The sequence below is a fragment of the Mesorhizobium waitakense genome (genome assembly GCF_056431085.1).
Map to the genome: position 1 here is coordinate 1 of NZ_JBWKME010000155.1, position 51,698 is coordinate 51,698.

Sequence of the window (51,698 nt, forward strand, 5' to 3'; positions counted from 1 at the left end):
CGCTGCGGATGAGTCGATAGGCTTCTTCCTCCAGCGCGCCCGCGGCCGTGGCTGACGAAGTTATGTCGCTCCTGCCCATCTTGCAGCGTTCTGCCTTTGGTGCCGGCCTATCGTAGCAATGCCGCCCGTGCGTCGAGGAAATCCCCGACGGCAGCGGTGAAATGCGTAAGGTCGCGTTCCGTCGTCGGCAAGCTGAGCGCCGTCATGCCGCGGCGGGCGATGTAGATGCCGGCGTCGAGCATGTCGAAGAAGAACAGCTCTTTCAACGCCTCCTCGGTGGGAGTGATGGCATAGGGGCGGTCGATCCGGCCCCGACGGAAATGGGCAGTGGCGAGCGAGCCAAGGCCACAGAACTGCAGCGGCGCGCCGGCCTTGTCGGAGATCGCGTTGAGCCGTTCGCGCAGGCCTTCCCCGAGCGCGAACAGGTCGGCTGCTGCTGCGGCGGTAAACACTTCTCCCATGGCGGCAATCCCTGCCGCCATGGACATCACGTTGTTGTTGAAGGTGCCAGCATGGGGCACCTTGTAGACGAAGATCTCCATGATGTCTTGGCGCCCGCCGAAGGCGCCGAAGCTCATGCCGCCGCCGATGTATTTTCCAAGCGTGGTCATGTCGGGCAGAATACCGAGACGTTCCTGCAGACCGCCTCCCGACATGCGCGAGGTCATCACCTCGTCGAAGATCAGGATCGCACCGGCAGCGCGTGTGGCCTCGGTGACGGCCGCCAGAAAGGCAGGTTCGGCGGCGATACAGCCCCCGCTGCCCAGCATCGGCTCGACGATCACGGCGGCGAGGTCATCTCTCATGGCACGGATGGCGGCCACGGTGCCGTCGGTGTCGTTGTAGTCGCATAGCGTCACCGGGAACGGGGCGGCGATCAGGCTGGAGCCGGTCACGGGGTAGTACAGGAGGCTGCCGTGATAGCCGCCGCGGAAGGCGATGATGCGCTTGCGCCCTGTCACCACCTGCGCGGCGCTGAGCGCGATCAGGTTGGCCTCGGTGCCGCTGTTGGCGAAGCGGATCATGTCGATCGACGGGAACCGGCTGCAGAGGATCTTGGCAAGGCGCTGTTCGGCCTCGCCCACCGCGGCCAGGCTCAGTCCTCGCCCCATGGCGTGGTGGAGGGCGGCATGGATGCGGCTGTCGGTATGGCCGAACAGGCCGGCAGTGTATTCGCCGCACAGGTCGAGATAGGCGTTACCGTCGATGTCCCAAAGCCGGCACCCCTCGCCGCGCGCCATGGCAGTCGGGAAAGGCGCATAGGCGAGCACGGACCGGGTGTTGCCGCCGGGGAGAACGTTTACCGCCTCGCGATGCAGCGCCGCACTCTTCGGGCGCTTCGCGGTATAGCGCTCCCGCACTTCGAGCAGGGCGGCGTCGAGGGAAGAATTCTGTTGAACAGGGCTCTGGGGCATCAAAAATCAGATCTCAATATGGCTCATATTGAGATCACAAAACTCTATTTTCAGGATCTAATCAAGTGGTTTCTGCTGGCTAGGTCGAGGCGAAAGAAACACGCTCTTCACTGCATCTGCAGTCTTTGCGACGACGATGTCACAGCCTCCTGGCGGGTCAGGCACAGTGGCGGTGCGAAGCCTAGAATGTCGCCTTGTGGCATGGCGCGGCCGATGACGCCGCGCTCGGCAAGCGCTGTTGCGATTTGAGGCCCGATCTTCTGCGCGGGATCGAAGAAGACGCGATCGTCCCTGTCGGCGACGAACTCGACCGCCGCCAGCATGCAGTCGCCACGCACGTCACCGACGTTTTTATGACCGCTGTGCCGTTCAGAATTATCTGTCGCTGTCCGGAATTAAGCCGGGCTTCGGAGGTCGTGCCGGCGCTCGTGCAGAAGTCTGCCGTTGTCCGGAATTAAGCGGGACTTCGGAGTCAACCCGAGACGGTTGCAGCGTGGTAGGCATGTCTCACTCGAGCCCGCCCGCTGGCGGCCCATATGATACGATGGAATCCGCAGAGAGGTGCGAGCGGGACTCACTCGATAAGGGTTACCAATCCTGTTGTGATGTCCGGAATTATCTGTCGTCGTCCGGAATTAAGTGGGGCCGCTGACGTCGTGTGCGAAGTCGTTTCGGCGCTCGTGTAGAAGCTTGAGCGCCTCAGTGCCGCATAACATGACACGAAGCGTGGTCTCGATCCGGGAAAGACGAATGCTGCCAACGCCGTTGGTGATGGCAGCGCAGTTATGGAGGAGGTGGCAAAGCGCGCGAAGGGAGGTGTTTTGACCGTAGGTGGCGATTGCCTCGTAGGCGTCGGCTCCCTCAACGTTGTGTTCGGCGCCTATCCTCGCGCAGTCCTCCCGCGTCGGCTGCCCAATATCGAAACGCATGCCGATGCGGCTTTCGATCTGATCCATAGCGTGGGTATCACGCCTCGTCCCCGCTAACCGATGAGTGTTGCCGGCAAGCAGCAAAGCGAAACCGCAGTGCTCCTGAAGGTGCAGCAGCTCACGCAAAACAATGGGTGTGAAGTTTTGATATTCGTCTACCAGCAGCGGACGCGTCGGGCCGTATCGGGAGCCCAGAAAGTTCATACAATCCTTCGCAAGGTCGTATGTGTGCTTGCTGTCCTTTTGGACGCCGTAGGCGTCGTGCAGCATCAGGAACATCGGCCTGATAGCCTTGGTATGTTGCGCAACCTCACAATAGGCAGCTCCGCTTTGGGCGGCTATCCAGTTGAGCGCTACAGTCTTTCCGAGTCCGGCTTTGCCGACCGCAAGCACCGGATATCGCATCTTGACCGCGGTATCGAAGGCGGCGCGCACAGTGAGCGCAGCGCGGGTCTCGACAAACATCGTCATCCGACGATCCTCTTCACTAGGTCCATCTGAGCGGCTACTGCCACAGCTCTTCGCAGGACCACCGACGCCCACGGATCTGAAACGCGCCTTGAATCACAGTGCGCTCGACGCGGCGCGCTACAGACGCGCGGACCTCATCCCGGCTCATGGTGATCGCTGACCACCCTGTAGCAACGTGCTGTTGAAAAATGGCGTTGGGCGAAAGCCCCTTGAGGCCGCTCTGCTTTCCCGTGGGCACGCTGTGATAGGCCTTTAGGAGACCGAAGAACGCTGGAACGAAATCTTCGAAGGTGCCATAGGGCGCAACCGTCCGGCCGATCGCCTCCTGGCGCTTGTTCATACGGTTGCCGGAAATCCATCCCGGTACCGCGCTCAGATAGCGAGACTCGAAGTCGCCGAACCAGCGTTCGATTGGCTTTGCCGGAGCGTTGTAGGGTAAGGCGTTGACAACTCGCAGCGTGCGAGCCGGCCCATGGAATCCGGGCACCGTCAGTGTCGTGTCGGCGTCCAGGTACGTCGCGAACCCGTATTCCTTGCCGTTATCGATGTAGAGGGCTTCAGGCAGGCCAAAGGCGGGATGCCCCACCATGGCCGCGAATACTTCGATCACATCACGATTGTTGACGCCGCCGCGCTTGTCAAATGCGATCAGATCACACCAGACGCGGCCGGTCGCCCAATCGAGAAACGCGATCAACTTCGCAGTACAAATCGAGCCGTCAGCCCGCCTCAGGTGGATGTCGATCGGGTGCACGTCTCCGACGACCAATTCCATCGGGCGCATGCCTTCGATGGAGCGCCGACCACGCGGGCGGCTGTCCTCGTAGGCTTTGCGGTTCGTGCGGAACTGGTGGACCTTCCGATAATGTAGCTCTTCCGAAACCAGCGTCCACGGGATCGAACAAGCTTGCTCGAAACTCGCAAAATCGCGAGGGCGGAACCCCCATGACATGGTGGTCTCGACCAGGAAGTTACGGGCCAATAGCTTGACATGTCCCCAAGCTGCGCCGGCTGCCAAGAGCCCTCGGATTTCCTGTTTTAGGTCCTCTGCAATTTTGGCCTTTGTGCCGGGGTCGAAGGGTACCAAAGTGTCCCACTGCCGACTGATGACTACGCGTTTCTTGCCTTTATCGGCTCGGCCGTGCCGGCCTCGGCATGCAATCGGCTTCGGATCTTTTTGAACCGTCGTTTCAATGGGCTTCAACCGGAGTTGCAACTCGGGTGGGAGTGAAGCCAAACTGACGAGATAATGCTTGCCCGCGTTGCCACCCTTACCCTGAACACCGCGCACCTCCAGGGCATGCCCTCGCCAGTTGCCACGCTGGCAGGCCTTCCAAACTGCCTGCCGCGAGATTCCTGCCGACTTGGCGAGCAGGTTGAGTGGAACGAATTCTTTCCTCGACATCGTGCGCTAGTCCCTAGCGGCGGAACGGAAACCACCGGGTAGCAGCTCGAGTTATCCCTGACGTGACAGCCAAACCTTGGATCTCCACGCAGCCTCAGGAAGCCGTACGGATGTCAGCCATTGGCCGAAGTTCGTTTCGCGAGGGTGGAGAGGGGGGATTGGCGACAGTGGAGGGAGAGCTGGGTCTTGGCCGATAGGCTGCGGCCTTGGTTTACCAATGCTGGAGCCTGGGGTTTACCAATCCATTGCCAGACGCAAGTGGGTTGACCAATAAGGACCGCAATATTCCACGCAAATACAATAACTTAATGCCAATCCAGAATTAACTGTCATTTTAGGCTATTGGTAAACCCGATCCTACGACCGAAAATCCCTACCCTCAGGCAAAAAGCCCTTCTGATTTCAATCGCATGAGTGACCTAGCCACCGACCAATAATTCCGGATTGGTAAACCCCCTGAAATGCCAAATAATTCCGGACATCACACCAGACTGCCAATTATGCGACTTTCGGAGCACAAAAGGCGAACGTATGAGCGCGTACGTGTGTCGACGCAGCAGCTTAGGCTCAGTTCGGCGATCGGCGGCCACTGTATACGGCGGAAGGGGGGGCCGACCGCGGACTAGCAGCTTTCAGCGGCTACAGAGGCGACGTCGGAAGCCCGACTTGGTGGGATAGGTCTGCCAATTGCCCTAACGCCGACATCCCCCGTGCCGACTCTGGTGAGTCATTTCGACGTCTAATTCACTGAAAATATGTTGCAAGAAGCGATTTTTTCTCTACTCGGTACGGCAAGCGGGTTTGCTTAAGCGAAAAGCTATTGCGAGCGAATCGTCAACAGCCAAAAACACGAGCTAGACGAAGACGAGGCTGCTGTTTTCGTATGAGCAGTGTCAATTCTGCACTAAGCTGCGTTTGGGGGGTCTGAAATGCATATTGTTCATCTGGAAGTCGCCAATTTTCGCAAATTGCTTTCGGCACGGATCGACTTAGCCGATGAGACTACGCTTTTCGTCGGCGCAAACAACAGTGGCAAGACCTCAGCAATGCTAGCGCTCCGGCGCTTCCTGACCAAACGCGGCAAGACTTTTGAGAAGCACGACCTGACATTGTGCCACTGGGCCGGCATCAATGCCCTTGGACAAGCCTGGATTGACGCCGAGGGAACCGCGCTTCCGGACCTCCAGCCGGACTCCTGGGTACCTTTCCTGCCCGTCCTCGACATCTGGCTCAACGTTGCCCGCAACGAGCTGCATTTCGTGAGCAAGCTTGTCCCCAAGCTAGATTGGACCGGCGGCAAGCTCGGCGTGCGGTTGCGGCTCGAGCCCAAAGATGTTTCAGCGCTCCATAAAGAATTCATGGATACGTTCGCGAACACCCAAAAAATGAAGGCCGCGATGCCAGCCGCAACCGGCGAGTCAGGCGCAGCTCCCGCGCCCGCACCGAAGCTAACTCTGTGGCCGTCGTCGCTGATGGATTTCCTGGAGCGACGTCTCCACGCGCATTTCGAAATTCGGGCCTACACGCTTGATCCCGACAAACTTGTGGAACCCACGGACGCGATAGCTCAGCCGCAGAAGCTCATCGACGGTGTCCCCCCAATTGACGGCGATCCCCTGGCCGGACTTATCCGGATTAACGAGATCAGCGCTCAGCGTGGATTCGGCGAGGTCCATCGCGGCGAAGATGACGAGGGAGTGTCGACGCCGGGTGGGCTCAGACTTTCCGATCAGGTACGCGACTACTACAAGCGGCACCTCGATCCGTCGGAGTACCCCGATCCGACCGATATCGGGGCACTGCAGGCGGTCGAAGAAGCCCAGGACGCTTTCGACCTGAAGTTGACCGAGAGCTTCAAGGGAGCCTTCACTGAGGTCGAGACAATGGGTTACCCGGGGATCACCGATCCCAAGCCGCATGTCTCCACCAGGCTGAAACCTGTCGACGGCCTGAACCACCAGGCGGCCATTTCTTTCCAGGTGGACGTCGTGAAAGGCGATGGCGGGATCGTGCCGGTACTCCGGCTGCCAGAGGGAAATAACGGCCTTGGATACCAGAACCTTATCTCGATGATCTTCCGGCTAATGAGCTTCCGGGCAGCCTGGATGCGGGTGGGAAAAGCCTCCAAGGCGCCTGATGCTGGCCAGTTGGAGCCTCTGCATCTCGTTCTCGTCGAAGAGCCCGAGGCACACCTCCACGCCCAAGTGCAGCAGGTCTTCATCAAAAAAGCCTACGAGGTGCTTCGGGCCCATGAAGACCTTGGAGGAAACTCAGCGCTGCGTACGCAACTCGTTGTCAGTACGCACTCCAGCCATGTCGCCCACGAGACACCATATAGCTGCCTCAGATATTTCCGGCGCCTTCCAGCAGGCATGAACAAAGTCCAGATCCCAACATCGGTGGTCATTAACCTGACCAACGCCTTCGGCGAGGAGAGCGAAACAAAGCGCTTTGTCACGCGCTACCTAAGGGCGCAGCACGCGGATGTATTCTTTGCTGACGCGTTGGTTCTCGTCGAAGGCTCCGCTGAGCGAATGTTCCTACCTAACTTCATCGCGCGAGACTATGCCCGGGTGAACCAAGGTTATGTGAGCATGCTCGAGGTGGGCGGCAGCCACGCTCACCGGTTGAAGCCGCTGATCAATCTTCTCGGCATCACCACCCTCATCATCACCGACCTCGACGCCCAGTCGGGCGAAGCCGTGCAGCCAAAGGTCGGAGAAAGCCAGGTCACCAACAACGATACGCTCAAGTCGTGGTGGCCACAGAAGACCACGATCGACGAGCTCCTCAAGCCTGATCTCGACAAAGTCCTGAAGCAAACTGCCCTGCATGAAGTGCGCGTGGCCTACCAGATGCCAATCGAGGTCGTCTGGCCCGAAGGCACGTCAGCCCAAACTGCGATCCCCTACACGTTCGAGGACGCCCTTGCGTTCACCAACATGAAATTCTTCTCCGAGCTCGACGGCATCGGCCTTGTCGCCAGGTTCAGGGAGGCCATTTCCGGTTCGACAAATGTAGGCGAAACCGGGGCAAAGTTCTTCCAAGCGCTTCGCAAGGGTATAAAGGCCGAGTTCGCGCTCAACGTCCTGGGAGCAGAGGGCTTCGAAAAGCTTGCTGTGCCTTCGTACATCGCCGACGGACTGGCTTGGTTGAACGGGCAGCTCGAGAAAAAGCAGATTGAGGTGCTGTCCACGGACCTCGGGAGCGACAAATGATTGCCGATCAACTCGACGACAGTCAGCGGGACGCGAAGGCGGACGAGCTTATCCAAGGATGCTTGAACCTTGACATGCCGCAAAGCTTCTTCCTCTACGCAGGGGCTGGTTCGGGCAAGACGAGGTCGCTCGTCAATGCAATCAATCATGTCCTGTCGACCCCGACCGGCCGGCGCTTGGCCCTGGCAAGGCAAAAGGTTGGAGTGATCACGTATACGAACGCTGCCTGCGACGAGATAGCCAGCCGTCTCAAGTATGACGCGCGGGTGGAAGTCTCAACCATCCACGCCTTCGCGTGGTCCATGGTCAGCGGTTACAACGACGACATCCGGACATGGGTCAAACGCAACCTGGAAACTCGGATCGCCGAGTTAGAAGAAGAGATCGCTGGCACAAAAAATCAAGCCACGAAGACGTACCAGGACCGGGTCCGCTCACTGGCGAGCAAACGACGGAGGCTGGCTTCCCTGCCGGGAGTAAAGAAGTTTGTTTACAGCCCTGTCGGTGACAATCGGACGCGTGACGCGCTCAATCACGTTGAGGTCATCTCGATCACCTCAGAGTTCCTGACCAACAAGCCGGTTCTGCAGTTGCTGCTCACCTCAAGATATCCGTTCCTCTTGGTCGATGAAAGCCAGGATACCAACCGCTACCTTATGGACGCCTTGTTGACGGTGCAGGCAGCACATAACCGGACGTTCGCCCTGGGCCTACTTGGTGACACCATGCAGCGCATCTACGCGGATGGTAAGGTCGATCTGGGCAAGAACCTATCTGGCTGGGTTTTTCCTCAGAAGGCCATGAACCATCGCTGCCCACACCGTGTGATTAGGCTCATCAATCGAATTCGCGCCGATGCGGATGGCCTCGTCCAGGAAGGGCGGCGTGACAAGCCCGAAGGTTTTGTTCGGCTTTTTGCTCTTCCACTATCCGTTCCGGACAAGATGGCGGCGGAGCGGCTAATTGCCCAAAAGATGTCGGAGATGACTGGCGACCCAGCCTGGGCCTCCGCGAGTCGTGACTTCAAGACGCTCACGCTTGAGCATCACATGGCGGCCGCCCGCTTCGGCTTCGCCCAGATGTTCGAACCGATCTATTCCGAGGACAGGCTCCAGACCTCTCTGCTCCAGGGAACGTCGGCCCCCCTTCGCTTCTTTAGCAATGAGATCCTGCCGCTCGTCAAGGCGCTTCGGAGCGAGGACGACTTCGCCGTCGCTGCGGTGGTGCGGAAGTATTCGCCACTGCTTGATCCCGCGACGCTCAAAGCAGCCGCGGAAAAGCAGATGGAGCAGCTGGCGCGCGCAAGCGAGGCGACCCGTAGCCTGAAGGCCATCGTTGACAACGTCCAAACCCCAACGTTCCGCGATGTACTGCAAGACGTCGCTCGGACCGGCCTGTTCATCGTACCGGACGCATTGCTTCCGTTTGCGCAGCCGGACGACGCCGGCGTCGTAGATCAAGAGCCGAGCGAAGGTGCACCGTCCGATGCTTTCGATACCTCCGAGACAGCTGCGTGGCGGACGATGCTGGCTACGCCGTTCAACCAGATAGAGGCTTACGACCAGTACGTGAGCGGGCGATCGCCATTTGGCACGCACCAGGGGGTTAAGGGGTTGGAGTTTCCCCGGGTCATGGTCGTTATCAGTGACGATGAAGCGCGAGGGTTCCTATTCAAGTATGACAAGCTTTTCGGGGTCGAGCCAAAAAGCGCTGCGGACCTAAAGCGTGAAGTAAGTGGGCAGGAAACGAGTATCGATCGGACCCGTCGGCTCTTCTACGTCACCTGCAGTCGCGCCGAAGAGAGCCTCGCCATCGTGTGCTACACCTCGAACCCGCAGGGACTGGTGAACACCGTCGTTTCCCGCGGGTGGTTCGGCGGCGCCGAAGCCTCCGTGGTAACACTGTAGATGGTCGTTTGGGCGCCAATTCCTCGGCCCCGCTTTTCGAGCAGGCATGATCCGGTCGGCAAAGCTGTCCGAATCGCGGAAACGTTTCCCGCAGTGCGCGTAAATGTCTGCTTCTGGGATGCCACCGTGCTGCGATCAGCGTCCAATTGAGGGCGCTAGGCCGTCAGCTCGGTTTCCCCGATTAAGGGAGGCCCAATGCATGCAGTGCCGGACTGCCTTTTATACGACTTTGAGGCACAATTCATTAACCAGGCTGAAATGGTTTGGGCGACTGGAACCTCCTCCGCATCGGTGAGGCTCAGAAATGCAATTATCGGACTAGTCTTCGACCGTGACAGATACCCGCCGACTTGGCCTGCCCGACCATAACCGTCTTGTTCTTATTCCATCCGCCTTTCGCTCCTTCGGCGCACGGTTTTGTCATTGCTTCAAGTTCGACGTTCGGCGCGCATACCCCACTACCTTGGCGTTTCCAAATGGCAGATCGAGTTGCGTCTCATGCCTTTGGGACTCATCCGCAAATGCCCGTTGACTCAGACGCCTGACAATGAAATCCAGGCGGATGATCGATGCGGCCTCGACTTGGGGAAGATCGCTGTCACCGAGAAAGTCCACTCGGTCGGGAAAGATGCAGAAAATCTCGAGCGCGCCGCCTGGCCTTAGCTGTTGTTCAATCTGGTCGAACATCCAAACTGCGTTTTCCGTAAACCGGGAGACGGGGATTGCAAGCTTCGTAACAGCTTGGGCGATTACACAAAGCGCGACCAGCTCCGGGTACGTATAGCGGTCGGTGCGCCCGTCCCTACCGAAAAGAGGCGGAAGCGCCTTCTTCCAGTGCCTCAGCGTCTCTTTGCTGATGCCGGCGAGTTCAAGAATCTGGCCAGTGTCGAAACGCATCTAGACTCCAACCCAGTTAAGGTCGAAACTTAGGTTTGACGGAACAAAATGGGGTTGACCCCACTTATAGCGGGCGTTAACCACTCATAAAAGAAAAATCGGCACTGTCGATTCGACGGTCGTGGAGGCGCCCATGTCAACTCGGTTTGAGAATGCGGAGCTGTTGACAGCTGTGTGGCTTCTTGGAGCGCAGGGCGAGCGACTGCCGACATCGCATGGCATTCTGGACAAGGCGCTGAAGGAGTGCCTCGAGCTTCTACCGCAGCCGTTGTCCAAGAGTTTGTCGTTCGGCGTCACCGGGGTGGGACTACGCTGCTATGAATTGCCAGATATCCTGTTGGCGGCCCAAGAGGCTTTGCTGACCACGGAGCCCAATCCGACCTATCTGTCCTCGTTGGTGACGTTGGATGACGACAGTGCTCGTCAGATCGTGCTCAGCTATGGCCTGCCCACGAGCGAGGCCCGCGAAATAGGTAAGGCGCTTCTGGCTTCGGTGGAGCGCACGCGCGCCGAGGTCAAACAGGCCGCGGCCGCGTAATCTCCCGTGGAGAGACTGCGCGACAGTCTTTCGACCGTAGCACCAGCGCTTACTCGCGAGCTTGATACCCTCGCAACCACTTGGCTCTCCGGATTGATGGCCCGCTTGGAGGCAAAGCGCCCGCCGGAGTTTCGCCCCAAGCAAGTCAACGATCCTGTTTGGGGTACAATCGAGCTTCTGCCTTGGGAAGTCGGATTGCTGGATACACCGCTGATGCAACGCATGCGAGGTGTTCGCCAGCTGGGTTTGGCGCAGCTGGTGTTTCCCGGCGCAAGTCACGGTCGACTGGAACACATTGTCGGCGTGGTGGGCGCTATCGAGGAAGTTCTGCGGGCCCTGGAGCGGCAAATTCAGCGATGGAACCGCGATAATGGCGGGACGACACCTCTGCCGCCGATAGCTGAGACCGATCGCTACGCGCTTCGGCTCGCGGGCCTCTTGCACGACATCGGTCACGGCCCATTCAGTCATGCCCTGGAGCCAGTGCTTGAGGTGACAGCGCCTTTGGCGGCGCTGAAGTCTGACGACGGCAGCGATTGGCGCCAGGAGATTAGGGACGTCAGACGAAAGCTGAAGGATCTCTATCAGCTGAACAGTCCACCTTCGGAGTCCGAGGTCATCGCAGCGTGCCTGGTTCTTTCGGAGCCTATGCGAAAGGTGCTCGCCAGCGACAAGCTTTTCACCGCGCGCGGCCGACCCGTAGAGGAGCTCCAAGAAGTCATCGTGGCCGCCATCATCGGCGGGGTCGAAGGTCCAGGCGCAAGTCACCTGTCGTCGATTGTCAGCAGTCAGATTGACGCGGACAAGCTGGACTACCTTTCCAGGGACGCCCATCATTCGGGTCTGGAGATCGGGTTCGATACCGACCGCCTGCTGTCGCGTCTGGAAATTCTCCATGTCCGGGAGTCCAACGTTGATGCATCCGAAAAAGAGCTTCGGATGCGCGCCGCGCGCAGCACCTACCAGACCTTTCATCAGCTGGGCATCGCTGCCTCGGGTTTCGGCTCGTTCGAACAGATGTTGATAGGGCGAACGTTTTTGTATGACCGCCTCTACCATCACCACAAGGTACGATCAGCCGAAGCGATGGCGCAACGGCTGATGCTGGTGGCCGAACGCGATCGAGCCATCAGGTTTCGGCTGAGCGAGATTTTTCTGAGCGTAGACGATGACACGATGCTTCGCATCCTCGCGCGGGAGGTGACCCATCCCGACCTGCCGCTTTCCGACGCGCCGTCTGCAGCGACAGCCCTGGCGAAAGGTATCCTAAACCGCGAATTGTTGCATCGCGCTTTTGCCTTTCGAGGCCGCTTCATCGCTTCGCCGCCCGGGCTCGATGGCAGCACGGCCGAGCAAAACCGGGAAAAGCTTTGGCGCCGGATCGTCAAGGAGTTGGACGACGTGGGCGCCCGTTTCAACCTTGGCACAGAAATCCATCGTGTCGCGCTCGATTGCGCTGCCGCGCTTATCGCGGCGGGCGTGGACGTCGACATCGCTCGGCCATGCCAAGAGGCTCTTGGTCGGGTGGGACCCGAACAGATCATCGTCGACCTTCCGGCCCTCAAGGCAGAGGCGATCAGGATTCTTGCCCGTTATCCCAATGGCGCCATCAAGGTACCCGAATTTTCCTTCAATCCCGTGAAATGGTCCGACGCCTACGAGCTGCAAAAGCGTACCGGATACGTGTTTTGCCCGCGCGACGTCGTCCCACTGGTCGCCATCGCCTCCAAGATTGTCTTCCTCGGCTTTTTTGGCGTGACCATGAGCGAAGAGGCGGATGGCTACATCAAGGCCGCGAGCGCTATTCCGCCACAATGGATCAGCGCCTTCATCCAGGCAGCTCTCATCGACCAGGATGCTGCGGAGCATCTGTCCTCCAAGCGGCATTCCCTCCTGGCGCTGCGATCCGACGACCTGAAGGTTCCAGACACGTGGATTCGGGCTGACCCCGACATCGCCTCGAAGCTGGCGCTGGAGCTGAACCGCCTGCTGCGGGCCGGGTTGATAGCCGAGCACGTGGAAGCGCTGGGGCGCGTTCTGGAGGCCATCTACGCGTTTATCGCGCAATGGTATACTAATGGCCAGATTTCCGACGATCTCAGCGGCGAGGCGGCGCTGCAGGAAAAGGTGCTCGCGGCATTTCAGCTGCGGGGCCTGTGCACGCAAGAAGGCTCGGTCGTTGGTGGCGGCAAACTCGACATCTTCGTCGAGGATGCCATTTTGGTCGAAAACAAGTTTGCCGGCGCCGTCCCGGATCTTGCGGGCGCCGCCCCGGCCGCTGGGATGCAGGGACGCAGATATGCAATCTCGCTCGGCGCCCAGATCGTAATCGTCATCCTAGCCTATGAACTTGCGTCGGGTGTCGTGCCCGGAATGCATGAGACGATCGCCATTCGCGAGATTTCAAGAGCCGACGGCAATCGCGTGGAAATACGGATAAGCCTGCCCTACGGGGCGGTGAGGCCATCTCGAGAGAGGACCGACCGTGGGTGACCTCAGCGGGTCCAAGGTACAATCGATTGCGATCGTCGGTGCCGGGCCTGCGTCGCTTCTCTGAAATCGTCGACTTCAGTAAAGGCGATGGGTCCAAAGTTGAGAGGGATCAGCCGCCATCGAACCTTACCTTCCTTTTCAGAAACAAGGTGAAACCGGCTGCGGCCGCCAGCTCCCAACCGCTCGCGCCCAGTTCGTTCAGCATCTCCTGGGTGCGATCGTCATAGGCTGCGCCACCGCCGACCGTCAAAACACGATATTCCCACAATTTGTTTTCCGTCATTTTCTCCACCTGCCCGACGCCGAAGAAACTGCCCTATTCGCATGGCTCGCCGTGCGTTCTTTGCTCAGCCGCAACTCAATCCGGTTGCCGAAGAGATAGAGCATGATGCCGCGCGGCGCGGCGGTCGCCGCTATTTATTCGAGCAATTGGCCGAGGTAAACCTGATGACTGACTGTTAAGGGACACACATCGCTCTTGCAGTCGCAAACGACGAGCGGCGTCGGAGCCAAGTCGGTCTGCGCCGATATCCAGCCGCTTCAGGCCCCACATCGTAACGGCGCGAGCGTTTCCAAAAGAGATTGGCAACGGCTCTTGCAACCTGGCTCGCGCCGCGCGCAGCGATCTTAGCCCGCAGCTTTCTTCAACGCCACGTATACCGAGCGCATTTGCAACCGCCCGCTCCAATTCACTGCTGCCTGCCAGCCGAACAAATCCTCGCGCAAGGCGCGCGACCAGCTGGATAATGGTCACGATCTGCGGCCTTTGCGCTGGATCGAGCCACGCCCGCTCGTTGAGCCGCAAATCATACTTGGCCTTGAATGATGAGTCTTCGGCTGATCGCCCGATCCCTACTCGGCAGCTGTATGAGACAAATGCGCAGGCTTCGAACAGGAGGCTAATCCAAGGGGATTGAGCGACCCCGAAACCCTTCGATGGATCTAAGGGTTGGTTCCCCCCTTGCGAGCCGTTGCTCTGAAACTGGCAGCGATCGCCCGATCGCGTTCTTGTTCAAATCGCATCCAGGTAGCCACAAACCGCTTGACGTCAAAGCGGTAGTATCCGCCTCCGGCCTTGAAGGCCTAACCGCCAGTTGTGCTACGCGCGAGGCGCGCTCTCCGTTAACGAAGTAATCAACTTGAATTGAAGGCCCGCCCAGCAGATACCGCGGTAGCAGCGCACCGGCGACCAGCCCCATCATCCCGGTGATCTGCCAGGCATGCGTATAGATGGATCCTTTAAAACCGTAGCCATCACCCATCCTGGTTCGCAAATAGTCCCAGTGCGAACTGACGCGAAAAGTCAGATCAAGTGCGATCGGTATGGTGCCAGTTGGGGAGATTCCATCCCTGCTCCAGGTCTGTTTCAAGGAGAAAACAAGCGCGCGCTTTGCGAGATCGCAAAAAGGGTTGGAGGCGTCGATGCATTCGTCCACAAGCGCATACCACGCCGGGTCAGCGATCTGCATCTCGGCCACGGGTTCAAAGCGCAGATGCACAGTGTGTTTGCTTGCGTTCGTGAAGAACCACTCACCATAAAGGTCGACGTAGTTGTAGCCCACGGACCGCGGAAGAAACGGCTCATACCAATCGGACCGCTCTGGCACGGGAACCACATCGGTCAAGTAGTCGAGCAGCTTCTTGCAGGAGCTGCGTTCTTCACAAAGCTTGGTTATCGTGAACAGATAGCTGGCTGTCGTATTCCCATCGTCTCCACGATAGCCCCACAGCTTACCCATGAGCGAATGCACGACGTTTGGGCCCACTCGTGTGACCTGAAATTCGCCTGGCCTGATCAGAAGATTTGCCACTTGCGCGGAGCTACCGTCGGCCAATTCGAAATCAGCTAAGTAAGCGAGCAAAGTCTCTCGGCTAACTTGGCCTCCACTGCTGGCGATATGGCTTGCGTGGGCGCAAAGTTTATTCCAAAGGTCTTCTGCCCTGTGTCGCTGAGCGGGTTGGAGTGCACGCTCCAGTCGCGAAAGAATCAGATATTTATGCTGTGAGATCAAAGCCGTAAAATCAAAAAGGGTATCTGAAACCGGCGAAGAAGCTGCCAAAGGGCTTGGTCGTCATAAGGAGCTCCATTGGCCTTTAGACTGGTCTTAAAAACCCGTACGAAACCACGCATTTTGTCATTCGATACGCCAGGGGTCTCTATCTGACGCATGAAAGCATCTGCTGATTGGAACGCGCGTGCCCATTCCAGAACATCGATACACGCCCATATACCAGGGATTGTCCGATCCACTGCGACGGCCAGCTGATGGTGTTGGCCGCCACGGTTCCCGATCGCCTGAGCAAGTTGTCGAGCAAGCTTTTGGAACTGGCGGTCGCTCGCTGAAAAGGACAGTGTTCGCTTAACTTGTATCTCGAGGACAACGGAGTTGCCTGCTCTGTCACGGGCGCGAACGACGATATCGTCCAGCGGGAACCCGGCGTTGGCTGCCTGGAGTTGAATTTGCTCGCAGGTCGCGCCAGGCAGTCCGGGCGGAGCGTCTTCGCACAACATTGCAGCCAAGTATATTGCGGCGACCTGAGCCTCAAAGACATGACCTGCAGAGCTTGTGCTCGATGGGCTGTGGCCGAGAACTCCGACTGCTGTCTTCGTCATCACACCGTCCATCCAATACAGCCTCAGAGCTATCAGCTACCGGTGGGGCATCCACAGACCAACGGACAACTTCATAGACTGGGACGCACTCAAGCAACAGTGGCAAGCGCGGAAGGGCAAAATTTCACTGAAACCCGTTCATCTCATCGTGAGCCAAATCATTTTGCCCCATCACCGTCGGCGATGACGACAAACTCCGCGCCCAGGGAAAGACAATTCGCCCGCGCCCCTAGCAGGAGCGCATCCAGTTGCTGAACCCTGCGAACACCAGCATCGGTCCTTTTGCCCTTATCCATTTTCTTGCGGATGCCTTCTAACACCGTTTCACGAACGCGAGGCTGCAGCACAACCACTTTTGTCGTCAAGTCGGATCCCAGGCGGCCGAGCATGGCAAGGAGGCTGTCCCTGTCCTTGAGCCGCTTGCCGTTGTGCCAAACGGCGTTTTTCAGAACTCCGCCGGCATTTGCTTTGAGTTTCCCGAGCAGGAGACCGCGATCGACGTGACGCAGGTTTTTGACGGCCTGTCCGACGACCACTTCGTAGTCGGAAACCGATATGTCCCGAGTGTCCTTGTCGGAACCGCTGCCTTTGGCATGGATAAGGGTCAGCACCGGACGTTTCGCCGTGTCATCGATGTGGATGAAGTCTGCCGATTCACCAGCGCCGTCGTCACAAACCAGCCAGCCGGTTTGCGGGCCGCGATCCTTCAGATTTGGCCAGTGCCGAGCAATCAGCCCAAACAAGGACTTGTCTTTATCATTGCCTGTGTTCTCAACGGCAAAACGCTTTCCATCCAGCGGCTTCTCCTGCCAGTATTTTGTATCGTCGGACCACATAGGAACCCATTCCCAACTGCTAAATCTGGCATCTCGAAACCGGGTCTCGTATATGTGACCGCGCGAGAATGTGTGGCCGGTGTCGAAATAGACCGTGATGTTATCGGCATCCCGGCAGATTTTCAGAATTTCAGCTTTCTGCTCCTTCGAAATGCTGCCTTCCGCAATTTTAACACCGTGCTCCTTGACGTTGCTTATTTTCACTCGAACGTCGCCCCGCGAACTCTGATCGAATTCGTAAGACAGGCGCCCTATCTTGGTATTGCCCCAATAGACGTCGGCCTCGAAATTCGGACTTCCGGGGGCCGCCGTAACCTCAAAGCGCGCTGCATCCTGGAATTGCTGCAGCCATCGCGATTCATCCTTAGCCGCGTCTGGCGCGCCGTCGTGAACCAGTTCGGGCACGATGATGGCGGTATCGTAAGCGCGCTCGACGCCTGTCAGGCTGGTTAGGGGTGAAGCGACAATTGGAATCGGAGTGTCGGAACGAGAAGCATCGCCCATATAGTCGGCTGCCCGTCGCAAGATCAGATTGAGACCGGTAGTGAACTCATCCCAGGTCCTGCTGGGACCAATCCATATCCTGCCAGCACTCGGACTTGCACCGACAACGACACTGCTGAGTTGGTCGGACAGCTTAACGGTGCTCCGAACGGAACTGAAGAAATAGCTTTGATCCCCAAGCGGATCGAGCGAGGACTCAAGCTCCAAACCGGAAAGGATCTTTGAGTCCGGCTTTATCGCGGTTCGGCGATGAGTACCCGTCAGCCAAAGCGTACGGACCCGGCCTTCGACAAAGGCCTTGTTGATCTCGGTTGGCGTCAAGCGGCTGATCGAAGACAAGGGGCCGGCCGGGGCGCTGGCTATTTTCTTTGCAATCGCGCTTCTGAGCCCGTTATCCGAGAACGCCAGCGCATAAAGTGTCTCACGCCTTGCCACCACGATCAGATGATTGACCCGGTCCCTGAGATCTCCGTCGACGAGCCAGCTTGGCGGGCGCTCGTCGATATAGCGAGTCCATGCGAGTGTCGTCCCATCCTCAACCACGGTTCCTTGGGCATCAGGAAAGCTCAGACTTGCTTTTCCCGCGAACTCCTTCGCGACGTCCTGAATGGCGCCAAGCAGCGCCACCGGCGCGACACCGGCCCCACCGCTGGCCTTGTAAAGGGAAACGGATAGATAGGGTGCGCAATGTTCCTTCGAGATGGCCAAAGGAGAGGCCGCCGCGGGTGTTGGCATCATTGGACAATCTCGTATTTGCTTGGCAGATTTTGCGGCTCATAGGTCTTCACTAACGCCATTCGATCAAGAACGGATTTGTGAAGCAGAGCACCGTCCGGAACGAGACGGGGCTCGCAACGCGGCAGGTACAAGCCAAGGAGCGAATGGTGCCCCGGCCACTCCCGTCGTTTTTCATTTTTGGGCAGCCACTCCAGGATGCGCCAGGCACCGGTTGCCGAGGGATGGAGGCGTGCGCCGGCGTTAGGGGCTACGTAGGTGTGTCCGCCGCCCTGGGTTGGTTCTCCCTCGACGAGATGATGGACCATATTCGCACCAACTTGCAGCCCGCTTTGGACGGCCTCCTTGATTAGCCATCGCAGCGGAAATTTCGACAGACCGCTCTCTTTCTCGCTGAAGCCGCCTCCGACATCTGAATGGGAGCCGGCAAACCAGACCTCACGAGCGTCCTGCATGGGAGGATCCGATGTCGAAAAGCGGTCGGGTCGGTATAGCTGGTCCTTCTTCCATATCTGCAGACGAAACATACGCCGGCATTCATCTAAGGCGATGGCTTGCCGAAACGTCTCAACGCCTGGGTTCTGCAACGTGTAGGGAAGCGACTGCAGGCTTGGAACGTAGAAGCGATCTGGACGCGGAACGATCACGGATGCCACCGTGTCCCAAACACCGACGAATCGAATGGGCACTGTCCTGCCGCCGACGATCCGGCGAAAATGCCAGGCCACCGAAAGATTCTCGTGATCCATGGCCGCGCGCTTGTATGCCGCAAAGGCATATCCGACATAATTTAGTTGATCGGGCTGCAGCAGGCCCAGCAGGAAAATGAACCCCGCCAATACCCGCACGCTGTAGGCGCCGCGGCTGAAGCCGAAGAGAAAAATCCTGTCGCCATCAACGTAGTGGGATGCCAGGAAGCGATAAGCCTCCAGCACGTCACTATCCAAGCCGTAGCCGGTAGCAAGACCCAAAACGCCCTTGGCGTCCTGGCTTATCCGCCCCCAGGTGGCTGTTTGGCCCAAAGTTCCGACGCCAGGATCGTAGTAGGCGACTTGCCCGCCGTTTTTCTCAAGCACCCTGTAGAGCTTGAGCACGTTTGACATGTTCACGCCAATCTCGTTGCCTGTGCCGTCACAACAGACAACAATATTCTTCGGCACTGTGCTGATTCCCCCAGGTTGCAAGAATTGTAACAAAGTTGGTTTGAAGTGCAATTCTCTCGATCCAAAAAGAACTGGGGCGGAAGAACCCAGGCAATGCAGCGGACAAATGCGGAGTCGGGGCCGCGCGGTGGCGAGGTTCCAGTTCATGCAATCGGGGAGGCGGCAGACTGGACGGTCGAGTACCGAAAAGGTAGATAGCATTTTGGGCGACTATTTTTTGGGGGAGCGGCGATGTGCGATACTGTCCTTACGGACCCTTTGAACTCACGCGTTCGGAGGACAATTTCCTGTTTCTGGAAGATCGGGAGCGTGCCGTCTTCTGGTCGGAAGTCGAAGACGAGATTCCAGGACTTGCGGATGCATGCGGATGCTGCGTATTCGCACTCCAGTCGGGCCGGGCAGCCGTTCCCTGGTATGTCGGCAAGGCCGAGCGCCAGACCTTCAGACAGGAGTGCCTGACTGAAGATAAGGTTCGCAAGTTCAACAGCGTTCTTGCCAGCAGAAAGCGTGGCCGGCCGTACCTCTACCTCTACGCACGTACTGGGCTTTCCACGTTTTCGAGGCCGACGCGGACAAAACACCATGACATCCGATATCTGGAACGGATGCTCATCACGTTCGCTTTGGACCGCAACGCTTGGCTGATAAACAAGCAGGAAACCAAGATGCTGCGCAATATTGTGGTGCCGGGGTTGATGAACTCGCCTCCCGGCAGGATCAGTGAGGCGGCCAGGGAGTTGCAATCCGTCCTGGGATATTGATGCGATGCGGCGCCAAACCAGACGAGCCTGGCAACGCTCCCGGCCTTCAATAGATGCGGCAACGCGAGCGGTAGCCGACGAGCTGTGACGATCAAGCCGCGGCCGCTGGTAAGTCTTCTCAAAAATGTGCAAGCACCTTGATTGGCGGCGGGACGCTCGTCATTTTGGCGTGCGAGTTGTTCCAGCCCGCAACAAAATATGCTAGCCTCGCTCCATACTTGCAAAACACAGTCCGTACTTCATTGCCCTTGTGATTGGGTTTTAGTCTATGCGGGCCATAATCGATATCGAGAGTGCAGATAGTAGCGGTCGGTGTTTCCTCACATGGGCGCCGGTCAAGGCCACTGTTCGGCTCGAAGAAGCTGATGGGAGCGTGCCAACGCATCGTGTCAAGCTTCGCAACGCCGGATCCAATGGCGGCGGTCGCGTAGTCTTATCTCGATCATTCACGCAGTCTGACGACGCCGAAATCAGTCTCCAGATTGCATCTGATGGAAGCCCGCAGACAGTTTGGATCGCCGGCGCATTCCTCTCGCCCAGCGCCAGCTACGGTGATGCTGGCGTTGAAGCCGTCACCGACGCCGGGGAGGTTATTGGAAGTCGAAAGGCGATGGTCCGGGTTCGCAAGGATGCCACCGCGCTGACGCCTACCGAGCGCGACCGCTTCCTGGAGGCGCTTGCCGCCCTGAATGACGCTGGAGCTGGCCCCTTCCGCGCGTTTCGCGACATGCATGTGCGCGAGTCGTCACTGGAGGCACACGGGGCAGCTGGCTTTTTGCCGTGGCACCGAGCCTATGTGCTTGATCTAGAGCGGTCGCTACAAGCGATCGACGCGACCGTTGCGTTGCCCTATTGGCGCTTCGACAAGGCTGCGCCCTCGATTTTCGCGGCCGAGTTCCTCGGATCGCCGTCGTCCGAGGCTGATGCCCCGGACACCGTTATCTTTCCAGCTGGCCACCCGCTTGAGTTCTGGACCACCGACGGGATGATTGGCATTTCGCGGCGACCGCGCTGGGACTTAAGGCAGCCGCCAACAACGCCAGTCACGCTGCCAGGCGGATCGATCCCCGCGGTTTTGTCTGAGCAGGACACATTCGCGCTTGGCGGAGCCGCTGCCCTTTATGCCGCTTTCCGGCAGATGGAGGCATCGCCCCATGGTGCGGCTCATATACGCTTCGATGGCCCAATCAACTCGGTGCCGACAGCCGCCAGGGATCCGCTGTTTTTCCTTCTGCACACCAACGTCGACCGGCTTTGGGCTCGCTGGCAGTGGTTGAACCGGCGCAGCAACGCCGAGGATCCGAGCTCCTATTCTGTCTTCGGCTCGAGCCGGCCGGACGGAGGCGGAAATATCGGCCATCGGCTCGGCGACACGATGTGGCCGTGGAACCAGGACAGAACCCCGCCGAGGCCGAGCTTCGTCCCGCCAAGGCCTGGGTTCCCGCCTTCGCCTTTTGCGACAATGCCGGGAACCCCTAGCCCGCGTGTGGCCGACATGATTGACTTCCACGGCATTTACACCGGCCGAAGCCTTGGCTTCAGCTATGACGACGTCCCGTTTGAACTAGAGACGGTGGAGACAGTCGCATGAAAGTCAGAGAATACCGCCGCCAGGTCGAAGCACAACTTCAAAGGCATGCTCAAAACGCCAGCAACCGAAGATCCTCGGGCGCGATGCAAACGCTAAGCGGACCGGAGGCGTGGGACGCGGCGCTTGGCGTTCTGCGCGACCACACTGCGGGTGAACCACAGCGCATCGGCGCCCTCTACGAATTGCAGGCCGGCGCCTTCGACGTCGTCAAGTTTGCACCCGTTTCACCAGCCTTTGTCGCCACGCTGCAGGAGATCGCGCCGGCTCGAGATGAGCCCGATGCGCTGCGCCGGACCGCAATCGACTATCTTTCAAATGCTGGAGACGAAATTGCCGGCCGTGTTCTGATTGCTGGACTTGAAGGCTCCGAGCCAGCGGTTGTCGCGCCTGCCGCCGCGCTTGAGATGCTTGCACGCCACGACCATGGCTCGGCCGCCCGGCTTGCCCATCGGATCCTGGATGACAACGGCCCAGCGCAACTGAGGGAGCAGGCAGCACGGGTGCTTGGATCAGACCCGCATGCGGCCGACAGGTTGGAAAGCCTCGTAAGGGATCCAAACGAGGATCCGCAGGTGCGCCGCGCAGGAGCTGTCGCCTTGCGCGCGTTGCGGCCCGGTGCATTCAAAGCCGCTGCCCGCAGTGTGCTCGACACCGATAGCAGCAAGGATATCGGGTCAACCATGAACCGGGGGCTTCGTAATCTTGGAGACGAAGACAAGTGATGCTGCCCGCGCTGGACGGCCCACTCAACGCGGAAGACCTCATCGCCATGCTGAGCGAGGGGCATTCCATCTATGCCGGGCGCAGTTCGGCGGAAGCAGAGAGCCTGCGAGCGCATGTGATGGTGCGAGCAGCGAGCGCCGGACTCGCCAACAGGATAGTAGATTACGCGCTTGCCGACCTGGAAACAGCTCGCGCCGCGGTTTCGCTTGCGGCCGCTGCAACGGTACTGCGCAAGGCCGGTGCGTCACCGTCGAGCAGTGTTGCCTTGCTCAGCGCCGCGCAGCGTCGACTGAGCGTCGAGGACCGGCTGGTCGATCTGGTCAATTACCCGCCTCGCCCGGGCGGCGTAAGTGCCGTTCGCGAGATTTCGCGCGCGCTCGATGAGCTGAGCAACCGCGTTTCCTCCGCGTCAGCTTCCACAGCAAGTGCCGGTTGCTGCTGCTGTCAGACGGAACCCTCGAGCACGGTCTCGGAGCTGCCGGACCTGGCGCGGCTCGGGCCTTTGCAGGTCGAGAACCAGGACGGTCTTAAACGGACGCTGCGGGATGTTCTCGGCGAAGGCGCCGGTCTCATTGCCTTCTTCTACACCCGCTGCATGAATCCACAGAGATGTTCCCACATCGTAAGCCAACTAGGCGACCTAGCGCGATCGATCGCCTCGCGCACGGGTGCAGAGGGCGTGCGGCTGGCGGGCATCACCTACGACCCTGACTACGACACGGCTGATAGATTGCTGGCCTATGGCCGCGACAGATCACTGCCATTCGGTGGCGGGTGCCAATTGCTACGGATGCTGAATTCCTTTGCACCTGTGGCAGAAGCGCTCGAGCTCGGGGTTGGGTACGGTCCAGCAACCGTCAACCAGCATCGCCTGGAATGGATAGTGTTCGGGCCGGGTCTGCGCGCCGTGCGCCAGGGCAAGGGTCGCCACTGGGAAAAGGACGCCATCGCGGAGGAGATGTTGCGCCTGGCGAACGCCCGGGGTCCTGCGTCGGCACCGGCCTGGCCGGCTACCCTGACCGTCGGTGCCGGCCACCTGATGCCAAGCCGGCCAAGCACTTCTGTGAAATGCACCAAATGAGCCGGCTGCCGCAAACGATCTGTCGCTTGAATTATTTGTTTGACTTCCTTTGGTGAGACTTAACTTGCCTTCTTCGTAGGCTCCAAACGGGGTTTCGATCATGCAGCCAATTGCCTGGCCTTCCACGCGACCGCTCAAAATATACGCGACCGATCCCACGAAAGGGTACGAGGAAGCGCTGAAGATAACCATCGCGGTCGAGAACGAAGCGCTGAAGGCGGGCCCGATCGGTGAACGGCTTGAGGTCGTCGACTACGACGGGCACGCCAAGACTTTTTATGATGCTGTCAACCTTGAGGACCCTGCCATATTGATGCAAGGCGGCTTGGATCCTTCGGAGGCTGACCCTCGCTTTCACCAGCAGATGGTATACGCGGTAGCTTCACGAACCTTGTCGAATTTCGATCGCGCTCTGGGCCGCCGGATAGATTTGGCCAAGGGCACACGGCTGACGCGACTGCGGTTGTTGCCGCACGCATTCCGAGGCCGCAATGCCTTCTATGACCGCGACCTCCACGCGGTGTTGTTCGGCTATTTCAATGCTGAAGGCGACGCGGGCACCAACATTCCTGCCCAGAAGATCTACACCTGCCTCAGCCACGACATCATCGCCCATGAGATGACGCACGCGATCGTCGATCGTCTCAGGCGCTATTTCCTTGAACCCACCAATGCCGACGTGCTTGCCTTTCACGAAGGCTTCTCCGACATCGTGGCGCTGTTCCAGCATTTTTCGTTTCCGGACCTCGTCGACAGAGAGATCCAACGCCGACGAGGCGACCTGCAGCAGCCGACGGTGCTGATTGAACTTGCGCACCAGTTCGGCTTTGCCACCGGCCGCGGGAAATCGTTGCGCTCAGCGCTCGGCGATCCTTCCGCCACACTTGCGGGAACGACAGAAGTCCATGACCGTGGCGCCATCCTGGTTGCCGCCGTGTTCGATGGCTTCTTCCAGACATATCGGACCCGCATCCGCGATCTGGTGAGGATTGCGACCGGTGGAAGCGGCGAGCTGCCCGCCGGCGATCTCCAGGCTGACCTGGCAAGGCTCGTGGCATTGGAGGCGTCGAGAACCGCGCAACGTCAGCTCGACATGTGCATCAGGGCCTTCGACTATCTGCCGCCTGTCGATATCACGTTCGGTGATTATCTCAGGGCAGTGGTGACTGCGGATTTCGACCTCAACCCTGACGATCCGTGGGGACAGCGTTCGGCCTTGATAGAAGGGTTCCGCCGTCGCGGGATTTATCCCGAAGGCGTTACATCGCTGGCCGAGGAGTCACTTCGCTGGCCAGCCGCTACAGATCTGCCGCCGCTAACTGACAGCCTGCAGGATCTGCTGCCCCAGCTCCTGCGAATTGAGGCGGATCGCTTTTCGCAGCGCATCCGTGAAGACGAGATCACCCGATCGGGCCGGCCAGGTCTTTCTGCTCCAGACGACGAGGACGAAACGGTTCCACCGCTGCCGGGCGCCGACATCTCGAAAAATCTTGCCTGGGCCCTCAGCTCGTATGCGCAAGCCAACAGGAAAAAGCTCCTTCTAAGCCCTGAGTTGAAGATCGCGGTGTCTGGCTTCAACGCCGTCTTTCGAGTGGCATCCAGCGGGCGACTACTGATCGAACTTGTTGCCCAGTTCGTACAAACCGACCGCAACGCGGAAAAGGATGCGCTCCTGGGGATCCCGATCCTAAAGCGCGGCGGCACGACCATCATTGTCGGCGTGGATGGTAAGGTGCGGTACGCCATAGCGAAACCACTTCCAGGCGCCGATCTCCCACAAGCGGCAAAAGACGCAGCTGCTGCGCGTCTTGAAAAACAAAGAACCTTCGTGGGTCAGCTCGACGCGCATGATTCACTCTACCCGTACATGTCCGAGGAACAGCAGAAAGCTCGCATGGCCGCGCGAATGAATCTGCGCGGACTACACAGGGGATATTGATATGGTCGATCGTATCTCCATACGCATGTATCGGGTCGGCTTTGGCGATTGTTTCCTCGTCACCTTCTGGTCCGGGCAGACGCCGAACCGCGTGTTGTTCGACTGCGGAAGCCTTAGCAAAACCAAGGCCCAAATTGCCAGGATCGCCAATGACGTTGTCGCAACCTGCACCACAAACAATAAGGCAACTTTGGATCTCGTGGTGTGTACCCATCGCCACAAGGACCATGTGAGCGGCTTCGACAACCCGATCTGGAAGACGGTCGAGGTGGGCGAAGTATGGATGCCGTGGACCGAGGACCCGACGGATCCGGATGCGACCCGTATTCGCAACCGACAATCGGCGTTCGCCATGGCGCTTAGTCAGGCCATATCGCCAGGCGTCAGTGCGGACTTGACTCCGCTGACGAAGAAATCATCTCGCGCAGAAAGGGATGCACAGCTTGCTCTCGCGCTGAACTCGCTGACAAACGAACAGGCCATGTCGACGTTGCACGGCGGTTTTGCAGGTAACCCGCAGCGGCGTTTTCTGCCGTTAAAAGCGGCGGATGGCAATGCCGCGGCCTCGTTGCAAAGCTACTCGCTGGCGAACCTGCCTGGCGTAAAATTCCACATCCTGGGTCCAAGCCGGGACGAGAAGGTGATTGCGAACATGGATCCGCCGTCTGGTGCTGCCTACCTTGCGCCAGCCAGTGAACCGGCGACAGAAGATGATGCAAGCGCAGGTTGCGAGCCGATCTGGCGCACCAGCGAGGTGCAATTCCGTGAGCAGGCACCCACAACGACCTTCAACGCTGAAGACAAAGCGGCGGTCGAGAAGGTGGCCGAGGACCCGGATTTCAGTGTTCTTGCCGCGGCCATCGACAATGCCGTCAACAACACGAGCCTGATGATCATGATCGAAGCCGGCGATCAGTTCCTGCTTTTTGCCGGCGACGCCCAGTGGGGCACCTGGAAGGCAGCGCTTGATCAAGACGAAGTGCGCGAACTGATGAAGAGGACAACGGTTCTCAAGGTGTCCCACCATGGCAGTCACAACGGCACGCCAAAGGAGCTGCTGGAGTCGGTGATTGGCGGCAACGTCACCGCATTCGTATCGACGGGCATGGTTACCCAGTGGCCGGGCATACCGCGCGGACCGCTCATGGCGGCCCTTGGAAAGACCAAGCTTGCAAGAAGTGACGCTGATACCGAGCCCGCCGGCTTTACAATGAGGGGTGACCTTTGTGTGGATTGGGAGGTCGCTATCTAGTGGATTGATCGAGACAAAAGAGTCCGATGTTGGATTCCCATCGGTTTTCGCTTGTGCGACGATCGGGCATGCGCACCGGTATTACATTTGACGTCACTGCCGCCGACAGGATTCGGCTCGAAGCCATCGTGGCAAAGCACGGTTCGCCGCAGAAGCATGCGTGGCGGGCGAAGATCATTCTGATGAGCGATGACGGCTTGGGAACTGTGGCCATTATGGAGGCTACCGGCAAATCGAAGACCTGCGTGTGGCGATGGCAGGAGCGTTTTATGGCCGAAGGCGTGGATGGCCTTTTGCGCGACAAGAGCCGCCCGCCAGGCATTGCGCCACTCGATCCCGAACTGGTCGATCAGGTGATCGCGCTGACGCTGGAAACGCCCAAGCAAGAGGCCACACACTGGACCGTTCGCGCGATGGCAAAGGCGGTGGGGATCGCGGCCTCTTCGGTCGTCAAGATATGGCACGAGCATGGTCTTGCACCGCACCGCTGGCGCAGCTTCAAACTGTCGAATGACAAGGCCTTTGCCGAGAAACTGCACGATGTCGTTGGGCTCTACGTCTCGCCGCCGGCCCATGCCATTGTTCTTTCCGTCGATGAAAAGAGCCAGATCCAGGCGCTGGACCGCACCCAGCCAGGACTTCCTTTAAAGAAGGGGCGGGGTGGCACGATGACCCATGATTACAAGCGCCACGGGACCACCACCCTGTTTGCTGCCCTCAACGTTCTCGACGGTTCGGTGATCGGCCGCAACATGCAGCGACACCGGCATCAGGAGTTCATCCGTTTCCTCAACGTGATTGAGGCGCAACTGCCGAAGGATAAGGCAGTCCACGTCATTCTCGACAACTACGCGACCCATAAGCAGCCGAAGGTCCGCGCCTGGTTGGCAAGACATCCGCGATGGACCTTCCACTTCGTTCCAACATCATGTTCATGGCTCAACGCTGTCGAGGGCTTCTTCGCCAAACTGACACGACGCAGACTGAAACACGGCGTCTTCCACTCCGTCGTCGACCTGCAGGCGGCAATCAACCGCTTCATGACTGAGCACAATCACGAACCGCGGCCATTCGTCTGGAAAGCAGACCCCGATGAGATCATTGCAGCGGTCAAACGCGGGCACCAAGCGTTGGAATCAATCCACTAGCGGCTGATCTCGAGCCTGTCGGGCGCCAGGCTCAAGACTTTCAGCCGCGTTACCTTTCCGTCCTGATCGAGTTCGATTAGACCACCGGGCAAGAGGCGCCAGGCCCCAATTGTTTGGCTCGTTCTGTCATCGGGACCGGGGCCTGCTGCAAGCAGGCGGCCGCCCGGTCCCAAGCTGAATGAACGACGGCCCCGGGATGGCGGAAAATTCCATGAGCCCGGCCTGAACACGAGACGGTCCGGGCTATCCTCCTCATGGGAATGTACCCACTGCTTCTGCAGCGCCGTACTATTGCTTTCCGCCATTACGTCAGTTGTGCTGCGCCCGTGGTTAGAGTCTTGCGCGGCCCTGCCAAGGTCGCCCTCATGCGGGCAACCTGCCCCGCCGAGAACATGAACATAGCTTTGTCGTCGACATAGTCCATGTAATTCACAAACATGTCACCGGTCGGGCCGTTGTTGCAGGAGATATGGGGAAAGTTCGGCTCACCATAGTTCGGCAGCTGCTGGCGCGGGGTATCTGCTACCAGATCCGATCCCGAGCAATCCTCCGTATCACCCCAGATGTGCCTGAGGTTCAGATAGTGGCCGACTTCATGCGTTGCCGTACGGCCGAGGTTGAATGGAGCCGCCGCGATCCCGACCGTGCCAAATGCAGTGTTGCGGATCACGACGCCGTCGGTGGCCGCCGGCCCGCCTGGAAACTGCGCATAGCCAAGCAGGCCGCCCTGGAGGTCACAAACCCACAGGTTGAGATACTTCGTCGTGTCCCAGGCGTCGGAACCGCCCTTGGCGGTCAACTTCACAGCATCGTCCTGGCCGAACCCATCCACGGCGGTCTTTTGCCTGACGATCCCGGTGGTCTGAGCGCCGCCGGCGTCGACCTTGGCGAGCTTGAACTTGATTTTCGCATTTCCGGCCAGGCTCTTCCACGGCGCGGGCACTTCCGGCAGATCAGTATTGGTGGCGCTGTAATCGGCGTTGAGAACGTCGATCTGGCTGGCTACCTGGGCATCGCTGATATTATCTGCAGCCTTCTTGTATACAACGTGAACAACAACAGGCACCGTGACTGATCTCAGGGCATCGACGCTCATGCGCGCGATGCGCTGTTGCGTCGTCCGCTCTATTTCCACAATTCGAGATCGATATCCGGGATCTTGCTCCAGAAGTCGATGGTATTCGATCATAGCTCCGCATGACCGCTTGGGCCGGGACTCGTCATTCATGGACCCCTCCGTTACCGCTGCTTGTCGCAGCTACATAAAATGACAATAATATTTTTTGCGCGACCAGAACTAATCGGCGATCGGCAAGACAATGGTTATTGCATAATTGCGGCTCTATTTCCAGTGAATGAGGCTAGCATCAGTCTGGAAGCCGGGCGGACAGCATCCCAGGTCGAGACCTAATCGAGCATTTCAGACGAACGCTTGCCCATACGCGACTGCCAGCTTCCGGAGCTCTACCGCGGCCTTGCTCTCCTCGGCCTGCGTCGTCAGGCCCTGGGCTTGGTCGAAGCTGTCGATCTCAAGACTGCTTAGGTTGAAGAAGCCATGGGTGAAGTCCGCCTTTCCGCAACCCGGCTTCCGCAGGATGATCACCATATTTTTGGTATTTGCCTGCACCGCCAGACGCGTCAGGTGCTGCTCCCATTGATCAAAATTGGGATGCACAAAGAGATAGTTCCCGCTTGACTGGAGCTTAATGGGATCAGTTTTGTCGACAACGAAGCTGGCGTCCGCCTTCTTGAACTGCATGTTGCAGCGCTTGCAGGCTGCCGCGAGGTTCCACATGGTAAAGCTGTAGGGCTTGTAGATCGGCTTGCTTTTGGGAAGGATATGTTCCCGATCGGTCATGAACGGGCCTGCACCGTGGAGATTGACACGACAATAGCAGCAGGTTCCGCCGTGGCGCTGGAGGTGGTAGGCTAGGATTTTCTCCTTGGCACTCTTGAGCGCTGAGGCTTCCGCATCGCTCGGCGGCGCGAAATCCCAAGGCGACGGTGCATTCATTGCCTCTGCTATGACCGCAGATTCGCCAGCATCGAGTGCGAACGTGTCGAGTGCTGGAAGATATGCGTCAACCATTCTCGCGGACGCCCCCTCGCGTCTCGGCGTCGACCCTGTCGATCAGTTCGCGGACCGCACCAAAGAAGTTCTGCTGCGTTTGATCGAAGCTGCGCTCGGCCAGATCATTAACTGCCTGCATTGCCTGCTGCCGTCCGATCTTGCCCTCCTCGAGCTCGGTGACGACGCCAACGAGCTGCTGGCTGACATAGTGATTGGCGGGCGTTACCACCTCGAAGGCACGCAATAGGATCTCTTCGATGCTTCCGCCGCCTGCGGTTCCCAATAACTGGAGACGGCTCGGCTTGCCGTCTTGGATCTGAAATACAGACACGAGATGTGGAAAACTCGTCAGCGCCCCGGTCACAACCAGCGGCGCGTGGGTGGCGATGACGACTTTGACATCGCGGTATTCCGCGGCGTTCAGCACTTTGTCGACATATTCGCGCTGCCAACTTGGATGGAGGCTGTTTTCGGGCTCGTCTATGAGGACCACCGTGTTGTTTGCGATCGCGGTAATCAAAAAGACGAGCGAGGAAATGAGCGCAAGCTCGCCCGAGCTTGCGTGCAACAACTCGATGACCTGGCCATTATGGCGCTGCAAATACACCTGGATCTCGCGGAGAATGCCCATCCTGCGAAGCCAGTCCTCGAACCGAAGCACCGTGGCGAACTCCCGCGCGAGCGAATATTCAAGGACAGGACTGTTGGGATCAATCCACAGTATTTCGTTCGCGTTATGACGCTTGAGAAAAGCAAGACACTGATCGTAGTCGCTAGGATCCAGATCCACTTCTTCCGGCAGCGGAAATGGTCCGCTTCCAACCTCTATTTTGAAGCCGAAGCGAGAAAGATATCCGCAATAGTCAAGAGTTTTGCCGATCTGATAGAAGTGGGAATTGGGCTCGTCAATCGTACGCGCGATCGCCTTCTTGACGATGCCCTTGGGCGAACGGCCGCTGCGGCTCGCCGAAACGCGTTTGACACCCCGCATGCCAGAAAATCGGTCGTATGCAGTGTTGCAGATGACGGCCAGGTCGCGGTCCGCGCGAAGCTCGACAGCGATTGCCTTCAACAAGTTGCTTTTGCCAGCGCCGTTCGGCCCGACAAGGATAGTGACATGCTCGCCACCCGAGGCCGGAACCAGAGCGTCGAGATGTTCCACCATTACGCCTTGCCTTCCCTCTTGGCTTGGTTCAGCAGACCAGAGCAGCACTATGCCTTGGCGGCGAAATTATAACCGCCTGCTGTCGGGCGCAATACGCACCGACGACGTAACTTCTTCTAACGGTTTGTATGCCGCCCTCGCCAAATATTCCTCGTGGCACCCCTTCCACTACGATCAAACTTGCTGTCAATTTATCGGTCGAACTGCCAATTCGGAGCGCTTCCGCCCAAAATCGTGAGTTGATGCGTGGCCTTTTCCGGAGCTTCACGCAACCTCGTATGATTTCGCCACCGGCCGGCCCTAGGACAATCGCGCCGGGCTCAACAGCCTCTGAGAAGGCCATACCTATGCTACCCGATCGGAAATTCCGATACCGATCCAGAGGAGATCGCGTATTCTAAAGACGCACAGCTATCGACGCATTTTGCGAACGATGCCTTAGCTGGGGAGTTCAAAAACTATCATCACAGTGTCGCGGTTTTGCGCATTGTGGCCAAAGCGAAGCCCGCTGGAAGCACGGCCATATCGCTGTCCGTTAAGCGACCGTTGCAGTTCAGATAGCTCAGGCAATCGACCGCACCTCCATTCGGCCGAAGGCTTCAGGCCAGGAGAATGCGGCTAGTCTCCCACGCGCTCGCGGTCGTAACCGGAGAAATCTGGCATGATATCGCCCGCTAGTAGCTTCTCCTTCGACAGCAGCCCAGCGTCCTCGAGCGCTTCGAAATCCGGCAGCTGACGCAGCGTCTCGAGCCCGAACTGCGACAGAAAAGTCTTCGTCGTCACATAGGTGTAGGGGGCGCCCGGCTTCGGGCTACGCGGCCCCGAGGCGATCAGCTCCTGTCCCCGTAGCACGCCGATCAGATCCCGCGACACTTCCTTGCCGAAGAAGGAAGACAGCTCGCCACGCGTGATCGGCTGGAAATAGGCAATGCACATCAGCACAAGCGCCTCCGACTGCGACAGTTCCTTTGTCCCCTGCCCTGCTGTGCCGAAGGCGGTGTGAATGACGTCGGCAAAAAACCTTTTGGTGCGGTGCTGCCAACCGCCGGCGACGGACACCAGCTCGTAAGGGCGGCCGGCGAGTTCGGCGCGGATGTCGTCGATGACCAGCTCGAGATTGCAGTTCTTCCCCACCACCCGCGCGAGGACACTACGTGTCACCGGTTCGCTTGCTGCAAAGATCACGGCTTCGACGCGGCCCATCCATTCGCGCCAGCGCAGTTCTGGCGGCAGGTGGTCGAGCTCGGTGTCGAGAAGGGCCGGCTGGTCGTTCGGTTTGCGGCGGGCAGACGCTTCGCTCATCGCTAAAGCCCAAAAAGCCGGAAGCTGGTGCGGCCCGATAGCTCGCGCACCGCTTCGAGTTGTCGCAGCCGCTCGAACAGTCGCCGCGCCGCAAAGCGCGACAGGTTCTTTGTCACAAGCGATCCGGCGACGGCATCTTCATTCAGGAGCAGCAAAATCGCGTCGCTGGCGCCTTTCGCTCGCAGTTTTGGCGTGACGGAGAGAAGCTTTTCGGCGCGTCGCGACAGCTCAGCGGCCAGCCGGCAGGCATCGGCTGCCGCCTGAACCAGGGCGCAACAAACCGCCCGCTCAAAACCTTGTCCCTCCGGTCGGATGCGCTTGCGGCCGGCCTCGCCGCGAAAAGCCGGGCCAAAGACCTGGGCCATCAACAGCGGCAGCGGCCGCGGCCAGCGAAGGCTTTGCGCCAGCACCAGGTCGGCGAGCCACCAGGCCAACAGCTCGGCATCGGGCCGCATGGCGACGACGTGCGCGGCGATCGCCGCGGCGGCGAACGGCGCCGGCCGCGGCGAGCGCGCCAGGTCGTCGATGTGTTCACAAAGCGCGGCCAGCGCCCCGCCATCCCAATGGAAGCCCAGCTGGTGGAGTATCTTGCCAAGCCGGTCAGGGGTAGCGACGGGCGGCTGCCCGGCCAACTGCCGCCAGGCGCTGAAGATGGTGCCGGCGGGTCCAGGGTCGGCCCCGGCCTGGCGCAGATACCAGGCGTCGCGCAAGGCGGCCGCGTCCTCGGTGCGGCCGGCGAGCCGCATGCTGGCGGCGGCGCAATCGAGCGCCAGCCGCTGCCGCCAAACGCCGGCCCAGGCAGGCTGCGCGCGGGCCAGCGTATCGAGGACACCCAGGGCGGCGCCGGCCCGGAAGGCGGCGTCGCCGTCGCTCGGCGCGCCGGCGCTTGCAACCGCCCAGGCCGGAACGGTCGGCGGCGCGGCGGGGCGGGCGGGCATTGCACTGGCGCTGAGGGGATCGAGGCGAATCATGCTTTGGAGGGTAAAGTGGCCGTGCGCTTTGCGCCACGATTTTTGCGCCAAAACGCACAGCCTGTCGGAGCAAGAAAACGAATGATAATGTTGCATTATCGCTCGTTTTCCGATCTATAGGAGAAATGGCCATTTTCGTCGCGCAGAACTCGGAAAAACACGTCGACCCGACCTCCGCACCGTCCCACAGCACGGCCGCCGTCATCGATCATTCGCCAGCAGAGGCGGTCGCCGACGATCTTCCCGATATCATCGATGTCGTGCTCGCCATGGGACAGCCGTCAGACGACTTTTCGGGGGAGAACACGGCACCGGCCGCGCAGCCAATTTCTGGCCTTCCGGCTCATCTGGAAGGGCTCGCCGAGCGCGCCCGCGATTACGTCGAGGCAGCAAGCTCCGCCAACACCCGGCGCGCCTACGCCGCCGACTGGAAGCATTTTTGCGCCTGGGCGCGCCGCCAGCACCTCGATGTGTTGCCGCCCGATCCGCAGGTCGTCGGCCTTTACATCACGGCTTGCGCGTCCGGGAAGGTAACGGGCGACAAAAAACCGAACGCCGTCTCGACCATCGAGCGACGTCTGTCGTCGCTGGCCTGGAATTTCTCTCAGCGTGGCCAGCCGCTGGACCGGAAAGACCGGCATATCGCCACCGTGCTGGCCGGCATTCGCAACGGCCACGCCTCCCCTCCCCGGCAAAAGGAAGCCATTCTGCCGGAAGACCTGATCGCCATGCTGGAAACGCTGGACCGGGCCGGCTTACGCGGCTTGCGCGACCGCGCCATGCTGCTCCTGGGTTTCGCCGGCGGCCTGCGCCGCTCCGAAATCGTCGGTCTCGACGTCGGCCGTGACCAGACCGAGGATTCTTCCGGCTGGATCGAAATTCTTGATAAGGGCGTGCTGGTGACCTTGCGCGGAAAGACGGGCTGGCGCGAGGTCGAAATCGGCCGCGGCTCGGCCGATGCCACCTGCCCCGTCGTCGCCCTGCAGACCTGGCTGAAGCTGGCGCGGATCGCCCATGGTCCCCTCTTCCGGCGCGTCACCGGCCAAGGCAAGACGGTCGGCGCCGTGCGGCTCAACGACCAGGAAGTGGCGCGGCTGGTCAAGCGCACCGCTCTCGCCGCTGGTGTCCGCGGCGACCTGTCCGAAGGCGATCGCGCGACAAAATTCTCGGGCCATTCGTTGCGTGCAGGGCTTGCCTCCTCGGCTGAAGTCGACGAGCGCTATGTGCAAAAACAACTCGGCCATGCCTCGGCTGAAATGACTCGCCGCTATCAGCGCCGGCGCGATCGTTTCCGTGTCAATCTCACCAAGGCGAGCGGACTGTAGGGCGCAAGCGCCCTCCCCTGCCCTTCGGATGCCGAGAATGCGTTATCGCCAGGATAGCTGGTCCTTCGGCAACCGGCCGCTCGGGTCGAATACGGTTACCTTGTGCGGCAGATCCGGACCCCAGTCCCAAAGGACCAGATTGCGATCCTCCATCTCGGCGCTCGGCGCGAAACTTGGGACCACAATGCCGGCAATATTTCGAGGTCGCAACCGGTCGTAGATGGACCAGGACGCCGGGCGCTCTCCGTCGCTGAGAGCAGTTGCCCAGGCGCAGGCCATCTCTTCGAGCGTCACAGAAAACTCTCCCCTCCCCTCTTGCGTTGTCAGATCCGCGATGTCGTCACAATCAATCTCATAGGAGCAAAGCACGCACGGATCGATCCGCTGTGCGAAGCCCTGGTTGGCTTCCTTGATCGCAGTCATGATGGTCAGTGCCAGATAGAGTGCCGGCACGCCTTTGGGATTGAATCGGGCGCCTCGGATCGCCGCTCCTTCGCCGGAAGTCGGCTTGAATGCCCAACGTGGATCGTGTGCGCGGTAGCAGGTTCTGACGACCCTCACGCAAACCCGCCAACGGCCATGTGATCGAGATAATCACGGACCGCTGCGGCCTTGCCGTCCTTCACCAGCGCCTCAGCGGTGCGTCCGCCAAATGCTGGAAGCGGCTGAGCCCGATACCAAGCCATCGCCTGCTCCTTGCCACCCGCCCAATCCGTTACGCGGCTGATGATCTCGAGCATTTCCCGCAGACGCCCCTGGGTCTTTACCGTGGCGCTACGCTCTGACCGGTAAAGGGTCTCGCGCGCAAGACCGGCAGTCTGGGCTAACTGGCCTTTGGACATGCCAAAACCGTCCGCGACCTGCTCGATCGCAATCTTCCCATTCCGGTCCATGTAGGACAAGATGAGAGGTCCGTTCTGCTCTGGGATCTTGAGTGCATGGGCCACGGTATTCACCCTACCATATCGAGAGTCATATTTCTTGTGCAAAAGATATGGCACTTCTCGACAGCTTTCAAGCTCAGGGACAACCAATTTAGGCTGTTGCCACCGCCCTAGCAGGCACGTGGATCAAGCCGACCGTGCGCGATTATATCGAGGCAGCAAGTTCGGCAAACACCCGTCGCGCCTATGCGGCCGACTGGAGGCATTTTTGCGCCCGCTGCCGGCGTCAGTCGTTTGATCCGCAGCCGCCGGACCCACAAATCGTCGGCGTCTACATCACGGCCCTAGGCCTCGGGATCGGCAAGGGACAACAAGTCGGTGTCGTCCATCGAGCGCCGCCTGTGTCGTCGCTGACCTGGAACTATACACAACGCGGTCAACCGCTCGACCGGAACGACCGGGCATCGCCACCGTGCTCGTCGGCATCCGTAACAAACACGCCTCCCCGACCCGTCAAAGGGAAGCCATCCTGCGCGACGATGTTCTCTCCGTGCAGGAAACGCTCGACCACGTCACACTGCGCGGTCTGCGCGACCGCGCCATGCTGCTTTTAGGCTTCGCCGGTGGCTGCGTCGCTCCGAAATCGTCGGCCTTGATGTTGCGGGCGATCAAACCGAGGACGGCCGCGCTCGATTGAATTTCTTTCCAGACATGGGCGTGCTGGTCCGTCGCCGCCTGCCCGGTCGTCGCCCTGTAGGCTTGGCTGAAGCTTGCCCGTATTGCGCATGGCCCCTCCCGCCGCGTCACCGGTCAGGGCAAAGTGTTGGGAGCCGATCGGCTGAACGGTCAGCAGGTGGCGCGGCTGGTCAAACGCGCGGCCTTGCCGCCGGTGTGCGCGGGATCTTTCCGAGCGCGGCCAAAGGTCTTCTGGCCATCCGCTGCGCGCAGGCCTCGCGTCCTCCGCCGAGCTGATGAACACTATGTGAGGAAGCAGCTTGGCCACGCCTCGACGGAGATGACACGCAAGTTTCAGAGACTGCGTGACCGTTTTCGAGTCAATCTCACCAAGAGCATCCGCGCTCTGAAAGACTCCCCTCTATGTCGCTGGAGAAGGTAGTTAGCGTCAGCCCTTTCCTCGAAGCGGTCTCACCGAGACGCGACTTGGCATCTGTTCGGGAACCATCTTCGACGGATCGGGAAGACGACGGCTATTTCCATTTCGTCTGGTGAGCGAAATGGTCCCCACCATTCCGTCCTGATGCTTGGCTTTTATCGTGATGGCGACGAGCTAGCGAGCGCTGCCTTCTCTCCTCCGCGCTATCAGCTGAAACGCCTGGCTTAGCTTCTTTCAAGGGAGACGGAAGATGACATGGTCGATTTGCAATGTCGGGTCAGCTTCCGGCGATTTTCATCTGCAGCTATTCGTCAGAAGCTCAATGTCACGACCATTTGCCACGCTCAGGCGGCGGTGAAGGTCGCCAGGTAAACCGATAAGAACTGCTGCGTGACGCCTGGGTAAACAGCATTTGTCCGCAGACAAAATCGCCGAATTGTCTAGCATATTCAGTTGTATGAATCATTGGGTGATTCTATCCCGAGACCATTAAGCTTTTGTTAACTTTAAATTTCTTGCCCGGGCGAGCGAATCGGACATAATGACGGTTGCTTAGCGCCTTTGCGTCAAAAATCGTTTTTAGAGGGCATCTATCGAATGAACGTGAGTTCGCCCGTTCCTATTAAAATCCCGCTGCTGTTCGAGAAAAGCATCCTCGATCAGGGCGACCAGATATCGAAGAAATTGCACCTGCTTTCGATGCAGCGCTTCCCTCCCCACGCAAAGAAGAGTCTTCGTTCGTTCTCGCTGGCGGAGGTTGCGACCTATCTGGGGGTTTCCCAGAGCCATCTGAAGAAACTGCATCTGGAAGGAAAGGGACCGGTGCCTGAAACCTCGACGTCGGGCAGGCGCTCGTACAGCGCTGAACAGATGCTTGAGCTGCGCCAGTATCTCGACCAGTACGGTCGATCTGACGCCCGCATGTATGTTCCCCATCGGCGGCCGAGCGAGAGGCTTCAGATTTTAGCTGTGGTCAATTTCAAGGGTGGCAGCGGAAAGACCACTACCGCTGCCCATCTCGCCCAATATCTTGCGCTTACCGGGCACCGTGTCCTTGCTGTCGATCTCGATCCGCAGGCGTCGCTTTCTTCGTTGTATGGGTTCCAACCTGAACTCGACCACACGAAATCGCTTTATGATGCGATTCGTTATGACGACGAGAAGGTGCCTCTCTCGGAAATCATCAAGCCGACGAATTTCCCGGGCTTGGATATCGTCCCTGCGAACCTAGAGCTGCAGGAATTCGAATACGACACGCCTCTGGCAATGACGGACAAGTCTTCGAACGTGGGCAGGGCGTTTTTTACGCGCATCTCGAAGGCATTGATGGAGGTCGATGATCGCTACGATGTCATAGTCATCGATTGTCCGCCGCAGCTTGGCTACCTGACGATCACCGCACTGACCGCGGCCACCTCAGTGTTGATCACGATCCATCCGCAGATGCTCGATGTTATGAGCATGGGCCAGTTTCTGCTGATGCTCGGGAACATCCTGGAGCCGATCAGAGCGGCCGGCGCCGAGGTGAATTTGGAGTGGTATCGCTATCTTGTTACCCGTTTCGAGCCGACGGATCAGCCGCAAGCGCAGATGGTGGCGTTCCTGCATACGCTGTTCGGCGAATTCATCCTCAAGAACCAGATGCTGAAATCAACGGCGATTTCCGATGCGGGGATTACCAAGCAGACCCTATACGAAGTCGAAAAGAATGCGATGACTCGTTCAACATATGAGCGGGCAATGGAAGCCTTGGACGTCGTAAATGGCGAAATCGTAGCCTTGATTCATGAAGCATGGGGGCGTTGACTTTGTCTGCAGACAAAAGTGGGTCTTTTCCGAATGTATTCAATGGGCTACGCACTACCTGGAGGTAAAACATGGCACGTAAGAATCTTCTTGCAGGCCTCGTAGAAGCGGAGACCGGCGACCGGGCGTTATCTGCCTCCGCCGCGGCATATCCGATCCGCGGCGCGTCAAAATCCATGATCCGATCGGTCAACGAGTTGGCTAAGCAAGCGGATGCATATCTTGAAGGCGAGCATGTCGTCGAACTCGACCCAAGCGCAGTCGACGGCTCGTTCGTTTCCGACCGCATGGGCGACGACGAGGAACAGTACCAAGAGCTGCTAGAAGCGATTCGTGAAAGAGGGCAGGATTCTCCCATACTTGTCCGTCCGCATCCGGGCTCCGACGGCCGCTACATGATCGTCTTCGGCCATCGCAGAGTCCGAGTCGCTCGTGAACTGGGACGGAAGGTGAGGGCGGTCGTGAAGGTGATCGACGACAAGACCCATGTAATTGCCCAGGGTCAGGAGAATTCCGCTCGGGCAAATCTTAGTTTCATCGAGAAGGCAATGTTCGCAAAGCGCCTTGAGGATTTGGGGTACGACAGAGATGTTATCTCGTCAGCATTGGCCTCGAACGCCGCTGCGGTCTCGAAGATGGTATCAGTTGTCACAAGAATTCCGGCATCTGTGATCGGCAAGATCGGATCAGCTACGTCTGTAGGCCGCGAGCGGTGGGTCGAGCTCTCTCTGCTCGCCGGCAAGAAATCCGAAATGGTTAATGCAATCTTGTCCGAGCCAGAATTCGGTGAGTTGGAAAGCAGCGACCGCTTCGAAAGGTTACTAGCAGCCCTGAATGCGACGGGGAAGCCGGTTCGCAAGGTAGCTGTGAAGTCCCAAGCACAATCCTGGGTCGCGGAGGACAAATCAGTTAGCGTCAGCGTCAAAAAGGCAGGCAAGGCCATCACGATCGCCGTGAAGGAGATGGACGGCCGCCGCTTTGGGACGTGGATATCCGATAATCTGGCCAACCTTTATGAGGCGTTCAGAGAGTCGGAGAGGACATCAACAGGAGACTGAAACCGCAAAAGAAAAAGGCCCCCGAACGTCACCGTCGCGGAAGCCCTTCTCGTCTGTCGCAAGCTGAGAATCGCATTTCCCCGAATCACTGTCAAGAGTCGTGGCGCCGTTTTGGCGAGCAGATTTCTTTTGCCTAATCGAGGGTGAAAGAAAATGGAGACGGGTATTGCAACGACGCCCTTTGGGCGGCGGCCGATGTCGCTTGCCATGTTGGCGGCACAGAATGACTCGAAGGAAATCCCCGACGGCAAGGCCGTCGAGAAATGGCATATCTACCGCAACCTTTGCGAGGGCAGGAGCATTGTCGGGGTCGGCGATCGCTCTCTGGCCGTTCTGAACGCGTTGCTGTCGTTTTATCCGGACAGCGAGTTGAGCGAGGAGAACGGCCTGATCGTGTTCCCCTCCAATGCACAGCTGTCGCTGCGAGCCCATGGGATGCCTGATGCTACGCTCAGGCGGCACCTGGCAGCCCTTGTGGGCTGCGGCCTGGTCATCCGACGCGACAGTCCGAACGGCAAGCGCTATGCGCGCAAGGGGAGGGGAGGGGACATTGAGGAGGCGTTCGGCTTCTCTCTCGCCCCGCTACTGGCCCGTGCTGATGAGTTCGAAGCGGCCGCCGAGCGCGTGCGCGCCGACAACAAGGCCCTGAGGCTAATGCGCGAACGGATTACGCTGCACCGTAGGGATGTTCAAAAGCTGATCGAGGCAGCCGTGGAGGAAGATATGCCAGGCGATTGGGGCGGCCTGTGGCGGCGTTTCCGCGCTGTTGTGGAGGCGATTCCGCGTCGGGCATCCCTGGGCGAGATGGAGCTGATCGTGGGCGGTCTGGCCGCGTTGCACGAGGAAGTGGACATCCTGCTGGAAAGCTTCATGAATTCCACGAATCCGAGCGGCAGTGAGTCTCAAAACGAGCGGCAGCAATCATATTCAAATCCCGACTCTATTTTTGAATTTGAACCTGCTTTGGAAAAAAGCACGGCGCGGGCAGAGCCAAATCCCGACGGGAAGCCGAAAGGCTATCCGCTCGGCCTTGTGCTGAAAGCGTGCCCCGACATTGTCGACTATGCCGTGGAGGGAATTGGCAGCTGGCGCGATTTCATGATCACTGCGGCCCAGGTCCGCGGATACCTGGGGGTCTCGCCGTCGGCTTACGAGGATGCTTGCCACACAATGGGCCAGGAGACGGCTGCCGTGGTGATCGCCTGCATCCTGCAACGTTCCCAGCACATCAACTCGGCCGGCGGATATCTGCGCGTGCTGACCGAAAAGGCGAGGGCAGGGGAGTTTTCGGTGGGACCGATGTTGATGGCGGCGTTGCGAACGAACGGGGTGACGGCAAAGATGACGGGTTGATCCGAGCGCGAAATTTTTGACGTTGCCGATGGTCGCTACACGATCAGCCGCGCCGAGTGCCCCACTTGCTGCTCGGCGTCGTTGTAATCGTGCGAGGACTGTTGCACGGCGCGGTGCTGGGGCTGTTGCATTGCCTCAGCCAGCGGGATCCCACGTCTGGCGGTTCCGTGAGAAAGCCAGAGCTCAGGCCATGGGGCACTGAACAGTTTGTGTCGGTTTTGCTTCCGGATTTCAATTGAAACGCTAGGCTGAAAATCCGCACGCCACGACTGCGCCAATTCGGCTCTGGGCGGGAGAGCCCAGACGCCTTGGTGAGGTTGGCCCGGAACCGATCGCACCGCCGAGCGGCAGTCTGCAAACCGCGCTATTTCTTGGTGGCCAGCGATTGCTTGAGGAGGACGATCTCCTTCAGTGAGATGGTGTGCCGTTGCTCAATCCGCTTTAGCTCGCCTTCCAAATAGGCATTTCGCCTGTCGAGCCGGGCGCGGTCTTCATCAAGAAGCTCAATTTTGAGTAACGCGTTATGTAAAGTATGCCGCTGCTCCTCGAAGAAGGCGCGTTCGACGATAAGCTGTGTCTCTGAATCGAACGCATCTTCGATGACACGCTGCACACGAACTGCCCTGCCGGCAGCAGCCAATCGCGCACGATAGGCGCGCTGTCGTTCCGCCGGCGTTAGCGCATCTGGTTGACGGGGGCGGCCACGCGGGTGTTTCGGTGTATCCATGCTTCTAGTTTAGCATAACGCGTTACGAAAACAAAGCCACCCCCTTGCTTCGCAACGTCACGGCTTTTGGTGAGAGGAAAGGAAGGTGATGTCAGAGCCCCGACGCCTTTAGCGAGATTGGGCGCGCCGCCGCTGATATTTGCGCGTCATCTCGGTTGAGGCGTGGCCACGTTGTTTCTGGACGTAACGCTCCTCGATGTCGGCCGAAGGAGGCCAGGTCGGCGCGCAGCGAGTGTGCGGAGAAGAGCAGCCCACGTTCCTTTTCCGGGAGATCGGAGCGGACGCCAGCTGCGAGTGCGGTTTGCTCGAGATGCTTGCGGAGAGCGGCTCGACGTCGACGGTCTTGTTGTCCTTGAAGATTTGCCGGAAGAGGGGGGCCCTCTCCTGATGCGGCCGAAGCCGTTCGAGGGTGGCTGCAAGACAGGTCTGGTCAGCAACCATCCCGATCCAGGCTGCGACGAGAACGGCGCAGGCCGCCCGCAAAGCCCCAAGAGCAGGATTGCCCGATCGCGCAAGTCCCTCAGATCATGGCCGAGCATGTTGACCGTCGTCTTGATGCTGTCGCCGAGCGCGGCCTCGTTCTGCCGTGGCGGCTTTGCATGCTTTCCTGCGGATGCCGGGGAGCGCTGTCCATGGGCTGGCCGCGCCTGGGTAAAGTTCCAGGCAACCGGAGAGCCGCCGTTCGCGTCGCGACCGAGCGCGCAGTGGCGCCGTGTTTATCGGTCATAAAAGCCTGTCGACGAGCGCGGCGGTTTTGGTTCAAATTATTGTCAAAAGCGCCGCCGTGGTTCATCCTGTCGATAATGATTCTACGCCCGAAACCGTCCCGACCGCACGTTGTCGAACCTGCCCATGCCGAGCCGCTCGCACTCGCGACGCCGACGCCGGTGCCGTCCTGGCTGCGCCGGGCCGCGCGGCAGCCGCAGACGCTGGAGGATGCCGCGATTATGGCCGGCGCCGCTATCGGCGCGCTCGATGCAGTCGTGCGCCGGCAAGAACGATGGGCTGGCGCCTGGCGGCAGCGGCTAGCGCTTGCTGCCGGCGCGGTGACGGCAAGACAAGCGGGCCGCGTCGAGGATGAAGTACCATTGCGCGATGCTGTGCTCCTGACCCGCCCCGGCGATGACGTCGGCCCCGCCGGCCGGATGTTTTTGGCCTGGCGTCGGTTGGCCACGCGGCCTACGGAGGAACTGCTGAGCGAGCCGGGCATCGCCGAGGTTCTGGACGATCTGGGTCTCGCACGCGACGATGGGACGGTATCTGATCTTTTGGATGACCTTCGGCAACTCGCCGGCGCCGAAGGGGTGGTCGCAATCCTGGGTGGGGCGCTCGCCAGCGCGGAACGGCATGGTGTTGGGCGCGCGGGAGCATGGTTCGCGGATGCGCTGCTGGCGCAACGGCTTGGCTGGGGCCATGCGGTGCCGTTGTTGGGCACGGAGGCCGAGCCGGGGGCGAAGCTCGCGCGCGCACGACGCCCGGGAACAAGTTTGGCGACTGGCGTGGAGCGCCAACCCGACCAGACCAAAGGACTGCTTTTCGCGCACGCGCGCGCAGCGCTGCGCGCCATCGATCTTTCCGCCGAGCTCGGACGCCGCGCGGATCGGCTGCTCGCGGTGGCGCCGAAGTTGCGCGCCCGGGCGTCGGATCGCGTCGTCGAAAAACTGCTGTCCGGCGACGCAATTGTCGCCTCGGAGAAGATCGCCGGCATGAGCGATCGCGGCCTGCGCCGCCTTTTCGACCGTCTCGTCGATCTTGGCGCGGTGCGCGAGCTGTCCGGCCGCACCACGTTCCGCATTTACGGGCTGTAGCGGATGGTGGAGGGCTCTCGTACAAGACGAGGCAAAGGCCGGTCAGATGATCATCTGTTGGACCGCGAGCTCGATCACCTGCCGCCGGAGGTGCGCTGGCGGGAATGGATGAACCGCGTCGAAGCAACCGTCTTCGCGGCGAGTGAGCCGGTCACACGTAGTGTGCTCGCGCGAGTGGTTGGCGCCAGTTGCAACCTCGACCTCCTCATCGACGACATCCGCGAGGAGCTGCGCGGCCGCCCCTATGACCTGGTCGCGGTCGCCGGCGGCTGGAAACACCTGACACGGCCGGCCTATGCCGACGCCATCCGCGCCGCCGTCGGTGTCAGCGGGCGCGCGACCGACCTCACGCAGTCCGAGGTGTTGGTGCTGATGTGTGTGGCATATTTCCAACCGATCACGCGCTCCGAGCTGTCGTCGTTCTTCGGCCGGGAGATCAGCCGCGACCTGATCGGCAATCTGCGCGAGGCTGGTCTGATCGCGTCCGGTCCGCGCAGCCCGACACTTGGCGCGCCCTACACCTATGTCACCACGAAAGCGTTCCTGCTGCATTTCGGGTTTGACACGCTTCGCGATCTTCCCGACACCGAGGCTCTCGAGGATGCCGGGCTGCTCAACAAGGAAAAGCTGCTGGCGGACCTGACCGGCGCGACAGGGCTGTTCGGCGAGATCGAGGCAGAGGAGCAAGACCAGCCATGAAGGATCCCGCCTTTGGCAAAGACGCCGTGCGCGCTCTGGCGACCGCCGATTCCTTCGCGCGCGGCCGCGACTATGTGCGCAGCGGGGCCGTTTCCGGGCTGATGCGACGCGGCGACCGGCTGACCGCTCACGTCGAAGGCAGCGACTTCGCGCCCTACGAGGTGACGGTCGATCTGCACCAGGGTGGAGTCGCGGCGACGCGCTGCTCCTGCCCCTACGACTGGGGCGGCGCCTGCAAGCACGTCGTGGCCGTGCTCCTCAAATATCTCGACACGCCAGACTCGGTGGTGGAGCGACCACCCCTTGACGGGGTTCTCCGGAACCTCGATCGGGAGGCGCTGGCGGCGCTGCTCACCAGACGGGCCGAGGAGGATCCGGCATTCGAGCTGTGGATCGAGGCCGAGCTTGCCGCCGGCGCGCCGGACCCGCTTTCGGCCAGCCCCCGGCGAACCGCCGTCGACCCGGAGCCGATCAAACGGCAGGCCGAGGCGCTGCTGTCGGGACGCACTTCGCGCCGAGATCGCTGGAGCGACAATGGTGCCGCCGTCGACGAGGACGCTTTCGCGGCACTGATCGACAAGGCAAAGCCGTTTCTCGAAGCCGGGGACGGACGCAATGCGTTGAGGATTCTCGAGCCGGTGACGGAGGCGCTCGTGCCGGCATGGCTCGAACAGGCCGACTGGGACGAGACCCTGCACGAGTTCTTTCCCGTGCTCGGCCAGATGATCGCGGAAGCGGTGCTGTTGGGCGGCCTTCTCCCGGAGGAACGGGACGACCTGATGGTCCGGCTCGACGTCTGGCAGGGCATGCTCGATGAATACGGCCTCGACGACCATCTACAGGTCGCGATCGACGCGCTCGAACAAGGCTGGGACGAGATCGGCCTCGACGATATTCTTGCGGGAAAGGGTCGCTCCTGGCCGCTTTCGGGCCACGGCGACTGGACCACGGCGCGGCTGACGCAAGCGCGGCTTCGAGTTCTCGAGATCGGCGGGCGGACGGACGAATTCCTCAACCTCGCCAGGGCCGCGGGACGCCATGGCGACCACGCCGCCATGCTGGTCCGGCGCGGGTGCAGCACAGATGCGATTGCCTATGCGCGCAAAAGGTTCCGCTCCGCCGAAGAGGCCCTCCAGCTTTCGCGCCTCCTGAAAGAGACGGGGCAAGTCGATGCGGCGCTGGAACTTGCGGGGTGGGGACTGAGCCTGAAACCGGAAGGCGATCGTCTATTCGGAGTGGTCGGCCTCGCCCGCTGGCTGCGCGACAGCGCCGCTGCGCTGGGCCGGGACACAGTTGCAGTCACGGCGGCGGGCAGCGCCTTCGAACACAGCCTGTCGCTCGAAGATTTTCGAGCGGCCGAGATGCTTGCGGGACCAGGATGGGCCGAACTGCGGCCCCACCTCCTGGCTTGCCTGGCGGCGCCGACGTACGCCCACGACCGGACCGAGATTTTCCTCGGCGAAGGCATGATCGATGAGGCGGTGCGATCCGTCGACGTCGAGAACACGCTGCGCAATCCAGCGAACGACGTGCTGCTGCGGCTCGTCGAAGCGGCGCACGCCAGCCATCCCGACTGGGTCATCGATGTCGCCGAGCGCATCGCCGCCAACATCATGGACGCCGGGCAGTCAGGCTTTTATGAACTGGCGGCGCAATGGCTGGAGAAGGCGGCGCTCGCCCATGACGCCGCTGGCCGGTTCGAGGACTGGATCACAAGGATCGATGCGCTGATCGAAAAGCATCGCCGCAAGCACAAGCTGCGGCCCTTGCTCGAGGCGCTGCGGCCGCGCGCATAGGCGCTTCGATGCAGCTGCGTTGTTCGCGACGAGGGACCAGATCGCGATCGCTTCGGGATCGACCGGTCGCAACCGCCCCCATCCCTATTCCAGACGGTATCCAAGCGCCCGGTATCCCGCCCGCCGCTTCGCGGCCATGCGCGCGAGCACCGGCACCGTTGCGTCGACATAGTCGTAAACAAGAATTTCGGACTTGTCCCGGTGTTCGCGATGGAGCCGTCCGACATACTGGGCGAGCGTCCCCTTCCACGCGATCGGCATGGTCAGGAACAACGTGTCGAGGCGCCGGTCGTCGAACCCTTCGCCGAGATAGCGCCCCGTCGCCAGAATAAGGCGTTCCTCATCGTCCGGCGCCCGAAGGGCGATCTCGGCCGCCTTGCGTTCGGCCGCCGACATGCCGCCGCGCAGCACGGCGAGGTTCTTCGTGAATTTGGCAAATCTGGTCTGAAGCAGTTCGAGATGATCCCGGCGTTCGGTCAATACGACCGGTGACCGCTTCGCCTCGAGCGCTCCGAGAACGTCGTCGAAGATCAGGTCGTTGCGACAATCGTCCGCAGCGAGCGCGGCGTAGATCGCTGGCATCGAGGGGCGTTCAGCGCCCGCGAGCGATGGAGGAAGCTGGAATCGGGTCGGCCTTTCCAGGACGCGATGGCTCAACCCGCTTGCGATCGTCTGATCGCGTGCGCTCGCCCGATACCGGACGGCCCCGCATTGCATGAAGATGATGGGATGGTGTCCGTCCTTGCGGGCGACTGTCGCCGACAGGCCGAGGACGTATTTCGCCTTGGCGCGCCGCGCCACCAGTTCGAAGCTGGTTGCGGAGAGATGATGACACTCGTCGACGACGAGATGGCCGTAGTCGGCGACCAGGTCTGAAACCTCGCCGCGCCGCACCAGGCTCTGGATAAGCGCGACGTCGATCATGCCGGTTGGCTTGCGGCGCCCACCGCCGACAATGCCGATTTGCCGAGGGTCGATTGCGAGGAAGGTTTTGAGACGCTCGACCCACTGAGTGAGCAGTTCGCGACGGTGCACCAGCACCAGCGTGTTGCGGGCACGCTCGGCAATCAGTGCTGCGGCGACGACCGTTTTGCCGAACGCGGTGGCGGCCGCCAGCACGCCGAAGTCGTGCGCCGCCAGCGCCTCCCTGGCTTCGATCTGCCTGCCGCGCAACGCGCCTAGGAACCGCGTGCCTTCGGAAAGCGCAGATCCCGCTTCCTGGCGGTCCACAACCTCGACATCACCGCCGTGATCCCGGATCAGCCTGGTCACGTCGTCGAGACAGCCACGCGGCAGGCCGACATGATTGGGATGGAGCTCGGCGCAGGAGATGATCCGGGGCTTATTGAAGGTCGGCAGGCGCATCGCCTGGGCACGGTAGAACTCCGGATTCTGGAATGCGGCCAGCCGAATGATCAGGGCCACCATGGTGGAAGGTAATCCGGAACGCTCCACATAGATCTGATCAGCGAGCACGATCTTGATCCGGCCCGGCAACGGTTCATCGATCCTGACTGGAACTCGCCGGGAAGGCGTCACGCGCCAGGGCTCGTCCGCCGATTCATCCTCGACCGACATGCGCACGCCAAGCACGCGCCCCACCGTCTCTGCCTCGTCCACCAAGCGGCTCACCGCATCGGCGGACAGACGCGGCAATACCGACAGAAAGGCCCACTGGTCGTCGTAAGGTCGCAAATCCCGGTCGACGAAGACGCTGTTGCCGCGTTCCCGCGCACGCCGCTGCAACGGTAGGGCGATGAGGTTTCCGAATCCGCCAATCGGCATTGTGTCCTGGCTGGGAAAGAAGCGGTCGTAGGAGGCAAAGCCGATCTCCGGGCGGCGCTCCATGGTTTCGGTCACGAGCAGGGAACCGAGCTGGCGCGCGGCGCGCCCCGGGATGGGCTCCGAGAAGAAGAGCCAAAGATGTCCGCCGTCGCCGGAGCGCGACCGCTCGAAGGCAGCGGAAATGCCCCTGGCTTCGCACGTCTCCATCAGAGCGGTCGCATCCACCCACCAGCTTTCCTCATCGAAATCGGCCGCCAGGAACCAGCAGGTTTCGTCGGGCAGCATCGGGTAGACGCCGGCGACGAAGTCTTCGGCGCTGGGTCGCGACGCGGTGCCGCCGCGCAGATGGCGCTCGATCATTTCGTCGGAAACCGGAATGAAGGCCTGATGGGGACAGACGCCACATTTAACCTTCGGCTTGCCGCAGATACCCTTCACCCATTCATTGGCGCAAGCGGGCGCGTAGCCCGATCGCCCTGCTTTCCTGTTTTCCCAGCGAACGGGATATACATCCGCTCTGCCGGCGAACAGGCGCCGGAACAGACCAATTTTCTCCGCCGCCGCCGCCGCATTGGTCACCGGTGCGGTCTTGGCGGCAGATGCGGCCTCACCATGCGAGAGTGGCGGCGTACTCAGTTGCTCAAGTTCGACGAGTCTCGCCTCAAGGGATCGCTGCTCCGCGGCCATCGACTTCAGGCGGGCGCGGATCCGCTCTATCTCGGCGTCTCGTTCAAGATCCCAATCCGACAAGCCTGGACAATCCCCATCATTCCGAGGTCAGAATCCCCGTGGGCGAGGCGCGTTGATAGCGGCACACTCCGATCAGACGGTCGCCGGAAGGCGCGGCTGGGGAGGTTGCCGCCCCCAAATTGCCCCGATCTCCTGTTTCCGCCATCAGAACCTGACGCCTACGATCTTTACGCCGATACGATCGGCGAGTTCGAGCAATGCGGAATAGACGTCAGAGTTCCCGGTCAAATCGAGCGACGCGCCGGAATGCACCAACATGTTTGCCGGAATTCGATCGCCAAACAGCATCACGGCCAGAGCCCGATCGTCCTGCCGAGAAACCCAGTAAAGTCCCTGGATATCTGGGCATTGTGTGTGAATGGCTTCAGCCCAGGGGCGTGTTGCTGAATAGCCGTCCTTCTCGGTGTCGATGATCTGGCTGCGCTTGATACCGAGTTTCCTTAGCGCAGTGACGCTCAGGTCAGCCAGGACGAAATCGCCCAGAGGCGTCACCTTCGAATAGACTTGATCGGCCAGTTTCACCTTGTCGTAGGTCTTCAGGCCAGGCGCGAATGGCACATCGTGGAAAACCGTTTCCATCGCCGCACAGTCAAAGGTCGTTCCGCCGTACAGAGTCGGGATACTGGCCCCATTTGCGTTTTTGATCGGGCTGAACCGGGCATTGCCTTTCAGGCCTGGATTAAATTCCGCGCCGGCATAGAGGTTCAGATGAATACGATGGATAACTTGGCCCACCGGCCATATCGTTCGGGTGATGATATCCTGCAAATTGTTCGATGGAACGGGAACTGGACTTGTCCGGGATCCCGGTCCCATCGTTGGTTTAGCCATGGAGTGCGCCTACCAACTCGTCCCCGGCGGCCGCAAGAACGCGCTCGGGTTGCGCTATGAGCATATCTTGCGGACGCTTACCCCCAAGGGAGCTGTTGACCGATGCAAACCAATAGGCGAGCCCCCAATCATCCTTTTTCCCGGAAAATACGCTCAGAACCTTGGCGAGCGCCTTGATGGGCCGATATCCGGCGGAATCCAGAGCATAGCCGGGGAAATAGTCTACACCCCGATGCCGAACCGCAAAGATCTGGCCTTCTTTCTTCCACTTGTTTGGCTGCGCACTTGGATTGCTGGTGCTGAACCCAGCCATATTGGCGATCTGGGAAGCCGTCAGCCAATCACCGCTTTCCAGCACTGCCCTTCTCGCCTCGGCCGTCATCCGCGCCTCCACAAGCATATGCTGCGGGGGCGGTACCTGAGGAACCAGAGCCTCGATTATTGAACCAATGGCTTCGCGTTGGCGCCTCATCAGGATGGTACGAACGAGAGGCGCGATGCTGACGACCGTGTCCGCGAGCGCGCGGATGGCAGGTTCACTCCCGTGCTCGAACGTTAGCGCTATGACCTGCTCCGCAGTCAGCCGATCAAGTTGGTCGCCAACCTGCTTCGGTGTTCCGGTGAGCGCGCCAAATCCCGAAAGTTCCAGGGTGTCATTGGTACGTGCCATGATATCCCGCTCCGTCTGTGTGGTGAGGGTGGTTACATATATAGAAAGATAACCAATCTCATCAAGTGGTGCTGGAAACTTTTTAGCCGCAGGCGACCGTCGATTAGCTCGCCAGCCATCAATTGTACGCTCCGGCAGCTTTCGCCTTGCCCCCGTTCGCACGGCGCCCCGTGCCCAGTAACGTCGCCTAAAGAAGCAAGATATGCGCCCACATGTCCATTTGACACAAACGCATCGTACGATGGAGATTACTCTGACGGGAGCGCAGCTCTCCATGCCAGTCGAGACGATGATGAGCAAATATAAAGATTACCGCCAGCCACGGCGTCGCTATGACGATGACCCGGTTTCCTTTTCGGAGCGGACTTCCGAGCCAGCTACTTTCAGCACTCGCCAGCCGTAACTCCAGGCGCTGTCGACGCCGAGGTGATCTGGTTCAACGCCAGCAAGGGTTTTGGCTTCGTCAAGCTGTCCACCGGCACCGAGGCGTATCTCCACATCCGGGTGTTGGAAGCTGCCGGCAGCCGCGATGTTTCCGAGGGGACGCATCTCAAGGTCACAGCGCAAGAAGGTCCACGAAGTCGCCAGATCGTCAAAGTCCTCGATATCGGCGAGCAGATTCCGAAAACTCCGGCAGATGAGCGCTTGGCGGGCGAGTCCATTGCCGCGAGCAGTGCGCAGCTGGAGAGCGGAGGCACGGTCAAGTGGTTTAATCCCGAAAAGGGCTTCGGCTTCATTGCTCCCGAGAACGGTGAAAAGGACGTCTTCGTTCACGCTACCGCACTGACCCGCTCAGGGCTCACCGTGCTGATGGAAGGGCAGAAAGTGTCTTTCCAATACGGGCAGGGCAAGAAGGGCCTGGAGGTTCGGAGCATTCGCCTCCTCTAGGCGCCGATAGATCGGCCATGGCCGAAACTACCTTCATACAAAAGAAAAGCCCGCTGCCGGGAGGAGGTGGCAGCGGGCTCTATTTTCGAATACGGCGCGGGAGGAGGTGCACCGCATTCAGTATCGGCATCCATCTGGGAGGAGGAGATGGCCGACAGCAAGATGATACCGACGGGCCGCCGATATTGCAATGCACAATTTCGTATCGCAAATGCGAAGGTGACGACAAGCCTGCCTGGCAACAAGCCCGATGGTTCCATCTGCCCCCAGGGCACTAGGCCCTTCACAAGGCCAATCTGGCGTGCGGCCTCGCCGCGGTCGCCGCCGCATGAAGCGGGTTCCTTGCCAACCGATTCCGAAAACCCGCGCAAGCTCTAAATCTATAGACCGGTTCGGCCGACCCGAACCGCCCCAAACCGTTCGCCGGCATCGCGAAATACTATTTCCCGAAGCGGCTGGTTCTTGGATCGGGTTGGCTTCCCAATTCAACAGTCTGGCGTCATTGGGGGCGATCACGCCGCAATGACGCGTTCCGCATCAAGTCTGAGGTTTTCAGCCATTCCATGGCCTTCCGCCTTTTTGCCCCATCCTTGCCGGCGCGACGCCGCGCGAGCGCATCATCGCCTGTATCGGCGCGACGATCGGCATTGCGCTGACCGGCACGATCGGCGGCCTGGCGCTCGGCAACGGCCCGCACGTGCCGCTGCTGGTGGCGCCGATGGGAGCCTCGGCGGTGCTCCTGTTCGCGGTGCCGGCCAGCCCGCTGGCGCAGCCATGGTCGATCATCGGCGGTAACACGATATCGGCGCTGGTCGGCGTGATCGTGACGCAGTTCGTGCATGAACCTGTCCTTGCCACCGGCATTGCCGTGGCGCTGGCTATCGCCGCCATGTCGTTCACACGCTGCTGCATCCGCCAGGCGGGGCCGCCAACCTGATCGCGGTGTTCGGCGGGCCGGCCGTCATCAGCGCCGGCTTGCTGTTTCCCTTCGTCCCGGTGGCGCTGAACTCAATCGTGCTGGTGGCACTCGGCTACGTATGCGGACGACGCGCTACTGATACAGGCAGCGACGTCG

At 60.1% G+C, this 51,698-nt stretch carries 40 protein-coding genes and 5 pseudogenes; 22 read left to right on the top strand and 23 right to left on the bottom strand.

Features of this window, described 5'->3' with window-relative positions; genetic code table 11:
• Positions 1 to 107: 107 nt before the first annotated feature.
• The 4 genes and pseudogenes from AC07FD_RS29325 to AC07FD_RS29340 all read right to left on the bottom strand — a co-directional run bounded on the left by AC07FD_RS29325 (position 108) and on the right by AC07FD_RS29340 (position 4,220).
• Positions 108 to 1,415: an aspartate aminotransferase family protein gene (locus AC07FD_RS29325; protein ID WP_478352679.1), complete on the bottom strand. Its 1,308-nt coding sequence runs from the start codon at positions 1,413 to 1,415 to the stop codon at positions 108 to 110.
• A 57-nt stretch (positions 1,416 to 1,472) separates the two neighbouring features.
• A pseudogene (locus AC07FD_RS29330) lies at positions 1,473 to 1,774 on the bottom strand (hypothetical protein); the annotation flags it as partial.
• Positions 1,775 to 2,050: 276 nt separating this feature from the next.
• The gene (locus AC07FD_RS29335) at positions 2,051 to 2,815 is read right to left on the bottom strand and encodes an AAA family ATPase (protein WP_478352680.1); all 765 of its coding nucleotides are present in this window, start codon (positions 2,813 to 2,815) and stop codon (positions 2,051 to 2,053) included.
• 34 nt (positions 2,816 to 2,849) lie between these two features.
• The gene (locus AC07FD_RS29340; protein WP_478352681.1) at positions 2,850 to 4,220 is read right to left on the bottom strand and encodes a hypothetical protein; all 1,371 of its coding nucleotides are present in this window, start codon (positions 4,218 to 4,220) and stop codon (positions 2,850 to 2,852) included.
• Positions 4,221 to 5,149: 929 nt separating this feature from the next.
• On the opposite strand from AC07FD_RS29340, the gene AC07FD_RS29345 reads away from it, so the two are divergent.
• Together AC07FD_RS29345 and AC07FD_RS29350 are read left to right on the top strand one after the other, a co-directional pair.
• Entirely contained in the window at positions 5,150 to 7,438 is a 2,289-nt protein-coding gene (locus AC07FD_RS29345; RefSeq protein ID WP_478352682.1) for an AAA family ATPase, read from the top strand.
• Entirely contained in the window at positions 7,435 to 9,345 is a 1,911-nt protein-coding gene (locus AC07FD_RS29350) for a UvrD-helicase domain-containing protein (RefSeq protein WP_478352683.1), read from the top strand. Before AC07FD_RS29345 ends, AC07FD_RS29350 begins: the two co-directional genes overlap by 4 nt.
• A 420-nt stretch (positions 9,346 to 9,765) precedes the next feature.
• Here AC07FD_RS29350 and AC07FD_RS29355 read toward each other — a convergent pair whose 3' ends face one another.
• Positions 9,766 to 10,242: a hypothetical protein gene (locus AC07FD_RS29355; protein WP_478352684.1), complete on the bottom strand. Its 477-nt coding sequence runs from the start codon at positions 10,240 to 10,242 to the stop codon at positions 9,766 to 9,768.
• Positions 10,243 to 10,375: 133 nt separating this feature from the next.
• Here AC07FD_RS29355 and AC07FD_RS29360 point away from each other — a divergent pair, with 133 nt between their 5' ends.
• The gene (locus tag AC07FD_RS29360; RefSeq protein WP_478352685.1) at positions 10,376 to 10,780 is read left to right on the top strand and encodes a hypothetical protein; all 405 of its coding nucleotides are present in this window, start codon (positions 10,376 to 10,378) and stop codon (positions 10,778 to 10,780) included.
• A 195-nt stretch (positions 10,781 to 10,975) separates the two neighbouring features.
• A complete protein-coding gene (locus AC07FD_RS29365; protein ID WP_478352686.1) occupies positions 10,976 to 13,273 on the top strand; it encodes an HD domain-containing protein in 2,298 nt (765 codons plus the stop codon).
• Between the two features lie 109 nt (positions 13,274 to 13,382).
• Here AC07FD_RS29365 and AC07FD_RS29370 read toward each other — a convergent pair whose 3' ends face one another.
• On the bottom strand, positions 13,383 to 13,556 hold the full coding sequence (locus AC07FD_RS29370) for a DUF4177 domain-containing protein (RefSeq protein ID WP_478352687.1): 174 nt from the start codon (positions 13,554 to 13,556) through the stop codon (positions 13,383 to 13,385).
• 41 nt (positions 13,557 to 13,597) lie between these two features.
• Here AC07FD_RS29370 and AC07FD_RS29375 point away from each other — a divergent pair, with 41 nt between their 5' ends.
• Entirely contained in the window at positions 13,598 to 13,735 is a 138-nt protein-coding gene (locus tag AC07FD_RS29375; protein WP_478352688.1) for a hypothetical protein, read from the top strand.
• 437 nt (positions 13,736 to 14,172) lie between these two features.
• Here the strand turns inward: AC07FD_RS29375 and AC07FD_RS29380 are convergent, their stop codons facing one another.
• The 4 genes from AC07FD_RS29380 to AC07FD_RS29395 all read right to left on the bottom strand — a co-directional run bounded on the left by AC07FD_RS29380 (position 14,173) and on the right by AC07FD_RS29395 (position 19,122).
• On the bottom strand, positions 14,173 to 15,012 hold the full coding sequence (locus AC07FD_RS29380) for a hypothetical protein (RefSeq protein ID WP_478352689.1): 840 nt from the start codon (positions 15,010 to 15,012) through the stop codon (positions 14,173 to 14,175).
• Positions 15,013 to 15,281: 269 nt separating this feature from the next.
• Positions 15,282 to 15,887 (bottom strand): hypothetical protein, encoded by a 606-nt coding sequence (locus AC07FD_RS29385; RefSeq protein ID WP_478352690.1) that lies wholly within the window; start codon positions 15,885 to 15,887, stop codon positions 15,282 to 15,284.
• Between the two features lie 158 nt (positions 15,888 to 16,045).
• A complete protein-coding gene (locus tag AC07FD_RS29390; RefSeq protein ID WP_478352691.1) occupies positions 16,046 to 17,965 on the bottom strand; it encodes a hypothetical protein in 1,920 nt (639 codons plus the stop codon).
• Positions 17,962 to 19,122: a DUF2235 domain-containing protein gene (locus tag AC07FD_RS29395; RefSeq protein ID WP_478352692.1), complete on the bottom strand. Its 1,161-nt coding sequence runs from the start codon at positions 19,120 to 19,122 to the stop codon at positions 17,962 to 17,964. The genes AC07FD_RS29390 and AC07FD_RS29395 overlap by 4 nt, the downstream gene beginning before the upstream one ends.
• Positions 19,123 to 19,358: 236 nt before the next feature.
• Here AC07FD_RS29395 and AC07FD_RS29400 point away from each other — a divergent pair, with 236 nt between their 5' ends.
• The 7 genes from AC07FD_RS29400 to AC07FD_RS29430 all read left to right on the top strand — a co-directional run bounded on the left by AC07FD_RS29400 (position 19,359) and on the right by AC07FD_RS29430 (position 27,620).
• Positions 19,359 to 19,886 carry a hypothetical protein gene (locus AC07FD_RS29400; RefSeq protein ID WP_478352693.1) on the top strand — a complete coding sequence of 176 codons (528 nt, stop codon included), beginning with the start codon at positions 19,359 to 19,361 and terminating at the stop codon, positions 19,884 to 19,886.
• A 268-nt stretch (positions 19,887 to 20,154) separates the two neighbouring features.
• Entirely contained in the window at positions 20,155 to 21,477 is a 1,323-nt protein-coding gene (locus AC07FD_RS29405) for a tyrosinase family protein (RefSeq protein ID WP_478352694.1), read from the top strand.
• Entirely contained in the window at positions 21,474 to 22,199 is a 726-nt protein-coding gene (locus tag AC07FD_RS29410) for a hypothetical protein (protein WP_478352695.1), read from the top strand. The genes AC07FD_RS29405 and AC07FD_RS29410 overlap by 4 nt, the downstream gene beginning before the upstream one ends.
• A complete protein-coding gene (locus tag AC07FD_RS29415) occupies positions 22,199 to 23,281 on the top strand; it encodes an SCO family protein (RefSeq protein ID WP_478352696.1) in 1,083 nt (360 codons plus the stop codon). The genes AC07FD_RS29410 and AC07FD_RS29415 overlap by 1 nt, the downstream gene beginning before the upstream one ends.
• A gap of 100 nt (positions 23,282 to 23,381) precedes the next feature.
• On the top strand, positions 23,382 to 25,220 hold the full coding sequence (locus AC07FD_RS29420; RefSeq protein WP_478352697.1) for a hypothetical protein: 1,839 nt from the start codon (positions 23,382 to 23,384) through the stop codon (positions 25,218 to 25,220).
• Between the two features lies 1 nt (position 25,221).
• Positions 25,222 to 26,472, top strand: coding sequence for a ComEC/Rec2 family competence protein (locus tag AC07FD_RS29425; protein ID WP_478352698.1), 1,251 nt, complete (start codon positions 25,222 to 25,224; stop codon positions 26,470 to 26,472).
• A 68-nt stretch (positions 26,473 to 26,540) separates the two neighbouring features.
• Positions 26,541 to 27,620, top strand: a complete 1,080-nt coding sequence (locus tag AC07FD_RS29430) for an IS630 family transposase (protein WP_478352699.1) — start codon at positions 26,541 to 26,543, stop codon at positions 27,618 to 27,620.
• Between the two features lie 304 nt (positions 27,621 to 27,924).
• Here AC07FD_RS29430 and AC07FD_RS29435 read toward each other — a convergent pair whose 3' ends face one another.
• From AC07FD_RS29435 to AC07FD_RS29455, 5 genes are all read right to left on the bottom strand, one after another.
• A complete protein-coding gene (locus AC07FD_RS29435) occupies positions 27,925 to 28,848 on the bottom strand; it encodes a zinc metalloprotease (RefSeq protein WP_478352700.1) in 924 nt (307 codons plus the stop codon).
• Positions 28,849 to 29,040: 192 nt separating this feature from the next.
• Positions 29,041 to 29,709 (bottom strand): HNH endonuclease, encoded by a 669-nt coding sequence (locus AC07FD_RS29440; RefSeq protein WP_478352701.1) that lies wholly within the window; start codon positions 29,707 to 29,709, stop codon positions 29,041 to 29,043.
• Positions 29,702 to 30,856 carry an AAA family ATPase gene (locus tag AC07FD_RS29445; RefSeq protein ID WP_478352702.1) on the bottom strand — a complete coding sequence of 385 codons (1,155 nt, stop codon included), beginning with the start codon at positions 30,854 to 30,856 and terminating at the stop codon, positions 29,702 to 29,704. The genes AC07FD_RS29440 and AC07FD_RS29445 overlap by 8 nt, the downstream gene beginning before the upstream one ends.
• Positions 30,857 to 31,474: 618 nt before the next feature.
• Entirely contained in the window at positions 31,475 to 32,158 is a 684-nt protein-coding gene (gene scpB, locus AC07FD_RS29450; RefSeq protein ID WP_478352703.1) for an SMC-Scp complex subunit ScpB, read from the bottom strand.
• A gap of 2 nt (positions 32,159 to 32,160) precedes the next feature.
• Positions 32,161 to 33,129 (bottom strand): DUF1403 family protein, encoded by a 969-nt coding sequence (locus AC07FD_RS29455; protein WP_478352713.1) that lies wholly within the window; start codon positions 33,127 to 33,129, stop codon positions 32,161 to 32,163.
• 125 nt (positions 33,130 to 33,254) lie between these two features.
• Between AC07FD_RS29455 and AC07FD_RS29460 the strand changes: the two genes are divergently transcribed.
• The gene (locus AC07FD_RS29460) at positions 33,255 to 34,454 is read left to right on the top strand and encodes a site-specific integrase (protein ID WP_478352704.1); all 1,200 of its coding nucleotides are present in this window, start codon (positions 33,255 to 33,257) and stop codon (positions 34,452 to 34,454) included.
• A 42-nt stretch (positions 34,455 to 34,496) separates the two neighbouring features.
• Here the strand turns inward: AC07FD_RS29460 and AC07FD_RS29465 are convergent, their stop codons facing one another.
• Together AC07FD_RS29465 and AC07FD_RS29470 are read right to left on the bottom strand one after the other, a co-directional pair.
• On the bottom strand, positions 34,497 to 35,015 hold the full coding sequence (locus tag AC07FD_RS29465; protein ID WP_095203386.1) for an RES family NAD+ phosphorylase: 519 nt from the start codon (positions 35,013 to 35,015) through the stop codon (positions 34,497 to 34,499).
• Positions 35,012 to 35,401 (bottom strand): MbcA/ParS/Xre antitoxin family protein, encoded by a 390-nt coding sequence (locus tag AC07FD_RS29470; RefSeq protein WP_006339603.1) that lies wholly within the window; start codon positions 35,399 to 35,401, stop codon positions 35,012 to 35,014. Before AC07FD_RS29470 ends, AC07FD_RS29465 begins: the two co-directional genes overlap by 4 nt.
• Before the next feature lie 122 nt (positions 35,402 to 35,523).
• Here AC07FD_RS29470 and AC07FD_RS29475 point away from each other — a divergent pair.
• The 4 genes and pseudogenes from AC07FD_RS29475 to repC all read left to right on the top strand — a co-directional run bounded on the left by AC07FD_RS29475 (position 35,524) and on the right by repC (position 40,669).
• Positions 35,524 to 36,455: pseudogene (locus AC07FD_RS29475) on the top strand (tyrosine-type recombinase/integrase).
• Positions 36,456 to 37,049: 594 nt separating this feature from the next.
• Positions 37,050 to 38,258, top strand: coding sequence for a plasmid partitioning protein RepA (repA, locus tag AC07FD_RS29480; protein WP_478352705.1), 1,209 nt, complete (start codon positions 37,050 to 37,052; stop codon positions 38,256 to 38,258).
• Between the two features lie 71 nt (positions 38,259 to 38,329).
• Positions 38,330 to 39,316 carry a plasmid partitioning protein RepB gene (gene repB / locus AC07FD_RS29485; RefSeq protein ID WP_478352706.1) on the top strand — a complete coding sequence of 329 codons (987 nt, stop codon included), beginning with the start codon at positions 38,330 to 38,332 and terminating at the stop codon, positions 39,314 to 39,316.
• Between the two features lie 153 nt (positions 39,317 to 39,469).
• On the top strand, positions 39,470 to 40,669 hold the full coding sequence (gene repC, locus AC07FD_RS29490) for a plasmid replication protein RepC (RefSeq protein ID WP_478352707.1): 1,200 nt from the start codon (positions 39,470 to 39,472) through the stop codon (positions 40,667 to 40,669).
• A 35-nt stretch (positions 40,670 to 40,704) separates the two neighbouring features.
• Here the strand turns inward: repC and AC07FD_RS29495 are convergent.
• The 3 genes and pseudogenes from AC07FD_RS29495 to AC07FD_RS29505 form a co-directional block, all read right to left on the bottom strand.
• A pseudogene (locus tag AC07FD_RS29495) lies at positions 40,705 to 40,862 on the bottom strand (integrase); the annotation flags it as partial.
• A gap of 171 nt (positions 40,863 to 41,033) precedes the next feature.
• Positions 41,034 to 41,396: a hypothetical protein gene (locus tag AC07FD_RS29500; protein WP_379101726.1), complete on the bottom strand. Its 363-nt coding sequence runs from the start codon at positions 41,394 to 41,396 to the stop codon at positions 41,034 to 41,036.
• Positions 41,397 to 41,504: 108 nt separating this feature from the next.
• Positions 41,505 to 42,119, bottom strand: a pseudogene (locus AC07FD_RS29505) (site-specific integrase); the annotation flags it as partial.
• 80 nt (positions 42,120 to 42,199) lie between these two features.
• Between AC07FD_RS29505 and AC07FD_RS29510 the strand changes: the two are divergent.
• Genes AC07FD_RS29510 through AC07FD_RS29520 form a run of 3 tightly spaced genes read left to right on the top strand, consistent with a single transcriptional unit; the run spans position 42,200 to position 45,699 of the window.
• Positions 42,200 to 43,204 (top strand): DUF1403 family protein, encoded by a 1,005-nt coding sequence (locus AC07FD_RS29510; RefSeq protein ID WP_379016878.1) that lies wholly within the window; start codon positions 42,200 to 42,202, stop codon positions 43,202 to 43,204.
• 3 nt (positions 43,205 to 43,207) lie between these two features.
• A complete protein-coding gene (scpB, locus tag AC07FD_RS29515; protein WP_120017790.1) occupies positions 43,208 to 43,903 on the top strand; it encodes an SMC-Scp complex subunit ScpB in 696 nt (231 codons plus the stop codon).
• The gene (locus AC07FD_RS29520) at positions 43,900 to 45,699 is read left to right on the top strand and encodes an SWIM zinc finger family protein (protein WP_478352708.1); all 1,800 of its coding nucleotides are present in this window, start codon (positions 43,900 to 43,902) and stop codon (positions 45,697 to 45,699) included. The genes scpB (AC07FD_RS29515) and AC07FD_RS29520 overlap by 4 nt, the downstream gene beginning before the upstream one ends.
• Positions 45,700 to 45,783: 84 nt before the next feature.
• On the opposite strand, the gene AC07FD_RS29525 is transcribed toward AC07FD_RS29520, so the two are convergent.
• The 3 genes from AC07FD_RS29525 to AC07FD_RS29535 all read right to left on the bottom strand — a co-directional run bounded on the left by AC07FD_RS29525 (position 45,784) and on the right by AC07FD_RS29535 (position 49,735).
• Complete coding sequence (locus AC07FD_RS29525; protein ID WP_478352709.1) at positions 45,784 to 48,171, bottom strand: TOTE conflict system archaeo-eukaryotic primase domain-containing protein; 2,388 nt, start codon at positions 48,169 to 48,171, stop codon at positions 45,784 to 45,786.
• A 207-nt stretch (positions 48,172 to 48,378) separates the two neighbouring features.
• On the bottom strand, positions 48,379 to 49,065 hold the full coding sequence (locus AC07FD_RS29530) for an RES family NAD+ phosphorylase (RefSeq protein ID WP_478352710.1): 687 nt from the start codon (positions 49,063 to 49,065) through the stop codon (positions 48,379 to 48,381).
• On the bottom strand, positions 49,058 to 49,735 hold the full coding sequence (locus AC07FD_RS29535; RefSeq protein WP_478352711.1) for a hypothetical protein: 678 nt from the start codon (positions 49,733 to 49,735) through the stop codon (positions 49,058 to 49,060). The genes AC07FD_RS29530 and AC07FD_RS29535 overlap by 8 nt, the downstream gene beginning before the upstream one ends.
• A gap of 426 nt (positions 49,736 to 50,161) precedes the next feature.
• On the opposite strand from AC07FD_RS29535, the gene AC07FD_RS29540 reads away from it, so the two are divergent.
• Positions 50,162 to 50,623 carry a cold-shock protein gene (locus AC07FD_RS29540; protein WP_478352712.1) on the top strand — a complete coding sequence of 154 codons (462 nt, stop codon included), beginning with the start codon at positions 50,162 to 50,164 and terminating at the stop codon, positions 50,621 to 50,623.
• Positions 50,624 to 51,209: 586 nt separating this feature from the next.
• A pseudogene (locus AC07FD_RS29545) lies at positions 51,210 to 51,698 on the top strand (HPP family protein); the annotation flags it as partial.

What these genes read in the sequence shown, in the direction of transcription:
- AC07FD_RS29375 (WP_478352688.1), top strand. Translation starts at nt 13,598, where the DNA reads ATGGCTCGCCGTGCGTTCTTTGCTCAGCCGCAACTCAATCCGGTTGCC.
- AC07FD_RS29405 (WP_478352694.1), top strand. Translation starts at nt 20,155, where the DNA reads ATGCGGGCCATAATCGATATCGAGAGTGCAGATAGTAGCGGTCGGTGT.
- AC07FD_RS29455 (WP_478352713.1), bottom strand. Translation starts at nt 33,129, where the DNA reads ATGATTCGCCTCGATCCCCTCAGCGCCAGTGCAATGCCCGCCCGCCCC.
- scpB (WP_478352703.1), bottom strand. Translation starts at nt 32,158, where the DNA reads ATGAGCGAAGCGTCTGCCCGCCGCAAACCGAACGACCAGCCGGCCCTT.
- AC07FD_RS29530 (WP_478352710.1), bottom strand. Translation starts at nt 49,065, where the DNA reads ATGGCTAAACCAACGATGGGACCGGGATCCCGGACAAGTCCAGTTCCC.
- AC07FD_RS29525 (WP_478352709.1), bottom strand. Translation starts at nt 48,171, where the DNA reads ATGGCCGCGGAGCAGCGATCCCTTGAGGCGAGACTCGTCGAACTTGAG.
- AC07FD_RS29385 (WP_478352690.1), bottom strand. Translation starts at nt 15,887, where the DNA reads ATGACGAAGACAGCAGTCGGAGTTCTCGGCCACAGCCCATCGAGCACA.
- AC07FD_RS29350 (WP_478352683.1), top strand. Translation starts at nt 7,435, where the DNA reads ATGATTGCCGATCAACTCGACGACAGTCAGCGGGACGCGAAGGCGGAC.
- AC07FD_RS29340 (WP_478352681.1), bottom strand. Translation starts at nt 4,220, where the DNA reads ATGTCGAGGAAAGAATTCGTTCCACTCAACCTGCTCGCCAAGTCGGCA.
- AC07FD_RS29345 (WP_478352682.1), top strand. Translation starts at nt 5,150, where the DNA reads ATGCATATTGTTCATCTGGAAGTCGCCAATTTTCGCAAATTGCTTTCG.
- repB (WP_478352706.1), top strand. Translation starts at nt 38,330, where the DNA reads ATGGCACGTAAGAATCTTCTTGCAGGCCTCGTAGAAGCGGAGACCGGC.
- AC07FD_RS29460 (WP_478352704.1), top strand. Translation starts at nt 33,255, where the DNA reads ATGGCCATTTTCGTCGCGCAGAACTCGGAAAAACACGTCGACCCGACC.
- AC07FD_RS29360 (WP_478352685.1), top strand. Translation starts at nt 10,376, where the DNA reads ATGTCAACTCGGTTTGAGAATGCGGAGCTGTTGACAGCTGTGTGGCTT.
- AC07FD_RS29415 (WP_478352696.1), top strand. Translation starts at nt 22,199, where the DNA reads ATGCTGCCCGCGCTGGACGGCCCACTCAACGCGGAAGACCTCATCGCC.
- AC07FD_RS29325 (WP_478352679.1), bottom strand. Translation starts at nt 1,415, where the DNA reads ATGCCCCAGAGCCCTGTTCAACAGAATTCTTCCCTCGACGCCGCCCTG.
- AC07FD_RS29440 (WP_478352701.1), bottom strand. Translation starts at nt 29,709, where the DNA reads ATGGTTGACGCATATCTTCCAGCACTCGACACGTTCGCACTCGATGCT.
- AC07FD_RS29355 (WP_478352684.1), bottom strand. Translation starts at nt 10,242, where the DNA reads ATGCGTTTCGACACTGGCCAGATTCTTGAACTCGCCGGCATCAGCAAA.
- AC07FD_RS29425 (WP_478352698.1), top strand. Translation starts at nt 25,222, where the DNA reads ATGGTCGATCGTATCTCCATACGCATGTATCGGGTCGGCTTTGGCGAT.
- AC07FD_RS29430 (WP_478352699.1), top strand. Translation starts at nt 26,541, where the DNA reads ATGCGCACCGGTATTACATTTGACGTCACTGCCGCCGACAGGATTCGG.
- AC07FD_RS29420 (WP_478352697.1), top strand. Translation starts at nt 23,382, where the DNA reads ATGCAGCCAATTGCCTGGCCTTCCACGCGACCGCTCAAAATATACGCG.
- AC07FD_RS29390 (WP_478352691.1), bottom strand. Translation starts at nt 17,965, where the DNA reads ATGATGCCAACACCCGCGGCGGCCTCTCCTTTGGCCATCTCGAAGGAA.
- repA (WP_478352705.1), top strand. Translation starts at nt 37,050, where the DNA reads ATGAACGTGAGTTCGCCCGTTCCTATTAAAATCCCGCTGCTGTTCGAG.
- AC07FD_RS29500 (WP_379101726.1), bottom strand. Translation starts at nt 41,396, where the DNA reads ATGGATACACCGAAACACCCGCGTGGCCGCCCCCGTCAACCAGATGCG.
- AC07FD_RS29370 (WP_478352687.1), bottom strand. Translation starts at nt 13,556, where the DNA reads ATGACGGAAAACAAATTGTGGGAATATCGTGTTTTGACGGTCGGCGGT.
- AC07FD_RS29335 (WP_478352680.1), bottom strand. Translation starts at nt 2,815, where the DNA reads ATGACGATGTTTGTCGAGACCCGCGCTGCGCTCACTGTGCGCGCCGCC.
- repC (WP_478352707.1), top strand. Translation starts at nt 39,470, where the DNA reads ATGGAGACGGGTATTGCAACGACGCCCTTTGGGCGGCGGCCGATGTCG.
- scpB (WP_120017790.1), top strand. Translation starts at nt 43,208, where the DNA reads ATGGTGGAGGGCTCTCGTACAAGACGAGGCAAAGGCCGGTCAGATGAT.
- AC07FD_RS29435 (WP_478352700.1), bottom strand. Translation starts at nt 28,848, where the DNA reads ATGAATGACGAGTCCCGGCCCAAGCGGTCATGCGGAGCTATGATCGAA.
- AC07FD_RS29535 (WP_478352711.1), bottom strand. Translation starts at nt 49,735, where the DNA reads ATGGCACGTACCAATGACACCCTGGAACTTTCGGGATTTGGCGCGCTC.
- AC07FD_RS29380 (WP_478352689.1), bottom strand. Translation starts at nt 15,012, where the DNA reads ATGGGTAAGCTGTGGGGCTATCGTGGAGACGATGGGAATACGACAGCC.
- AC07FD_RS29510 (WP_379016878.1), top strand. Translation starts at nt 42,200, where the DNA reads ATGATTCTACGCCCGAAACCGTCCCGACCGCACGTTGTCGAACCTGCC.
- AC07FD_RS29445 (WP_478352702.1), bottom strand. Translation starts at nt 30,856, where the DNA reads ATGGTGGAACATCTCGACGCTCTGGTTCCGGCCTCGGGTGGCGAGCAT.
- AC07FD_RS29520 (WP_478352708.1), top strand. Translation starts at nt 43,900, where the DNA reads ATGAAGGATCCCGCCTTTGGCAAAGACGCCGTGCGCGCTCTGGCGACC.
- AC07FD_RS29410 (WP_478352695.1), top strand. Translation starts at nt 21,474, where the DNA reads ATGAAAGTCAGAGAATACCGCCGCCAGGTCGAAGCACAACTTCAAAGG.